The following is a 45,148-nucleotide window of genomic DNA, read 5'->3' as shown; positions in this document are numbered from 1 at the left end:
TAAGAAAATAAGCACGTTAATTGAACATATAAAGGATATCCGATGAGCGCATTACAACAGCTTCGCACTATGACCACCATTGTTGCTGACACCGGCGACCTTGCCGCCATTGAGCGTCTAAAACCTATCGATGCGACCACCAATCCTAGCTTAATAACCAAAGCTCTCATTAATCCAGATAACGAAGCATTGCTATCAGAAGCCATGAGTCGTCACCGCGATGACATCGATGCGGTGATTGATGAGCTAACCATTCAAATTGGCTGTGATATCTTGTCTTTAATTGAAGGTCGGGTCTCAACCGAGGTTGACGCGCGTTTGTCCTATGATACACAAGCGACCATTGATAAAGCTTTGGAATTTATGGAAGCCTATCAAAAAGCGGGTATCAACTCAGAGCGAGTGCTGATTAAGATGGCAGCGACATGGCAAGGCATTGAAGCTGCCCGCTATCTTGAAACCCAAGGTATTCACTGCAATCTCACCCTACTATTTGGTCAGCATCAAGCCATCGCTTGTGCCGATGCGGGCGTGACCTTGATATCCCCTTTTGTGGGTCGTATTTTGGATTGGCAAAAGCACCAGCAAAACCGTCAAAATATACCGGTTTCTGATGACATGGGTGTGCAATCGGTTAAGCTCATTTATCAATACTACAAACAGCATGGCTACAAAACCCAAGTCATGGGAGCAAGTTTCCGCTCAACTGAGCAGATACTGGCGCTGGCAGGCTGTGATTTATTGACCATTGCACCAAACCTTATCGATGAGCTGGCAGCAATGGATGTCGAGGTCACGCGTCAACTATCAGAAAGTATGTCGTTGGATCTAGCAGATATGAAGCGTGTGAGCTTGAGTGCTGAAGAGTTTAGTACAGCCTATCAGCAAGATACCGTCACTCAAAATTTGTTACCCAAGGGTATTGATGGTTTTATCGGTGCGCGTGATGAGCTTGCTCAAATGTTATCAAATATGCGCAGCTAGCTTGCACACTAACCATCAAGACGATAGAAAACAGCGGTGATATTAAATGGATGTACATCATAGGCAATAAAAGATATTTGCCTACTTATGTTAAGTTGGCTATCATGAGCGACTTAAAATGACGAAAAGCAAGGCTGAAACTATGAAACGGTTAGCAATGATAGTAGCAAGTAGTACGCTTGCAATTGGTGCGCAAGCAGCAAACTGGTCAACAGTAGCAGAAAGTCAAACCGGTTCAATTTTTAGCTTGGATTTGGATTCTATCGAACGCTCGGATATCAATATTCTTGACGAAAAGCAAGTTGACAATATTACTGTCGCTATCCGCCGAGCGTATCCTGCACCCAAAAGTGTCGCGAGTGATAGTAAAGAAAGCGGCATCCATCATAGCGATCAGCAATGGCTCATCTCTTGTAAGGATGCCAGCTATTACCGACGAGCTTACGTTTATTATACCGCTGATAATAAGGTCATAAAATCTTGGCAATCAGATAAACCCCTTCTGACCAGCAGAGATTTTAAAATCACTAGTCCAAAAACGGTTAGCCGCATACTGACCGAGCAAGCATGCAAAAATTACGAGCAAGCAAAGACTAAGTAGGATCAACAAAAGAAGCAAAATAATTTGATATTAAATAAATAAAAAAAGCGCTCTGAATGATTTCAGCGCGCTTTTTATTTGCTATTTCTTATAAATAATTTTTATGACTGTTTTTTAATTACCTTTAACCTTTGATGATTGAAGCATTAGATAAAGTACTATTATTAATTTAAGCTTTTAATACTGTATAAATAGGAACGGGAAACTCACCATGCAAATCAACCAAATCTAATAATACTAATGCGCCAACGACCGTATGATTAGCTGATTTACACAGCTCATAAGCAGTAGTCAAGGTGCCGCCCGTCGCCAAGATATCGTCAACTAATAATACGCGCTCTGGTGGTAGATTGTTTTGCATTTCAAGGGTGTCTTTACCGTACTCTAAAGCATAAGATTTATTGGCGACTGGTGGTGGCAGCTTACCGGGTTTGCGTAGTAAGATCATCCCTTTACCCAAACGACCTGCCAACAAACTGGCAAAGACGAATCCCCGAGCCTCAACTGCTCCCAAACAATCTATCTCATCCATCAATCCCTCAGGCAAGACAGCAAGCAACGCATCAATCACCTCATTAATGTGACTGCGTAGTAACGGCATAATATCATAAAAATCGATGCCGACTTTGGGGAAGTCTGGTACTGTGCGAATGATGTGCCAAAACGGATGATCGGTATTGAGCGTAGTAGATAATTCGGTTGCGGTATCAGCTGCTGTAACAGCGGTGTTAGCGCTCATAATGACCCTTAACTTCTATAACTTAAATGGTGACATAATTGTGGTAAAAAATGCCTGAATCTGTAAAATTAACGGCGGTTATTATATCATAAGCGCCTTTTATTTGACGGTAGGTGCCGCAAAAACATCTCGCCTTATAGCATAAAACCCTAAACAAACACTTGATAAGTGCGTTTTAATCTCAATATACAAGTGTAAACTTAACTATGAAAACAACGGTTATATGCTAAACTACTTGCGTTTTTACAGTCTAAATACTGACAGTAAGTATGCTCTATGTTCAATAAATAGCTACCCAAAAATGCAGGGTAACTGGCAATAATCGATAGGAATTTTTATGAAACGTTATGAATGTATTGTCTGCGGCTGGATATACGACGAAGCACTGGGTTGCCCTGAAGAAGGTATCGCACCGGGAACCAAATGGGACGATATCCCTGATGACTGGACATGTCCAGAGTGCGGCGTTGGCAAGCTTGATTTTGAGATGCTCGAATTTTAAGCCAATGACCTTTTTAGATAGGACAGTTCATGACAGAAAAAAACGACATCAATAGCGCCGACTTGCATAAAGCAGCAGATAGCAGCGTTAGCTACCCAACACCTGAATGGCAAAAATTTGGTGAGCACCCATGGCGCGCCTCGGATCTGAGCGAGCATCTTTATCAAGCGATGATAGATATCGGCGATGGTATTGAGCTGTGCGTTGAAGCAGGTGGTAATCCCAATAACCCGCCTCTGCTGATGATTATGGGGCTTGGCTCACAAATGGTATTTTGGCCAAACAACTTTATCAAGCGCTTTATTGATGCAGGTTTTTTTGTGATTCGTTTTGACAATCGTGATATCGGTTTGTCCTCTAAAGTACAAATTGATGGCTTACCACGTATCAGTCAGCTCAAAATGATGATGCGCTTGCAAACAGGACTGTCAAATAAAGGCGCGCAGGTCGCTTATAACTTGACCGATATGGCAGAAGATACCGCGCGCTTAATCAAGGCGTTACAGCTTGGTAAAACACATCTGCTTGGCGCCTCTATGGGCGGTATGATTGCCCAAATCGTAGCGGCGCGTTACCCAAGCCTGGTACAGCGCATGGCATTAATGTTTACCACTACCAATCGCGCCTTTTTAAAGCCGCCAAAGCCGCGACAGTTATATACACTAATTAATCGCCCGGAGAGTCATTCTGAGCGTGATATCGTGCGCCATAGTGTCTGGTTTATGAAAACTGTCGGTACGCCAGGACATGTGAATGTACGTATGGTACGAGATATTGCCAAGATACGCTATCAGCGTAATTTCCATCCGCTTGGTACCGTACAACAGCTCAATGCTATTTTGGCGTCAGGTTCTATCAGTAAATATAGTAAACAAGTTAAAGCACCAACGATCGTCTTGCACGGCAGTGCTGATGGGCTATTGCCTGCGTCACAAGGTCGCGTCGTTGCCAAAACCATCCCCAATGCTACATTTCATTTGATTGAAGGTATGGCACACGATATTCCTGAATATTATCAACCTTATATGGTTGATTTAATTAGCAATCATTTATTAGAAAAGTAGCTTTAATAAATTAACTGGTAAAATTTACCACCTAAAGAATAGCCTCTAGTGATCAGATCACTAAAGGCTATTTTATTCAAAAAAATGTGCTGCTATGATTCAATCACAAGCGACAGCCGTGCCTTCTTTATCAATACACATTTTATTGCCATTTTCTAAGCTGCCAATCCAAGCTTTGTTGTCTACGAATACAAAAGAAGGCTTGTCTTTATAGCTATTATCAAAAGTCACACTTTTGTCATTAATGCTATCAAGAACATTAAAATCATTAAAGCCAAACGGAATCACCAGCTCGCCGCCAAGACTAATAAAGCCCCATTCGCCATTAATACGCACGCCTGCCAAGCCTTCTGAAAATGGTCGTACTTCATCAAATGAATAGGTAATCATGGTCACATTTTTATCATCAATAAAGCCCCATTTACCGTCTTGTTGACGTGGCTGCAGGGTGGTAAAGCGATTAACTGGTATAGAAGCTATATTGTCTGGTGTGTTATTTACGCGGCTATCTGTGGTGCTTTTAACATTGGTATTTTGAGTTTCAGAACTCTTAGTATTGCCATTTTTATCAACCCAGCTAATTGCTTTGTTTTTGCGTACACGCGCCATACCGCCTTTGTAATTATCAATATCGCTAATCGCTGCTGAAAACGGCACAATGGTTTTATTGGCAGTATCGATAACGCCATAATGACCGCCCTGCTTGACCACAATGCGACCCTCAGATACGGGGCGTGCCCAGCCTTGACCATCATTTGTCGCATTGTACATCACCGGAATGACTTCACGACCTTGCATATTCAAATAGCCGACATGACCATTACGCATGACGGGCAATAGACCTGATGATATTTTATTCGCATCCACTTTTTGATAGCGCGATAAATCGACAAGGCTTTTACCTTGCTTATCGATAAGGGCAACCGGTGCACCAAAGTCTTTCACCGCTAAAAAATAACCACTACTTGCCGTACAAGAGACGTTTTTATAATAACTTTTTGGAATTTTACAGCTGGCAGCTTGGGCGCTTGGCATCATAAAGAGTAATGCCACTAAAAAGCTGATAATAAAATAACAGCGTCTCATTATTAGTGATTGATGTTTAGATGTTGTTTTGGATGCAGTTAATAACAGCAGTCGTTTTGATAAAGGGCGTTGGAGCATAAGCACACCTAAGATAAAAGTATTAACGTCTATTTAAGTATTTTAATAAAATGTATTTTTAATCTAATGACATTAGACCATATAAGGAAAGATGAAAGTAAAAAATAGCAGCGTAGGCGCCAATTACATTCCTATAAGGATAGTCCTTTATTACAGACTCATATGATATTTTAGGTGCGCCTTAGCATTCATTTCAATAAATTGTATATTTGATAGATTCATAAAACATCACCATAAAGTAGAAATAAATAATATCAAAGCATTTCAATTTTAACTCAAAACATCGACAATATGCCCTGCGGTCACGATGACGTCTTTATCAAGCAATAATTGAACTAAAAATCGTCATGATACAAGGATAATTTATGGCTACTGCCTCTTCACGCTCCGCTGCTACTGGTTTGGTCATCGGCTGTGTTGTCTTCGGTTTAGGCAGCTTAATTGTCGCTCATGTAGATATCGGTGGCTGGGCAATGGCGTTTTGGCGCTTAGCTATTTCTGGTGTGGTATTTGCAATATTGGCAAAAATGACAGGGCAGCGGTTACCGCGCTCAAAGCGTGCCGTTTTTTATGGCTTATTATCAGGTGCATTTTTAGGCTTAGATTTGGCTCTGTGGCATGAGAGTATTTATGCGGTAGGTCCTGGCATTTCAACTTTACTCAATAGCTTGCAGATTTTCTTTTTGGCAGCCATCGGTTTTTTGTACTTTAATGAACGCCAATCTATATTACAGCTTGTCAGCTTGGTTTTGGCAATGCTAGGTGTGGCAATGATCGGTAGCCCTGAGTTTGCCCAAAATACGGCTGCTACTTGGGGATTTATTACTGGTATTGTATCAGGAGCGATGCTTGCCGCCTCAATGACTTTTATCCGTAAAACCCATGATACCGAGCCGACGTCGATATTTATGCTGATGCAACTGGTAAGTATTGGTGGCGGACTGGCGATGATTGTGCCGATGTTTGTTTTTGATATGGGTAATATGTTGCCCAATAGTTGGTCGGATATTGGCTGGATATTGATTTATGGAACGGTGATGCAGTGCCTAGCGTGGGGGCTTATTGCTTACTCTATTCCCAAGCTGTCTTTGGCATTAACTGGATTATTATTATTAACCGAGCCGGTTGCGGCATTGGTGATTGACTATACTTGGCTTGATAAATCTATCAATACCCTACAGTGGAGTGGCGCGTTACTCACGATGTTTGCCATTTATTTAGGCTCACTAAAACCTAAGCCACGTGCCCTACGCCGTTATCGGTTTTTTGCCCGGTTTTATAAGCATGATTATAAATAAAGAGCCTAACAAATCACATTAGTTATAAATAAGCAGCATAATCAATAAAAGCCACAATGATTACTGTGGATTTTATTGATTAATATATTAGGTTTTTTAGTTTTTGATGATTAAAATTTAATCTTTTTGTCGGTTAAACAGAGCATTAAGGACAATTGCCGTTAATGTAGCGGTACCAATACCACCCAAATCAAAGCCGCCTAAATGCAAGCTAAAGTTACCAGTACCCATAATAACAGTCACCGCTGCGATAATGAGATTACTGTTTTTACTAAAGTCGATATGACTGTCTATCCAAATTTTCGCCCCAGCGATGGCAATCAAACCAAAGACTACGATAGAGGCACCGCCCAGTAATGCTGGTGGAATGGTTTGAATAATTGCGCCAAATTTCGGTGACAAGCCGAGCATGATAGCAACCAAACCTGCAATGACAAAAATAGTGGTGCTATATACCTTGGTTACCGCCATGACACCGATATTTTCCGCATAAGTGGTCACACCTGTGCCACCAAAACCCGCTGAAAAAGTCGTTGCTAAGCCATCTGCAAAGAATGCACGTCCCATATAAGGAGTCACGCGCGCCTTAGTCATACCTTCTACTGCTTTAAAATGCCCTAAGTTTTCGGCAATTAAAATAAAGGCAACTGGGGCAATCAAGATAATGGCGCTTAGCTCAAATTTCGGCGCATGGGTACTCGGTAAACCAAACCAAGAGGCAGCAGATACCCCACTAAAATCAATCGGAACACCATAACCCATGAGATTGGTCATGACATAATAAGCGATATAAGACAGTATTAAACCAACCAATAACAACAGACGACGTAACATGCCGCGCGTAAATACCGCAACCCCGCTGATTAAAAGTACGGTTAAAGCTGCCATCCATGCATCAAATTGATTGGCAGATACTCCTTGGATGGTTACAGGTGCTAGATTTAGACCAATAATCATCACGATAGCGCCAGTAACAATTGGTGGCATCAAGCGCTCAATCCAACCTGTACCAGTTTTCATTACCAACAAACCGACCAAGGCATAAATAATACCGCAGGCCATGATACCGCCCAAAGCAACGTTCAGATTCGCATTGAACCCTACACCCGCATACGCTGTTACAGCAATCACAGGACCAATAAAAGCAAAGCTTGATCCTAAATAGCTTGGCATACGACCGCCGGTAATCATAAAAAACATCACCGTACAGATACCAGACATCAAAATAGCTAAGTTTGGATCAAAACCCATCAACAAAGGCGCAAGTACGGTCGAGCCAAACATCGCAAAGGTATGCTGTACGCCGAGCAACACACTTTTTGATGGCGGCAAATACTCATTAATACCGACTGGCGTACAGTCTAAATCCCCTTGAAAGGGGCGCCATGTTGGAAACCAGCGTCCATTCTCAAAGTCGGGATTGTGCGATAAGCTCATTGTCGCCGAACCCTTTGCGACCTCAATACCCGCTGCTTCTAGTGCGTTTGGCGTTGATGGTTCTGTTGGGCTATGCTGCGTTGATTGAGATGAGTGTTCTGGAGGAGTTGCCATGCGCGATTGTCCTATAGAATTAGGCTAATAAGAGACTAGTAATGGCTCACTAGTAATATAGGCTAATAGTAGCTCGGATAAATAAGGAAATAATAACTAACCGTGTTTGTATAATACAGCGTTATAGACAGCGCTTATTATAATGAATAGCCAGCTTGCAATATAATAAAAATGACTGAGCATAATGGTCAATAACTATGTATTTTTATACCATATTCTACTATCTCCAATCAGCTGTTTAGAGATACGTGAATAATAGGAATTATTTTATAGAATCGCTATATTTTTCTAGTTGTATTGACTAAGATAGTACTTATTGAACTTATTTTTTTGATACTTATTACCTATACTTTACAATGATACCTAGCTTACAGGATGTTACATAAGTACTGATGCCGAGCATCATAACGGAATTTAATAACAAACAACAGCGATTATTCAGCAGTCATTGAAGCGACCACGCTCAAACGTTTTTATAGACCATGCTCTACATTTACTAATCAACCGTACCTGATATCTATTGTTGCCTATTATATAACCATATAAGTACGATAGTTTTTGCTATACGGTTTTCTGATTTCCCCTCATCTTTTTGGTAACTTATTATGATTAGTGTTTTTGACTTGTTTAAAATCGGTATTGGTCCGTCAAGCTCTCATACGGTCGGTCCTATGATAGCGGCGAATTTGTTTGTACAGTCACTCATAAAGCAGACCAATCTGAGCGATATCCAATCTTTAGAGATTGAGCTATACGGCTCGCTTGCGGCAACCGGCAAAGGGCATGCAACCGATACTGCTATTTTACTTGGCTTACTCGGTCATGCGCCTAGTACTATCGATACGCGTTTGACCAGTCAATATTTGGCACCGATTTTCTCAGATAAAGCGCTCAATATTGCAGGTGAGCATATCATTAACTTTGATACAGAGCGTGATATTCATTGGTATGATGAAACGGTTCTACCCTATCATCCTAACGCTATGACTATTCGTGTGTCCTTGGTAGATAGCAGCCATTATCAGCAGACCTATTACTCTGTCGGTGGCGGCTTTGTTATCAATGAAGAAGATGCGACCAATCCTGATGAAGATAGCGCCGCACCGACTATCGATGTGATTCCTTATCCTTTTAATAGCGCCGCAGAGCTATTAGAGCAATGCCGTCAGCATCATTTGAGCGTGAGCGAGCTGGTACTAGCGAACGAATGCCATTACCGTGAGCAGGCAGAAGTATTTGCGTATTTAGACTCTATTTGGGAATCAATGCAAGATTGTGTAACCCGTGGTTGTCAAAACAGCGGCATTTTACCGGGCGGCCTAGATGTAAGACGCCGTGCTCAAGCCCTATATGTACAGTTGTGTGCTGAAAAAGACCAGCCAATTGCGCAAAATGACAAATTAGTTGCGATGGATTGGATTGATTTATATGCTTTAGCAGTCAATGAAGAAAACGCCAATGGCGGCAATGTGGTTACCGCCCCTACTAACGGCGCGGCAGGTATTATCCCTGCAGTAATGCATTATTACCGTGATTTTTTATCAAACTATAGCCTTGATGGCGCGCGCAAATTTTTGTTAAATGCCACGGCGATTGGCAGCTTAATTAAGCAAAATGCTTCAATCTCGGGTGCTGAAGTTGGCTGCCAAGGCGAAGTAGGTTCAGCTTGTGCAATGGCAGCGTCTGCATTGGCAGAAATACTAGGTGGCGATCCTGCTAAATGCTTGAATGCTGCCGAAATTGGTATTGAGCATAATCTGGGTCTGACCTGCGATCCTGTTGGCGGCTTAGTGCAAGTACCTTGTATCGAGCGCAATGCAATGGGCGCAGTTAAGGCGGTCAATGCCGCAAGACTTGCCTGCCGTGGTAATGGTCAACATTTTGTTTCTTTAGACAAAGTTATTGAAACCATGAAAGTCACTGGTGCTGATATGCTTGATAAATATAAAGAAACTTCTCGCGGTGGCTTAGCAGTATATGCCGATAATCGCATACCAACTGCTACACATGGCGTCAGTGTAAAATACAGCCAATGCTAATATTATGCAGCTTATAGCTGAATGAAATATATCAAAGCCCATTATAAAAAAGACCTCTAATCATTAGAGGTCTTTTTTTAAGCTAATTATTCTTAACTTAACCATAACAACTACTTAATAAGCAACTATTCCGCTTTTTTCGACACTACTTGGTTCAGTATCCAAACTGGCTTAACTACATTGGTTACTTCATCCATCATTGCTTCTTGGCGAACGTCAAGAACATAACGATAATTTGGCTCATAGGTAAAGCCTTGAATATCACCATTTAAAGGGGTGTAATTTTTCTGATACGTTTGACGATATTGCAAGCACTCTGACTCAATCATAGTACCATTAGAGGCTTGTAGCTCACACACCGCTTTTAGTGGTGCTATCTCTATTTTAAAACTTGGAATGTTAATGACTTTCACCACTGCTGGTTCACCTTCAACGACCATGGTACGAGTATCATCTGTAGCCATTGTTGAACAACCTGATAAAACAAACGTTGCCATTACTGCTGCTAATGCTAATTTTTTCATTATAAGATCCTCAGAATATTCATAGTTATTGTGTTTTTTAAATTTTCTTTATTCATTTTAAAGTAAATGTGTTTTTCTATACTCGTTTTTAATTTATTCAACAAGTATAGGGCGCAAAGTCACTGCGCCTCTACAACTGCTTTGTAACGTAACGTCAGCTTTTGCAACTGGTGTTAATGAATAGTAATGGTAAACTATTTGGAAAAACAAAAGTTAGAAAAATAAAAAACGTTCAGAACAATGAAGATTCTGAACGTTTACAATAATAAAATTTTGCTATAAGCGATTACCAATATGCCTTAGCTACGATAGTCGGCATTTATTTTGACATACTCATAAGACAAATCGCAGGTGTAAACCGTATCACTAGCATCACCGCGCGCAAGGTCAATATGAATGGTAATCTCAGGACGATTCATCACATTCTTGCCAGCCTCTTCTGTATAAGTTGGCGCAATACCACCGTTTTGACAAATCATAATCTCGTCCAAATAGACATCGACTTGCTCGGTATCGAGGTCTTCAATCCCTGCATAACCGACGGCTGCTAATATACGACCCCAGTTAGCATCACTGGCGAAAAACGCTGTTTTAACTAATGGTGAATGCGCAACTGCATATGCTACATCGCAACACTCTTGTGTAGTTTTGCCGCCGGTAACTTTGACCGTCATAAATTTAGTAGCACCTTCGCCATCACGTACAATCAATTGTGCCAAACGTATGAAGACTTGAGCTAACGCATCAAACATCGGCTGATAATGGGGATGCTCAGGGCTGTCAATGACATCTAAACTAGCAGCGCCTGTCGCTATTAATACGCAGCAATCATTGGTTGAGGTGTCACCATCGACCGTAATGCGATTAAAAGACTGCTCATTAATCGCGCTTAGCATCTCTTGCAATAAGTCAGCAGCGATATTGGCATCGGTTGCCACATAGCCAAGCATGGTCGCCATATTAGGGCGTATCATACCTGAGCCCTTTGACATGCCAGTAATGTGATAACAGCTATCCGCAACATCAATCTTTTTACTGGCAAGCTTTGGAATGGTGTCTGTCGTACGGATACCATTCGCTGCAGCAAGCCAATTATCAGGCGCTAGGCTAGCTAATGCATTGTCTAATCCAGTGATAATCGCTTCACTATTTAATGGCTCACCAATAACACCCGTCGAAAATGGCAATACCGTATCACTATCCACTCCAGCTTTAGCAGCAAGCGCCGTACAGATATCTACCGCACGTCGTTTGCCATCAGCACCGGTTCCCGCATTAGCATTACCAGTATTGGTCACCAAATAGCGCGGAGAAGCGTTAGCAAAATGTTCACGCAATACACGCACAGGCGCCGCACAAAAGGTATTCTTAGTCGTCACCACTGCAGTGGCAGCATCAGCTGTAATCTCAATAACCACCAAATCATCGCGATCTTTATAACGTACGCCTGCTGCGCTAGCGCTTAATTTAATGCCTTTGATAGGATAAATAATCTCAGGTACTGCAACATTACCAACCGCCATAACTCACTCCTTAATTATTGATATTGGTATATTTTTATTAATTATAAAACTTAATGATAATGCCAAAAATATTATACTTTATTTAAATTAAATTCCGTCCAAATAGGTGCATGGTCAGATGGTTTTTCCATACCTCTTAGTTCATAGCTGATACCTGCATCAACACAATGCTCAACCAAATCAGGTGTGCATAGAATATGATCGATACGTAGTCCACGCTTAGGGTCATCATCAAAACCGCGACTACGATAATCAAACCAGCTATACAATTCAGTACTTTCTGGATAATGCAAACGGTAGGTATCGGTCAGCTCACGTGACATCAGATCGCTATACCACTCACGCTCTTCTGGTAAAAACGAAGTCTTTCTGTTTTTTAGCCAGCGCTTAGCATTCACCTCACCAATACCAATATCGATATCTTCAGGGGCAATATTCATATCACCCATAATCACCAGCGAACGACCTTCTGCCTTTAGCGTATCAATATACGCCATTAAATCGGCATAATAAGCGCGTTTCATCGGAAATTTAGTTGGATGGTCTTGGCTCTCGCCTTGTGGGAAATAGCCATTGAGTACGTCAATCTCACGCCCATTAAACTCATAGCGCGCATGGATAAAGCGTTTTTGTGCCTCAGCGTCTTCACCAGGAAAGCCTTTTTGCACAAAAATAGGCGCAACTTTTGATAATAATGCCACGCCGTAATGCGCCTTTTGCCCAAAATACTCGACGTGATAGCCCAAGCTTTCTACATTTTCAAGCGGAAACTGCTCATCATGTACCTTGGTTTCTTGGAGACCCATAACATCAGGATCGATAATATCTCGCACCGCCTCTAACTGATGTTGACGGGCACGGATACCATTGATATTAAAACAAACAAAACGGGTCATAAATTATCCTAATCTAATAAATGAAAGCACGGTAATTTTATAAATACCAACTCTATAGATAGCAATTTTATAAACAGTGCTTTTACAAGTAACTGCTTTGATAGATAAATGCCATTATAGAATGTGCTTAGAAATAAATATCGCCACTCTAAAATAAAAAAATACGCTTATGATAACAGACATAGCCAGCGCTAGCTGTTGCGCCGTTTTATATCTTGAGTTAGAGTGGTTATTTAGACTGATTATTTGGCTATTTTTCGTACCATTTTATCAAACCATACTATTGAACCCTGATCTTAAGCCACCGAACCACGCCTATCATCTTTTTATTGAAAGATGTTATCTATATCGCGCAACGGTATTTAGTCAATTTATAATGCACTATTATTAAAATATTCATTGAGCCCTATTATGACAAAAGTAACTGATACAAAACCAGCCACTATAACCAAATCTGAATGCGCGGCCACACCGCTATTTGCGACCGACTATAATGTCTATATCAATCATACTGATGCAGGCGGTATAGTTTATCATGCCAATCACTTGGTATTTTTTGAAAACTGTCGCCGCGATTGGTTTACTCAGCTTGATTTAAATGGCTATTTTTTGCAGGCTAATGACGGTCAGATTCAGCATTTTGTGGTTAGCCAAGTAGACTTACAATATAAGCGTGCTATTTTATTAGATGAAACTATCAAAGTAAGTGTTGATAAAGTCGAGCTAAAACCTGCCAGCATCATCTTTTATCAAAGTATTTATCGTCAATCAGCTCAGGATGAAGCGGCTGACAATGCCAAAGCTGTTTTGCTGAGTAGCGCCAAGATCGTTGTTGCCTGCGTACAGAATCAAATCACTCCAGATGCCGTGGGCAATAATGAGTCGAATAAAACCGTCAATAATACTGCACCTATGCGCCCTATTCGTGTGCCACAACTATTACGAGATGCTATAGAGAAAGCGATAGCTGAACATAACAAGTAACCTCTTAAATATTTTTACAAATTATTACTCTAAAGCTTTCAGCCTTTCTCGATTTTTCTTTAAACCTAAATATACATTCATCAATCAAGATATTTCCTGTACTGAGCAGTACTCGCATGCGTGTAGTACCATAGACTAAATTCATGCTAACGTATTGCTTAAATGTATCCTTATATATTTGATATATTATTTTTTTGTGTTAATAACAGGCGATATAGTGGCGTTGAGTTCTTTTCTTAGATTAGACAATATTTTTAGATAGCTTTCTAATTAAATACTCATCTTTTCGCTACTCATTAATAGCAAACCAATTAAACCTTTTAGTAGTCCGTCAATAGATAAGGATATTGTCAAACTCAGCGATTATTATTTTACGTCAGCGCTGTTTTTCTTATTGACACGGATCTGACTGCTTAGATACCCACATTTAACCCTCTTATATTTCAAGGACGCTGACTATGACGCCGAATAAACCTTGGCTTGCAAACTATCCTACTGGTGTACCAAAAACGATTGATCCAGATAGATATAGCAGCATCATGGAGCTGTATGAAGAGTGCTTCGATCGCTTTCGCATGCATCCTATGACTATCTGTATGGGCGTGAGCCATACTTACGATGACATTGATAAAGCGTCTATTGCAGTTGCTGCATGGCTACAGGCTCAAGGGCTGCCTCAAGGTAGTGTGGTTGCACTTATGATGCCAAACGTACCGCAATACTTGCCAACGATGATTGGTATTTTGCGCGCAGGCTATGTCTGTACTCCTATTAACCCTCTTTATACTGGTCGCGAGCTGCGTCATCAATTGAATGATTCAGGCGCTAAAGTTATTTTTGTGGTTGATAACTTCGCTCAAGCACTTGAGCAAGTCATCGAAGAGACTAACATCAAACGTATTGTCCTATCAAAAATGGGCGATATGATGGGTTTGAAAGGCATACTGGTCAACACTATTATCCGTCAGGTCAAGCGCTTGGTACCCAAGTATAATCTGAATGACCCTAAGTACGATGTCACCAAGTTCCCTGACATGCTAAAAAAAGGCAGAAACCTGCCGTTCAAAAAGCCAAAATTATCTTTGGATCAAACAGCGTTTCTGCAATACACCGGTGGTACAACAGGGCTGTCTAAAGGTGCTATTTTATCCCAGCGTAATATTGTTGCAGGTGCAATGCAGTCAGAAGCATGGACTCGCCCAATTACCTCAGAGATTAATGAGGTTTATATCAATATGGTTATGGCACTGCCGTTATATCATATTTTTGCCTTTATGCTGAGCTCACTGGGTATGCGCTCAGGTTACACCTTTATATTGATTCCTAACCCACGTGATATACCAGGCTTTGTTAAAACTTTATCAAAACAGCCGTTCCATATTTTTCCTGCCGTTAATACTTTGTTTAAAGGCTTGCTGGATAATCCTAACTTTAAAAACTTAGATTTTAGCTCGCTACGTATTTCACAAGCAGGTGGTATGGCAGCGACTGAGCAAACGGCAAGACGCTGGCTTGAAACCACAGGCTGCCCTATGATTGAAGGTTGGGGTATGACTGAAGGCGTCGCCGTGGGTACAGCTAACGTCGTGACCGATCGCAAATTCAATGGTACGATTGGCGTGCCTGTACCGAGTGTTGATGTCATTATTATCGATGACGAAGGCAATCCTGTCGGTGTCAATCAAGCAGGTGAAATGTGCGTTAAAGGGCCTAATGTTACGTCGGGTTATCTTAATAAAGACAGTAGTGCTGATTTCACTAAAGATGGTTACTTCCGCACCGGCGATATCGTCAGCATGGATGAAAAAGGCTACTTCCGACTCCTTGACCGTAAAAAGGATATGATTTTGGTATCAGGATTTAACGTCTTTCCCAATGAGATTGAATCGGTCATGCTCGATTGCGAAGGTATTATTGATTGTGCAGTGATTGGTATTCCTGATGACAATCAAGGTGAAGCGGTCAAAATTTATGTCATTCCTGCTGATAACAATGTGACCAAAAACTCTATCAAAGAGTTTGCTTTAGACAATATGACAGGCTATAAATGTCCACGTCATATCGAATTTGTCACTGAACTACCCAAAAGTAACGTTGGTAAAGTACTACGTCAAAAACTGCGTGAAAAGCATATGGCGGATAACCCGCAGCACTAATAACGCTAAAGCATTGATATCAAAAGGCACTCTATATTAAATATAGGGTGCTTTTTTATTTATCCATCATCAATATAAGCACATTGATTGTCAGAACAACTTGGCACTTTATTTACAGCATATATTTTTATTTATCAAGCATCACGATAAACTCTCAAGTTCTTGTATACTCTTAACCCACTCAATTACAGTTATGTTAATGTACTGCCAAATTATGTTACGGTAATATTTACAACTTATCGTATTGTAGCAAAAGATAACAGTATCTTGATATGAGGTTGATTTATTAACCTTATGCAGAAGTACACTTTTTAGACAGTAGTAAAAACCAGCGATTTAATCTATTCAGGCGCTTTTTCTGTATAGTTAAATAAAATAAATTGTATCAAGATCGCCGTATTTTAGCAGTTTGTGAATAGATGGATAGCACTCGACAATGCATCGCTTAGCTTGCGATGATTCATATTGTTGACATGGATGTGACTACTTTTGTATAGAGCCTTAATTGATCGTAAAATTTAAGGACACTCAGTATGACAACAGATAAACCTTGGCTTGCTCAATACCCAGCAAACGTACCCAAGACTATTAATCCTGATCAGTATGAAAGCCTCGTCGAGCTGTATGAAGAGTGTTTTAACCGCTTCCGTATGCATCGTATGACTATTTGTATGGGTGTGACTCACACCTATAATGACGTCGATAAAGCCTCTCTTGCTGTTGCTGCTTGGTTGCAGGCGCAAGGTATTCCTAAAGGTAGCGTAGTCGCGCTTATGATGCCGAACGTGCCGCAATATCTACCAACGATGATTGGTATTTTGCGCGCAGGCTATGTCTGCACGCCTATCAATCCACTATATACTGGTCGTGAGCTGCGTCATCAATTGAATGACTCAGGCGCTCAGGTTATCTTTGTAGTGGATAATTTTGCTCAAGCACTTGAACAAGTCATTGAAGAAACTGATATTAAACGTATTGTCCTATCAAAAATGGGCGATATGATGGGACTGAAAGGGATTTTGGTCAACACCGTCATCCGTCAAGTTAAACGCTTAGTGCCTAAATATAATCTAAACGATCCTAAGTATAACGTCACTAAATTCCCTGATGTACTTAAAAAAGGTAAAAGCCTGCCTTTCCAAGCACCAAAAACTTCCCTGCAACAAAAAGCTATTTTGCAATATACCGGTGGTACAACCGGCCTATCTAAAGGCGCGGTGCTCACGCAGCGTAATGTGGTAGCTGCGGCCATGCAATCAGAAGCATGGTATCGCCCTATTACCTCAGAGATTAACGAAGTCTATATCAACATGGTCATGGCACTGCCGCTATATCATATTTTTGCCTTTATGCTTAGCTTGCTCGGTATGCGCTCAGGATATACTTTTATTTTGATACCAAACCCACGTGATATGCCTGGATTTATCAAAACGTTATCAAAACAGCCGTTCCATATTCTTCCTGCAGTTAATACGCTATTTAAAGGGTTACTTGATCAACCTACCTTTAAAGACTTAAATTTTAGTTCGTTACGTATATCGCAAGCCGGAGGTATGGCGGCAACTGAGCAGACAGCAGCGCGCTGGTTAGAAGTGACTGGTTGCCCTATGGTTGAAGGTTGGGGTATGACAGAAGGGGTTGCTGCTGGTACTGCCAATATCATCACAGATCGTAAATTTAACGGTACTATCGGCATTCCTGTGCCAAGTGTCGATATTATCGTAGTCGATGATAATGGTGAGCAGGTTGGCTTACATCAAGCTGGTGAGATGTGTATCAAAGGACCCAATATCACCTCAGGTTACTTTAATAAAGACACGACCAATGACTTTACCAAAGATGGCTATTTCCGTACGGGCGATATCATCAGCATGGATGAAAATGGCTATATCACCCTACTTGATCGCAAAAAAGACATGATTTTAGTCTCAGGCTTTAACGTTTTTCCAAATGAGATTGAGTCAGTTATGCTCGATTTTAAAGGTATTATTGATTGTGCTGTGATTGGTATCCCTGATGAACATCAGGGTGAAGCGGTTAAAATTTATATCATTCCTGCTGACAATAACGTGACCAAGAGCGATATCAAGGACTTTGCTATCGATAACTTGACTGGCTATAAATGTCCGCGTCATATTGAGTTTGTCACTGAGCTACCAAAAAGTAACGTCGGTAAAATACTACGCCAAAAACTGCGTGAAAAGCATCTGTCAGACAATCCTCAAACCTTGTAAGGTTTAAGTGTTTCAATTTCTAGAAGAAATAAAAAGCCCGCTATATTCAATATAGCGGGCTTTTTAGGGTTTTAACTTATCTTTATTATTTCTCATATAAATATCAAAGCAGCTGCTATTAGCTCACTCTATTTACTATTTGTAATGGCAAGTGCTTCATTGCTTGACCGACAATTGACCATGGTAGGCTTGGTACGCAAGCTTCATCTACGCCAGCTTCAATCGCTGCAACGATGGCTTTGGTGCCAGTGTCAGCATCGACTTCAAACGGTAAAGGTTTCGCATTGGTATTGATTTCAGTACGGATATAACCTGGATAGATAGTAGAGACTTGAATCGGCAGTTTGGTTAACAGCATATCAGCACGAATGCCTTCGGCAAGATGCGCTAAGCCTGCTTTACTAGCGCCATAAGCAGTTAGATGCTTTGGTAATCCGCGCATCGCTGACATACTCGATATCACCGCCAGATGACCGCTGTTTTGCGCGCGAAAAATATTCATCGCCGCTTCACACTGAGCCAATGCTGATATGAAATTAATTTCTACAGTTTTACGATTGGTATCAAAGCGCCCTTTACCAATACGGCGACTGTCACCAATACCGGCATTGACTACTACTCTATCAATATGACCAAAATTAGCAGCGAAAGCGTCAAAAACTTTAAAAATTGCATCGTAATCACTGACATCTAATACGCGATATTCAATACGAATATCAGGATATTGTGCTATCAGCTCTGTTTGTAGACTCTCTAAACGATCGGTACGACGCGCACAAATCGCTAAATTATAGCCTAGCTTGGCAAACAATCTTGCCATACCCTCGCCCAATCCTGAGCTAGCACCTGTGATTAAAATCGTTTTACCACGACCTACTTGTTGTTTATTTAAGCCTTTTAAATAGCGTGCTGGCTGTACGGCACTTAATAATTGATTTTTACGTTTGCCAGCCGTTTTTGTCGCTAAGCTTAATAACTTATTTTGCATGAACATTCCCTTATTTGTCGATGACGCTCTCAAGATAACGCAAACACTGTTAACTGTCTATCTGGCTTTAGTAGTATCTGCTGATAGACTAATCGCAACTATAAGAGCACGCATTACCTTATTAAATCATCGCCATGTGACAAAACGCTTACCATCAGCGAATAAATGACTGTATTCATTTAATGATAGTAAGCGCGATTCTTGTTCTTTTAAGGTCACAGACGTTACACCGGTATTTACCAAGCTTTTATTTAGCTGATAAGCACTTTGACTGCCTTGTTGTAATAATTGTGCCGTAATAGCCGCAATCACACCGCCCGAGGTAAATACTAATACCGTACTATCACCACTCAAATTTAGCGTGGTTATTTTTAAGCGTATTTGCTCAAGCGCTTGCTTCGCCCGCTCATTAAACTGTGACCAGCTTTCTATGTAATCATGATCATAATCACCACTATGCCAGCGCTGCATGGCATTATCAAACAGCTCAGCCAGACGTGTCATCGGCACCTCCGCTTTAGCAATCTCAGCAGCAATGGCTCCTTGACTGCTAAAAGCAGGATTTGACTTAATAAACACATCTTTATGATTGAACTCATCGAACTGTGGCAGCACGTAGCTATCTGGCACATTTAAGTCGATAGCAGATAGACTAGATATATCGCTATTAGTATCAACAGATGATTGATAGCTGTCCCAAAAATGACGAGCAGAATTCTGTTGCCTGACCAAGCTACCGGTAAAAATAGCATCAATTGAACGCTGGGTGCTCGCATAATGCTGACCGAGCATTTGCGCTTGAATGCTACCTAACTCTGAGAGCTGGTCATAGTTTTCTTGACCAAATGACGCTTGTCCATGACGCGCTAACAGTAGGGTTGCCATAAATTATTGCCTTATTATTATCTTATTGCCACTTTATTAACGATAAATTCGAAATTTTTATTTATTTGATTTAAATGCTTATTCTTCAGGTTTATCAGTATTTTTCGTAAAATAAATCTTTGGCAAAATGCCTTTAATAACACCTTGTAAAGGCATTGGAAGCTGCTCGATCATAGTAGTGTCAACACCCATATCTTGTAGATGCGGCTGCACATGACTGGTAAATAGCACCTCGCCTTCATACTGAGCAATCAGCTTTAGACATTTGGCATGTAATACATGAACGATAATCCAAAAGTTCTTAAACGCAGGATTGGTCGTTTGTTTATGATAGTAGCGGTAGTAAATTTGCTGCACGATACCCGCTAAACGGAATAAACCAAATACTTCATAAAAAGTCCAGTTATCTACCTCTAAGCCGGTCTGTTTAAGATAATAAGCAACCACTTCATCACGCGTCATCATGCCTTTTAAATGCGTTGGCTGACGACGTGACTGCTGCATAATGATATTATCGTCTGCTTCAATCCAATAGGCCAAGGCGCTACCCAAGTCCATTAAAGGATCACCTAAGGTTGCCATTTCCCAATCAAGAACGCCTATCACTTTAGTAGGATCTGCTGCATCCAAAATCACATTATCAAAACGCCAGTCATTATGAATGACGCAGGTTTTGCTATCGGCAGGCGTATGCTTACCCAGCCAATGGCGTACTAAGGCAAAGCTAGGTACATTAGGCGTTTTCGCTTTCACATAGCGCTTATCCCAGCCACTGACTTGACGCTCACAGTAACCATCACCGCGACCTAGATTTACTAAGTCCGGATGTTCGGTATAATCGACTTGATGCAGCTCAATCAAAGCATCAATGACATTGGTACATAAGGCGCGAGTTTGCGCTTCGTCTAAATCAACACCTTTTGGTAAATTGGCACGCGGAATAATGCCTTGCATACGTTCCATGACATAAAAATCAGCACCGATAACCTCTTCATCGGTACATAGAGCGACCATTTTCGGTACATAAGGATAAGCATCTTTTAATGCTTTTTGTACCGTATATTCGCGTACCATATCATGCGCAGACTTGGCTTTGGTGCCTTTTGGCGGGCGACGCAAGATTAGATCTTGGCTTTTACTTTCAGCGTTATCTTCACCATCATGTTGACCGTCATATTGTAAGCGGTAGGTCCAGTTTGATGCGCCACCTGAGAATTGAGTAACGGTAGGCTCGCCTTCTATCTCAACACCCTGAGCGCGCAACCATTCACTGACCGCTTTGGCATCAAGCTCCTCACCTTCGCGGACAGCACCGCCTTTATCTAATACTTTATCTGATGTTTTATTATCATAATTTTTGGCATTATTAACAGTTGCCATGAGACATTCCTTATCGTTTGGTCAGTTATTTTTAGCTATGTAAGTTTAGCTATATAAGTATAGGGATGAAAAATTCACTATCAAATATTCGATAGTGAATTTTTATCAATCGTTTTTTTACACTGATTTTCTATTTAAGCTATAAGTGCAATAACATTTATAATTATTATTTAGCAGGTTTGGACGAACGACTAAAGCCCTGACGCTTTAATTCTAATTTCGCAATCATGGTTTTATGCACTTCATCAGGACCATCAGCTAAGCGTAGCGCGCGTGCTTGGGCAAAGAAGCTTGGCAATAACGTATCTTGGCAAACACCCATACCGCCATGAATTTGAATCGCCATATCAACGACTTCTTGCAGTACCGTTGGTGCAACCACTTTAATAGCTGAGATTTCAGTCAATGCCGCTTTTGTACCTTGGGCATCCATTTTTTGTGCGGCATATAAAGTCAGCAAGCGTGCTTGGTCAATTTTAATACGTGCTTCAGCGAGTCGCTCAAAGTTGCCGCCTAACTGTAGTAATGGCTTACCAAAAGCGGTACGCTCCATACCGCGTTTAATCGCCAGCTCTAGAGACTTTTCGGCAGCACCAATACAGCGCATACAGTGATGAATACGACCTGGCCCTAAGCGACCTTGGGCAATCTCAAAGCCCATGCCTGGTCCACCAATAAAGTGACTGACTGGCACGCGTACATCGTTAAAGCTGACTTCGCCATGACCATGCGGCGCATCATAATCGCCAAATACTTTGAGCATACGCTCAATATTAACGCCCGCTGTTTTTGCCGGAACCAAAACCATAGAGTGTTGATGATGACGATCTTTATTTTCATCAGGGGTATAGGCCATAACAATTAGCACATCAACCGCAGGATCGCCAAGACCAGATGACCACCATTTGCTACCATTAATGATAATCTCATCACTATCGACGACAGCCGTCGCTTGCATATTGGTCGCATCACTGGAGGCTACATCGGGCTCAGTCATACAAAACACCGAACGGGTTTTACCTTCTAAGATTGGCGTTAGCCATTTATCTTGCTGCTCTTGAGTACCATAACGCCATAACAACTCCATATTACCGCTATCTGGGGCATTACAGTTAAACACATAAGGCGCTAGTGAACTGCGTCCGGTCAATTCTGCAATCGGGGCATAGTCGGTCACTGACAGACCTGCACCTAAAGTATCATCAGGCAGAAATAAATTCCACAGACCTGCTTCACGCGCTTGTTTACGTAAGCTTTCATACTTTTCTGGCCACTGCCAATTTTTCCAATTGCCATCAGGATTTTGCTCATGACAGTCCTGCCAAAACTGCGCTTCTATCGGCTCAATATGGGTTTCGATAAACGCTTTAACTTTGGCATGCATGGCTTGACCATGTTCTGTTGCCGTGAACATTAATGAATTATCAGACATAGATGACTTCCTTTTCTTAGCTAATGGTTGACTATTTTCATCAAAGCTTAGTTAAAGATTGATGAAAATTTTATAGTGTACGTACGTATACTGCTTTCTGTATGCATCATTTATAACATAGCGCCTATTAATAAACAGAAAAAAGGCGCGACCCGTTAGGACACGCCTTTTACAAAATACAAACAATCAATCAATTTAGAGTGGAAATCTAAAGACTACTTTAAGATATTTAAGCGGCTGTTAAAGTCAAACCGTGCTAATGCGTCTGGAAGCTTATCAATCGCCATATTCACTGTTGCTTCTGCCGCTTGCGACAATCCTAACTTTTCAGCAAGCGTTGGTTTTTGGCGTGAATGTAGCGCATAGACTTCATTATTTTCCATGCGCTCTAAAATATAACTGTCTGAGGTTTGCAGCTTGTCAATTAAGTTCAATTTTAGCGCGTCTTCACCATACCAATGCTCGCCAGTAGCGACTTTTGCAACATCCAATGCTGGGCGGTAGGTATTAACAAAATGCTTAAATAACTCATGCGTCTGCTCTAGCTCTTCTTGATATTTAGCGCGGTCGTCAGCGTCATTTTCACCGAACATAGTCACCGTGCGTTTATAGTCACCAGCGGTAAACATCTCAAAATCAACGTCGTGGTTTTTTAGCCATTTATGAAAATTAGGCAATTGCGATACTACGCCGATAGAGCCAATAACAGCAAATGGCGCAGCGATGACATTATCAGCGACACACGCCATCATATAACCACCGCTCGCTGCGACTTTGTCCACACATACGGTTAATTTTAAACCCGCATCTTTTAGACGCGCCAATTGTGCAGCTGCCAGTCCATAACTATGTACCAAACCACCACCTGACTCCAAACGCACGATAACTTCGTCACCTTTATTGGCTGTACTAATCAGCGTGCTAATTTCTTCACGTAAGTGTTTGACCGCTGTGGCTTTGATATCACCATCAAAATCTAAAACAAACACTTGTGATTTATCATCGCTATTTTTCTTTTGTTTTTTAGTTTTCGCTTTCAGCGCTTGCTTGGCTTTTTTGGCCATGTTTTTTTTCAATTGCTTAAGCGCCGCTTTGCCTTGGGTCGCTTCCATCAGGTCTTCACGGCGTTGCTCTTGGGTTTTATTGAGATGGATAACTCTTAGCTCAACAGGGTTCTTACTAGGATGAAAAAGCATCAACATAATTCCTTAAATGATAAATAGTGTTTTAATAGGATTTTATAAGTTAGCTTGATATGTGCATAGTGAATGGTGTTTTCAAGCAAAATGTGAATATTTATATTGATACAGATGTTACTAGATAAATATCCATGCTATCGAAGCGTTCTTATACTTTAATTGGGTTGTATTGATTTTTACGTATTAAATACTATGCTTTCATTCCTAAGCGTTGATTAGGCGCCGCTGGTTGTATAAAAGGGGCAGATTAGGCATAATATGCGTTTACACTAAATTTTCTGCAGCCAACGTGATGACCATTAGTCTTACTCGCGTTATTTGTGCTTTTTTAGCGGATAGCTTGAATTGCATAATAATGGCTGCATACTGTACTTCGAATTGATTATATTTCAAACTGGGCTGACAACTGGATAACTATATTATGACGCAAAGCACTATGACGCACAGCGAATACCGAGACGAATATTGCGGCGCTGTAACCGAAAGCTTCATCGATCAAACCATTAGTATCGTAGGCTGGGTACACCGTCGTCGGGATCACGGTGGCGTGATTTTTTTAGACATGCGTGACCGCGCTGGTATCTTGCAAGTCGTCATTGATCCTGATACTCCAGAAGCCTTCGCGACTGCTGATGCCGTACGTCCAGAATACGTGTTAAAAATTACCGGTCGTGTTCGTCGTCGTTACGAAGGTACTGAAAACGCTAATATGACTAGTGGCCATATTGAGCTATTGGCAAAAGAGATTGAAGTATTAGCAAAATCTGAAACCCCGCCTTTCCCGTTAAATGATGAGAAAACTACGGTATCAGAAGATTTGCGTTTAAAATACCGCTACCTTGATATGCGCCGTCCGCAAATGCAAGAGCGTATGGTATTCCGTGCCAAAGCGACCTCTACCATTCGTCGTTATTTAGATGACCATGGTTTCTTAGATGTTGAAACGCCTATTTTGACTCGTGCAACGCCAGAAGGCGCGCGTGATTATCTCGTTCCTTCACGTACGCGTCCAGGCAATTTCTTTGCTCTACCGCAGTCGCCACAGTTATTTAAGCAATTATTGATGGTGTCAGGTTTTGATCGTTATTATCAAATCGCTAAATGCTTCCGTGATGAAGACTTACGTGCCGATCGTCAGCCTGAATTCACCCAAGTGGATATTGAAACTTCTTTCTTAAATGAAGAAGAAATCATGAATATCAACGAAGGTCTGATTAAGCATCTGTTTAAAACCATGATGGATATTGAATTTGAGCAATTTCCACGCATGACCTATGCAGAAGCAATGCGCGACTATGCATCAGACAAGCCTGACTTACGTATCCCATTAAAATTGGTCGACGTTGCTGATTTAATGAAAGACGTTGATTTTAAAGTCTTCGCAGGTCCTGCTAATGATCCTAAAGGTCGTGTGGCTGCCCTACGCATTCCTGGCGGCGCGTCATTAAGCCGTAAACAAATCGATGCTTATACCAAGTTCGTTGGTATTTATGGTGCACGCGGTTTGGCTTATATTAAAGTCAATGACGCAGCTAACATCAATAACGGTGTCGATAAAGAGTCTGGTCTACAATCACCAATCATTAAAAATATGACTGATGAGGTACTAGTAAGCTTAATTGAGCGTACTGGTGCAGAGAGCAATGATATTATCTTCTTTGGCGCAGATAAAGCCAGTGTCGTAAATGATGCCATCGGCGCGTTACGTCAGAAAATTGGTCTAGATCTTGAAATGACGACTTGTCAGTGGGCACCGCTTTGGGTAACTGATTTCCCAATGTTTGAAGAGACTGACGATGGTCGCTGGACGTCAATGCATCATCCGTTTACTAAGCCTAAAGGTACCGTACAAGAGCTAAAAGACAGCCCAGAAACTGCGCTATCTATCGCTTACGATATGGTCTTAAACGGTACTGAAGTTGGCGGTGGTAGCTTACGTATCAATACTTTTGATATGCAGCAAGCAGTACTTGAAGCCTTAGGTATCGGCGAGCAAGAGGCTGAAGACAAGTTTGGTTTCTTACTTGATGCCCTAAAATTCGGTGCACCGCCACATGGTGGTTTGGCTTTTGGTTTAGATCGCTTAATTATGTTGATGGTAGGCGCGGACTCCATTCGTGATGTCATTGCTTTCCCAAAAACCAAAACTGCTGAATGTCCACTAACTCAAGCGCCTGCGGGAGTGGATAGCAAGCAGCTACGTGATCTTGGTATTCGTGTACGCGAAAAAGTACAAGCTGATACCAACAAACCTGCTCAGTAAATGGTTTAATCATGCGTAAATACTTTCTACAGTACTTGTTATGTGATTCGTCACCATGTGAATGGTTATGAATCCGTATCAAATTTTCAAATACGTGCCACTGTCTGTTTTGCAGATGCTGGCACGTTTTGCGGCTTGGGTGATTCTAAGAATGCCCAATGCCAGCATCATGCGCACCGTAAATATAAACATCGCACTAATTGCTCATACCTTACCTAATTTGCAAAAACAGACCATTGTCAAAGATATTATTTATAATCAGTGCTTAACCAGTATTGAGTCGATTAAAAGCTGGGCAATGTCACCCGAGTGGAGCATTGCCCAAATTCGTGATGTGCACAATAAAAATATTTTGCTTGAGGGGCTTTCTAGCCCTAATGGCATGCTTGCCATCGTACCGCATTTGGGTACGTGGGAGATGATGAACGCCTGGCTCAATCAATTTGGCTCGCCAACCATCATGTATAAACCCGTAAAAGGTGACATTACCAACGATTTTATATTACAAGGTCGTGCCCGCCTCAATGCGACTTTGGTACCGACAGATGGTAGCGGTGTTAAGGCTATCTTTAAGACGCTTAAACAAGGCGGTTTTAGCATTGTGCTTCCTGATCATGTTCCTGACGCCTCAGGCGGTGTTATTGTGCCTTTTTTTGGTATCGAAACCTTAACCAGCACCCTAGCTTCTAAGCTGGCTAGCAAGACCAAGTGTGCCCTAGTTGGCTTATCTTGTATACGCCGCGATGATGGTAGTGGGTTTGATATTCATTGTTATAAGCTTGATGACCCAGCATTATATGATCGCAATACTGAAACAGCAGCTTATGTGCTTAATCATGCGATGCAAACTATGATTGAAGCGCATTTTAGTCACTATATGTGGGGTTATCGCCGCTTTAAGCATATTCCAGTCATAGATAATCCTTATACTGCTAATGGCAATGATTTAGCAGCATTTATTGATACTTATCATGCTAAAGTTTATAGTGAATAATTGATGAGAGCACAACTACTTTAAGTCGCGTTTGCTATTACTATTTATTCTATTGACTGCTTTATTTTTTAATATGACTTCCTTACTTATATAAATATGAGTGCATTATGGCAACTGATATAACCTCTGATCTACCATCTCTTCAAACGCAGGCAGATAACAATCTATCTGAGGAGCGTTACATCATTTGCATGAAATGGGGTAATAAATACGGTGCTGAATATGTCAACCGCCTTTATAATATGGTGCGTCGTAATCTGACCTTAGATTTTCAGATGGTTTGTTTAACTGATGATAGTAATGGTATTGATCCTGCTGTTATCTGCCATCCTATTCCTGAGCTGAATCTACCCGCAGGACCTGAACGCGGCTGGAAAAAGCTGACAACCTTTAAACCAGAGCTTTACGACTTAAAAGGTGTGGCGCTGTTTTTAGATATTGATATTGTCATCGTTGATAATATTGATGCCTTTTTTACTTATCAAGCTGAGCACGATGATAGTGTCGTTATTATACGTGATTGGAAAAAACCGTGGCGGATGATTGGTAATAGCTCAGTCTATCGCTTTAATATCGGCATGGGCACGTATCCTGATTTATTAGCAAACTTTGAGCGCAACTTTGAGACAATTCGTACTCAAGTTCGTCATGAGCAAGCTTATTTATCTAACTATCTACGTGAGCATCATCACTTAGAGTATTGGGATAAAGACTGGTGTGTCAGCTTTAAATATCAATGTATCGCGCCGATTCCATTTAATCTAGTACGCGCACCTACTCTGCCAAATGCTGCTAAAATTGTTATTTTCCATGGTGAGATTAATCCACCAGATGCTATCAATGGTGGCGGCGGTAAATGGTATCGTCATGTCAAACCAAGCCCTTGGCTCAAAGAGTATTGGGTATAATTCAATCATCAAACCGTCAAATCATCGCTGCTTTAAAAAATTTGGAGTTGAACTTGGCCTTACCTACTATCGTTGAGTTTGACATTAACAATCAAATTGTATCTATTCATGCCTTTAATGCAACAGATATTGGACAACCGTTAAATAAGCAAGCCGTCAATATTATTGCTTCAGGTCCATCTATTGCTGATGTAGATTTTACCAACTTATTGAATACGGCCACGATTTTTATTAATGGTAGCATCAGCCTGACCGCTCAGCACAAATTTACCAATATCGTTGGTTATGTCATCAGCGATGCGCGCTTTATTTTGCATCAGTATGATATCTTAGAAAAGTACTATAACGGTCAGCCGTTATACGCTACCTTAGCAGTACTAGAAGCATTGGCTATTGCTCATCCTGAAATAATAGAAAAGTATCATCATCAGATTTATATTATTTACCCTGTCGATAGACCGTGGGGTGTAAAAGCAAATGGTTCAGAATTTAGTCGTTTGTTATTAAAGGATGCGCTCAAATATCAAGCGCTCAATAGAAAAAGACCCCTATCAGCATTTGCTAAGCATCCTCAATTTATTATCGATAGCCAGCATCAGCCAACGCCTATCGGACTGTCTTTAGATATTACTCACGGCTTTGTAGAAGCTGGAACAGTGGCTTATGTAGCCACGCAACTGGCTTTCTCACGTGGTGCAGGTACGCTGCATTTATATGGTATTGATTTGCTCAATAATGATAAGCCGCGATTTTATGAAAACAAAGAACGTAGTGCGCCCACTACACTAAACGACGTTATGAGCAATACTATTGTGCCCTCATTTAATTTATTAGCTAAAACCTATCAGCATCTTGGCGTGAATATTGTCAACCACTCTCCGATTTCTCAATCACTGTTCGACTTTAATTAATACCTTCGTTCATACTGTTTTCTCTTAACTATTTTTTGCTAAGCATTTCTTACTAATAATGCAAAATCTAAATACTGCTGTGCAATCTGCTTTGGTAATAGCTGTTGATTCAACGGCGTTATAAATTGATCATGATCATTAATTGCCTGAGTCATTAGCGCTGCCAACCCTTCGATGTCACCGACGGTAACTAGATTTTTCTGAGGTAACAACTCTCTTGGACCAAATGGACAGTCAGTACTAATCACCGGCACAGCCAGTGCCTGTGCTTCGACAATGACATAACCAAAGCCCTCATACTTAGATGTCATAATAAGTAGTGCAGCGTTAGCAATTAAAGGATAAGGGTTGGTATAAAAGCCCAAAAAACATACTTTATCCTCAATTTTCAACTCAATCGCTAACTGCTTTATTTCATCTTCAAGTCGACCTTTACCTACCAAAATCAATGGTAGCTTGCTCTCCGTTTTGGCATAGGCTTGCAGTAACTCACGATGACCCTTCATAGCGTCAAACGAGGCCACATGAATGATATAACCTTTATCAGTCAAGCCAAACTCTTTAATAGATAAAGGCTCGCTAGCCAATTGTTGAATTTGACTGACATCACATGGATTATAAATCGTCGTGATTCTATGCTCGTGATGACCAATCAGCGCTAATAAATCTCGGCGGGCGCCTTCGCTGACACAGCTACAAGGGTGAGCGCCATAGACCATTTTTAGATGATTTACGGTCTGATTAGTAGTCGTTTTGAGTGGTATTTGAAACTGCCTTGAAACTGCAGTATGCAATACATTGACGATATTAGGCAGATTGCTATACGCCATTATCCAATTGATTTTGTAGATATTAGCCAAGATTAATTTAGGCGTTCCTATATGGCTAAGCACATAATCATCAATGCGGGCGGCAACCTGTTTATAAGCGGTGGCTTGCTCATACTCTGTCTCGAATAGAGGCTGATTATAAGTGACCACATGATAATGTACGCGCGAATCTAAGCGCATATCCTTTGTATCCTCTAAACAAAGCACATGGACGTTATAGTCCATTTCTAGGTAGGCACGCGCTAATATCGTGACCATGCGTTCTGCACCGCGCCCTTCGAGTGCTTTTAATATAAGTAGAATTTTATTTTGTTTCATACATTTTCAAATATAGTCTTAGATTTTATCAATATTATTTTAATACTGCTAAATATTTACTTACAGTCTAATCTAAATAGAATATTTTTCTAAATATTGTTCTCTCTCTTAAAAAAACCATAATAAGTTAAATTATCAAATATGTCTTTTTCTTTAAGCTCTTCATGTAGGCTCAGTTTATGTAAGGAAGCTTGGCCTATAATGAACTGATATTCCTCTTTTTTAAATTTTTTACTCATTTTATTTTGAAGTAAGTGAGGTAAAGTATCATCTTCTGTAGGAAAATTAAAATTAATAACATTCATATTTTTTAGTTCGTTAATCATTATTTGAAAGAAAAAATAATGAGGTATCTTATCTTCGTATTTCCAAAAATATAATAATAAATCCAACATTACTGAAGATAGATCGCTTTTTTCATGACCATAAATAATACTACTCAAGTGCTTAACTTTAAATTCCTCACGCCAGCTAAAATAAAAATGTTGATCGCCTTTGCCCCAATGCTGATTAATAGAATCACTATCTCTTGAAAACATAAAAAAATCATAATCTGCATAATTAGTAGGTATTTCATCGGTCAGTAATATCGAAGCATCTAGCCATATACCTCCATAGACGTTTATTAAAGCAACTCTTAACAAATCAGAAAAAAAGACTGCACGGAACTCAGAACTCTTTCTTTTTTCTTTTATAAATTCGGGTAAATCAAGATAATCGTCTATATTTTTATCTGTAATTCGTACAACCTCATAATCACCTTTATATTTATCTACGGAAGCAAAACACAATTTAGCAGTATCTTTAGCATTCTCTATGCCTTGAGCCCAATATTGCCATATGATTTTTTTATTTTTAAAATATTTTTTTGGCTGAATATTATATTTTTCAATTTCACTATTAAAATAGGCTTGTATAATATTATTCCAGTAGGTTGCTACTTGTGCCTGTGCTGGAAGCTCTGAATACCGAAATCCCCATTCTTTTCTTTTACTTCTAGGTACTAGACCATTGTAGAAAATCTTATAGGGCTTATTACTTATAATGTTAAAAATATTTTCCATAATCTATATACCTTTCAAAATACTTTTTAATTTTGAATTTCTAATATTAAGTATCATTCTTTGATGTAATGGCAGCTCTTTATTAACTATTAAATATAATTCTGAAAAATAGCTATGATATTGATCATAAGTATCTTTCAAAAAATCTGGCTGACCATTCTTAGCTATTCTTTCGAGCAACCCTATATAGCGCTTATATACTTTATACAATAAGTAATGATAACTATCTTCTTCTTTATCCCTTTGATAATTTTCAATCCGATAAGTAAAAGCAAATAAATAATCATTTACATATTTTTTATCTAAATTTTTTAAAATTGATCCTTCCCGCTCACGGTACTTTATGATAGGTTTTTTGAGATAGCTATATTGGAAATATTTTAATGAAATATCAGTCATATATAAAATATCTTCGAAATTTAAACCTTCTTTAAATCTTATATCTTGTATCACCTCTCTTCTAAATACTTTATTCCATACATGGTTACTATTATTTTTAATAATATTATCTAAGAAACTGTTGTTAATATTATTTAAATTTTTATTAGCCTGACCTATAAATGCTTTTTTTCTTACCTCTTTTTTCCCTCGTAATGATACATAATCAGCAGATAGAACATCCGAGTTCAGTTTTTCTAGTTGAGATATTACAGAGGAGTAAGCATTTTCATATAGCAGATCGTCTGAATCAATGAACCATATATAATCTGCCTGTGCCATATCAAAAAGCGCATTACGTGTTGCAGATAGACCTCTATTATGAGGTGCATCAAAAACATCTACTTGAGGATGCTTTTTATAGCCTTCTATAATAGATGCACTGCTGTCTGTTGATGCATCATTCATAATTATAACTGATGCCTTACTGTCTATTTGAGCAAGTATTGAATCAATACATTCCTCTACATATTCCTCTACGTTATAAACAGGTATTAAAATATTAATTGTTATTTCTTTTTTTTTCATATTAAATCCATATAACAAAGTTATCCAGTTATTAGCTACCTGATAGTAATTTTTGAAATAAATCGTGGTAAGCCTTAGTAACACGGGTTTCATCATAATAGCTTAAAACTTTTTCTCTAGCTGCAGTTGCCAGCACTTGGTAGTTTGATGGATTAGATAAAATAGTTTCGATAATACCTGCTAGCTCAGCCGCATCACCAATTGGAAACAAAAAGCCATCTTCTTTATCCTCAATCAACTCCTTTACACCAATTGCTTGACTACCTACTACTACACATCCACTTGCCATCGCTTCCAATACCGCCAGATTCAGCCCTTCAAAACGGCTCGACATAACGAAGACTTTATGTTGTAGTAATAGCTTGTCAACCTCGCTACTATATCCAATAAACGTTACTTGGTCATGTAGCTCATAGCGCTCGACCAAATTATGTATCTCTTTTTGGTAATACTTACGCCCACTGCCAACTAAGGTAAGATTGGGTTTTATACTTTTTTGCTTTAACTGATGCAGTGCTTCAATTAACGTAACGTGATCCTTACTTTTGGCATATCTTCCTACCATAATCAGGTCTTGTGGTCTTTCATTAATAGGCAAAAGGTTCATGCCGCCAAATCGAGTAGTATCAATGCCATTTGGGATGGCTTGAATAGGCGCTTTAAGACCTTGTCCAGATAAGACTTGAGCTACACCCTCAGAGACAGCAATAATACTGGCTGTAGATTTACTGAGCTTACGCGTTTGGTACAGCTTCCATGGTGTATAGCGTTCTTGAGAGTTGTGCTCCACTTGTACTAAGTAAGGTACTTTAGCTAGCAGCCCCGCTCGCCGTCCCAATAAGTGCTCAGGAAATCCATGAGCAACCAATATATCAGGTCGCCATTGCTCACATAGTTTTTTTAGCTCATGAATAGTAGCCATGTGGGTTATACCCGTTACCACTTCATAATCAATGTCTTTTTCTTCAAGCTCAGCAAACTTTTCTGGTACTGTCGTTTTTTTACGGCGCAGTACCAATAAATTCTCAGTTGATTCGATTTCATTATGAGCCTCGACCAAATCAATAGCAACTTTAGTGGCTCCTGAAAAACCACCTGTGACAAAATGCAGTACTCTCAATGCTTTAACCCTTTATTATCTATATATTGATATAAAAACCACTAATTGTAATAAGCTTTTAATGTAGCTTTTATACAGTCGCAATTACATCAATAAGTGATTACAATGCGTATCTCTTGATATTACTAACTATTTATTCTAGCAAGTCAAAATTCTGTATTTTACAACATTCATACTATATTGACGAGTTTATCCATGCCTAACCCTAATAAAAACATATATCAGAACTGGCGACCATTTTTTGTATTTCTATGCTTGTATTTTATAGCTTGGAGTATATTTCCTGCATTTATTTCTAGTAGCGTACCTTTAGATGTGAGTGAAGGTATCAGTTGGGGTAGTGAGTGCCAATGGGGTTATTATAAACATCCGCCGTTTTCCTCTTGGGTTTTATACAGTTTTTATCAAATTTTTGGGCATATAGGTCCTTACTTACTCAGCCAATTATATGTGCTACTCACGCTATATTTAGTTTATCAGCTTGGTAAAAAAGTTTGGTCACAAGAAATTGCATTGTTAGGTAGTGCACTGACGCTTGCGGTTTTATATTACACCTATCCTAGTCTTGAGTTTAATCATAATGTTGCTCAGTTTCCTATTTGGGCAGGATTGTACTTAGCATTTTATCAATCGCTGACTAAAAATTGCTTAAGAGACTGGATCTTACTCGGTGTACTGGGCGGACTTGGAATGCTTACCAAGTACACGGTGATATTTTTACTGATACCAATGGCGTTGTATCTAGTATTGCCAAAACAATGGTCACTATTAAAACAGCCCAAACCTTGGATAGCCGCATTTATTATGCTTGCTATCTTCTCACCACATTTGTACTGGTTAATAACGCATGATTGGCTGCCGCTCAGTTATGCAAATGGGCGCTCACATGAGGTTGATGATGCAGCATATAGCATCAAGCGCCACTTTAGTTGGATAGGGTTTATTACCGCCCAACTTGTCGCTCATCTACTATTAATAATGATGCTTATATTCAATCGTAAACGCTTAGTTAGCATTAAAGAATATAAGAATAACCTGTCCAATAATGCATCATTGCTATGGTACATGTGGCTATCGCCAATAGCAGTAATCATGGTTTTAAGCTTAGTATTCGGAGTCGGTCTACGTGATATGTGGGGCATGCCAATGTGGGCATTATCAGGTCTGATAGTTGCTTCATTTATAGCGCCTGCCACCCAGTTATTGACTGCCACTAAGCTACGTAAAGCACTCATTACTTGGTTATCACTTGTGACAGTGCTAATGATAGTATATGTGGGCTTCGGTGATAAAATTCGTCATAAACCATCAAGGATGCAATGGCCAGAGCAAACTTTAACCACTCAAGCACAAGATACTTGGCAATCACTGAGTAACTGTAATCTCGATAGTGTCTCAGGGGATCGCTGGCTTGGCTCTTTGGTTACTATAAACAGTCATTTCCCTTCGCAGATGATATCAGGGCCGGCGATTCATTCGCCATGGATGAGTGTTGAGCGTCTTCAAAAGAATGGTACGTTAGTGATGTGGCAAGATGGTGAGCAAGATGTCGAGCTGCCTTTACTTAATAATCTAAAGATAATGACAGCTAATCAGGCAGTGAATAATAATCAAAATATGACAGGCTTGATTAAGCAAGAAGGTCAATGGCAACTTAATTGGCGTGACTCTAAAATAGGAAAACCACTGCTGATAAACTGGGTCGCTTATGTTCCAAGCCATTGTTTCAAGCCTTTCTAGTAAAGTACTATTTAAGATTAGCTCTCTAGCAGTCAATTATTGATTACAGAACAACTGAGTATTTCTATGCCAGAATCTATATCACAGTCTCAACCTTACTTGTCTATTATTATCCCTGTTTATAATGATGCAGAAGCATTACAAGTATTTTTGCCAGAAGTTTTTGCCTTTACCCAGACAATTCATATTCCGATAAAAGATACTCAGACTACGCAGAGTAAATATGGCTTAAAAAGCTGCGAGATTACTATTGTTGATGATGGTAGCCAAGATAATTCAGTTGCTGTCGTCACAGATTTGATGAAAACACTTCCTACAAATACCACGCTTGAGATAATACGTTTATCTCGTAATTTTGGCAAAGAGCCTGCGCTTAGTGCTGGTCTTTCAGCGGCGCGTGGCGAGCTGGTTGCTATGATGGATGCCGATGGTCAGCATCCTTTATCAGTATTGGCACAAATGCTAACACTGATTGAGCAGTCAGATATTGATATGGTTGCAGGCATACAAGCCAATCGTCCACACGAGAGTAAATTGGCCAAAACCTTGAAAAGCAGCTTTTATCATTTCATACAAGATAGCCAACGTTATGAGATACGACCTAATGCTGGTGATTTTCGTGTGATGAACCGCAAGGTATTAAATGCCCTGCGCTCATTACCTGAACGTCAGCGCTTTATGAAAGGTTTATATGCTTGGGTTGGTTTCAATACCGTCTACCTACCCTTTACCGCTGATAATCGTGATACTGGTGAAAGCAAATTTAACTATAGTAGTTTGTTTGAGCTGGCCTTAGTGGGTATTACCTCATTTTCTCAGCGACCATTACGCTTAATATCACGTATGGGTTTTATGGTATCAGCATTGGCTTTTTTATATGGTTTATATATTGTCATAGATACTTTAATATTTGGTAGTGATGTGGCAGGCTGGGCAACGGTTGCTGCAGGCATTATGTTTTCTACCGGTATTCAGTTGGTGTGTATTGGCGTCATAGGCGAGTATGTTGGTCGCCTCTATGAAGAGGTCAAACAGCGCCCACTATACTTAATCGATGAAACTATTAGTAGTAATAGTCAGACGTCAAGCATTAGTCATCAACCCTCGACAGAATATCCTCATACCAATCTTGATAATACAAACCCTGATAGAATGGTAATTAACAGATTAACGGATAAATAAGCTGATGAATAAAGTAGCAGCAACAAACGCCACATCTATACAAGCACTTTGGTTTTTAGTGGTTGGCGCAAGTGCGGCTTTGGTTCACTTTCTAGTGCTTATTAGCATCGTTAACTTGACAGCCATCAAGCCAGTTTGGGCGAACGTGTTCGCTTTTTTAGTCGCTTTTGTAGTGAGTTTTCTAGGACATTTTTACCTTACTTTTAAATCATCGGTAAATGATAATGGAAATAACCAACCCAGCCGCGCAAATAAAAATAGCAATGGCCCGCTATCAGCACTTGGCAAATGGTTTGGTAGCTCAGCTTTAGGGTTTATGGCTAACCAAGGTTTATTTGTTTTAGGTTTACGTTCATTTGGTGAGCAATACTATATATTGATATGGCTGATAGTGACTGCCATTATTACAGTCATGACCTTTGCTTTAGGTAGGTTTTGGGCGTTTAAATCATGAGCCATCCTAACTATCAAAAACAATCTTCATCACTAACAGATAGTTCACGTCCTATTATTATCAATGTTGATGACTTAGGCTTGTCTACTGCAGTAAATGATGCTGTTATTCACCTTGCTGAGCTTGGGCGGATTGGTGCTAGTAGCTATATGGTAGGCGGCGCCATCACAGATAGCGATATTAATCAATTAAAAAAACTCAATGTCGATATTGGTTTGCATTTAGATTTGACTGGGATATTTCCTTCTACTCTTCGTGGCTCACTAAAATCGATCATCATAGCAAGCTACTTACGCCGTTTTAATCCCATGCAAGTAACTGATGTGATTAAACAGCAATTGGATGGGTTTGAAGATCGCTTTGGATATGCCCCTGTATTTATTGACGGGCATCAACATATCCATCAGTTTCCAGTTATAAGACAATGCCTAATTAAAGAGCTGTACAATCGTTATAGTGCTGAGATAACACAAGGTACTCTTAGCGCACGCGTAACAACGCCCCTCGTTAACGATATAAAATCTTGGATAATTTATATTTTAGGCGGTTATGCGTGGCGTCGGTCTTGTGAATATAACCATATTAAAATCAATGATAAATTTGGCGGGGTATATGGTTTTGATTCTGATAGTCAGCAATTAGCTAACTTATGGGAGCAATGGCTGCAAAGTGCGCCACGCAATACTGCTTGCTCGTCCCCAACTCTCATTATGTGTCATCCTGCTGTTCCTAGTAATAACTGGCAAGACGAAATAAAAGTCGCACGAGAGCTTGAATATGAATGGTTAATAAGTGGCGGTTTTGAAGATTTACTGCATAAACATGATGTGAAATTACTACGATGTTCAGATATGACTTCTGACTTATTAAGCTTTTAATAATTTATCAAACCTATAATAAAAATCTTTAAATAATAGAAATAAAAAAAGCTAAGACTTAAAAAGGTCTTAGCTTTTTTACTTTATAAAACTAGTTTTAAAGAGATTAATCAATAAAACTTAACCAATCCATATACTGCTCATTGCGACCATGCACCACATCAAAGTACAAGGTTTGCAGTTTCTCAGTCAAGGGTCCACGTCCACCATTACCGATAGTACGATCATCGTATTCACGAATAGGCGTCACTTCAGCGGCGGTGCCAGTCATAAAGATTTCATCAGCTAAGTAGAATTCATCACGAGTGATGCGTCGTTCAATGACTTTGATACCCAAATCATCGGCAAATTGGATGATAGTACGACGGGTGATACCGTCAAGCGCACCACCTGCTAAATCTGGCGTATGTAGCACACCATCTTTCACTAAGAATAAGTTCTCACCAGCGCCTTGGCAGACATAACCTTGTGGATCCATCAAGATAGCTTCATCATAGCCATTGCGGGTGACTTCTTGGTTGGCCATGATAGACACTGGATAGTTACTTGAGGCTTTTGCCTTACACATGGTCACGTTTGGCAAGTGATGGGTGAATGACGACGTTTTTACACGAATGCCATTTTTGATCCCTTCTTCACCAAGATAGGCGCCCCAATGCCAAGCAGCTACCATCGCATTGATACTATTATCACGTGAAGACAACCCCAGTTTTTCGGCACCGACCCAAATAAGCGGGCGAATATAAGCTTCTGCTAGTTTGTTTTGCTTGACCACATCTTTGTGCGCTTGCTCAAGCGTTGCAGCATCAAAAGGCACATCCATCTGAAAAATCTTTGCCGAACCTAATAGACGCTCGGTATGTTCTTTTAGGCGAAAAATTGCGGTACGGTTATCAGCAGTTTGATAAGCACGGACGCCTTCAAAGACAGCCATACCATAATGAAGGCTATGTGTAAGCACATGAACCTTAGCATCTGGCTGTTCAATCATCGTGCCATTCATCCAAAGCTTGCCTTCGTCTGTTGCCATATTCATCTAATAATCCTTATGTTAGCGCTGATGTCTAACTTTTTTGTTGAGTGTTAAGTAAATATTTTAATTGGATTTTTATACTGATACTGAGTGCCTGTTTTAAAGCGTAAATATCATTTGCTAATTTAAAGCGCAAATGATTATATCACTGGCACACAAAGCAAATACAACATTTTAGTTTATCACTGCATGGCTTTTATTTATATACTGTCGAATACAAATTGTATCATCGTTCTAACAAGATTATTCTGTCGACTCCACGCCCATCAGATGCTGCCACTGCGCCTGTACCAATGTGCGGGTTTGAGTCCAATGCGACTCATCAACTAGCAATGACTGCTCAGATAGCGCTAGTTGGTGGGTAGCTGCGCGTATGCGTAAATAAGCATCGGTCAAATCCTGACAGACTGTTGCTTCCCAAATACCCAGTGTCGCCATCTCTTCAAAGATACGGACATTATCACTCCACTTAGTCAATGTTGGATGCTCATGCGAATACGCCAATACTGCAAATTGCGCCAAAAACTCAATATCCACAATGCCGCCAGCATCTTGCTTAAGATGGAACTTGCCCGCTTGCTGTTGCCACTGACTGGTTCCTAGATGCTTTTGCATCTTAATGCGCATACTCGTCACTTCGATACGAACTTGCTCAATCGTACGTGGTAACGCCAAAACAGTACGGCGAATATTACAAAAAAGTGCCGTCACTCGTTTGTCACCGCAGATTGCTCGTGCCCGCACCAATGCTTGATGCTCCCATGACCAAGCTTTCTCAAGCTGATAGGTTTCAAAGGCGTGACAAGAAACCACCATCATGCCAGCATTACCCGAAGGTCGTAGACGCATATCCACCTCATAAGCACGGCCGTCACGGGTTTGGGTATTGAGATAGGTCATCAGCTTTTGTGCTAAGCGTGCCGCAAACTTCATACCACTGACAGAATTCTCACCGGTAGTCATGCCCTGCTCTTTTATTTTATGCAAAAATACCAAGTCTAAATCAGACGAATAAGATAACTCAAGACCACCAAGCTTGCCATAACCGATAATTGCAAAGCCGCAATCGGCTTCAGTAACCGGATCGCCATCTTGACCGATAGGATAACCATAGCGTTTGACAATTTCAGCAAAAGCGCGTTCTAGCGCTGCTTCCAATACCACGGCAGCAATATAAGTCAGCGAGTCTGATACTTTCATTATAGGACGCTCAGCTAACACATCGCTGGCAGCTACTGCTAATACTTGGTTCTTTTTAAATAGCCGCAGTACGCTTAATAGTTCTTCTTCATCGTTAGGCTCAACCCGCAATAATTGCTGACGTAAGATATCACGTAGTTCAGGCTTATCTGGTAAATGCCGATAGCGCTGCTGTAAGAATGTATCCAATAACACTGGATACTGAGCCAATTCTTTTGCAATCCAAGGGCTGGCTGATAGCATCGGAATCAGCTCGACGGTTGCATTAGGATTTTCAGCAATCATGACCAGATAAATAGAACGACGACAAATCGCTTCAAGCAAGGCAATCAAACGTGGCAATGCGGTATTAGCAAGTTGCTGTTGATCTTGATGCGCTAGCAGTGCATGCACGATCACCGGATACGCCCCATCCAAGCGCTCACGCGCTTCATCGCTCAAATTGGCAACCATTTTTGACTGCCAAAAATTTTGCAATTGAACACGGTTTTCTTCAGTCAACACTTCATTTAAACGAGCAACTTGTTCATCAAGGTTAACAGGCTCTAGCTCATCATCATGAGTCGGTACTTGTCGATCAGTCACCATGCGCTCAAACGGTACATTGACGTTATATCGATGATGATTGAGCGTCTCTAATAATCCAGGCCAATTCTCAAACCCGAGCGTCAGTGCCAGATTATGCTGCCAATGGGCATCATGAGGCAGGCGCTGGGTTTGTTGATCATTAATCGCTTGAATACCATGCTCAAGCCGACGTAAAAATCGATAAGCGCCTTGCAGTTCTTGATAAGTAATACCCTCTAAATATTCAAGCTCACACAGTGCATGCATCGCCTTTAAACAAGATTTTACCTGTAGCTGCGGATGCCGACCGCCATAAATTAACTGAAAGGCTTGAATAATAAATTCAATATCTCTAATACCACCAGCACCGAGTTTGATATTATCCAAATCTTCACGTTGCGCCACTTGATTTTGAATGAGAGACTTCATTTCTCTGAGTGCCGAAAAAGCACTGTAATCAACATAATAGCGAAATACAAATGGTTTAATAAGTCCTTGTAATTCATCATAAAATGGCTGCGCTATCTGCCCAACCACACGGGCTTTGAGCCAAGCAAAACGCTCCCATGCACGACCGTGCTGAGCAAAATACTTCTGCAATGCCGATAAATGAATCGCTAAGTCACTGCCATCACCCCATGGGCGCAGGCGCATATCGACCCGAAAGACAAAACCATCGGCCGTATTATTATCGAGCAGCTTGATGATACCTTGACCGAGGCGAGTCATAAAACGCTTGTTATCGATACTACGTGTACCTTTGGCCTTATCTCCATCGGTTTCACCACGTGCTTGATGGATAAAGACAAGGTCAATATCACTCGATAAATTCAGCTCATGGGCGCCAAGCTTACCCATCGCCATAATAGCCATATCATCAACTTGCACATTACCTTTAACATTAATAAAGGTTGGCTGCCCGTACTGGGTAACAAGATGCTGATAGGTATAATCCTTCGCAAATAAAATACAGCCATCGGCAAACTCAGACAGCTCATCCGTCAATTGTTCAAGCTCAATTACTGCTAACGCATCTTGCCAAACCCAACGCATCATTAGCAGCATACGCAAATGGCGCAACCCACTCATCACTTTGGCTTCGTCCGCGAGCTGGTAGTTTTCGTCTAAAGTATAATCTTGTATCAAATCATCAATTTGCTGGCGAGTTAAGGTACTCTCCAAAGGATAGCTACGCAAAAATGTCTGACACGCGCCCGTCCGACTCTGCCAAACCTGATAGGCAAACTCACTCGCTGTTTCTAGCATTTTTAACTGGTCTGATGTGGGCTGAAAGCCTGTACCATTAGGTACGGTAGATAGCATAATGACGATAACTCCATGCAGCAGGATATTATGAAACTACAGTAAAACTAAAACATGACCTAAATTTTGCATATAATAATCATGTTTTATCTGATTAAATACTCACGATAACTACGCTTTATGCTAAGTCTAAGATTAACTTTAACAACATCGATAGTATTTGATTTGAGCATTTTTATGGTAGCATAAATAGCGTAAGTATAGATGCTGACTGAATTTTTACGCAGTAAGATGTAGTAAGTTACTACATATATAACGGTGAATAATAAAATACGTTCATGCTAGTATGTTCCGTCTACGTTAAAGCCTTAAGCGCGTTAACAGTACTAAATAGGTAATCAAAAATGAAAACTATAAATACAAAAGAACAAAACCAAGAAATTGTACTGGCTAACCATCCTTCAGGTGTACCGACGATAGACACCTTTAAGATTAATGACATCGATATGCCAACACTCAAAGAAGGCGAAGTGCTACTTAAAAGTATTTACGTATCCGTTGATCCTGGGATGCGTGGCTTTATGAATAAAGGCACCGACGATGCAGCCGGCAACAAATTTCAGCTGAACAAAGCTATTACCAGTCGAACAGTTGCTCAAATCGTGGCCGTTGATACTACCAGCAACAATAAAAGTAACGCCAATAATTTCGCCGTTGGTGATATCGTGCATGGTCGATTTGCATGGCAGAAATATCAAACGGTTAACATTGCCGATATTGAAAAAGTAGATCCGACTCTTGCGCCTATCTCTACTGCAGTCAGCATGCTTGGTATTCCTGGTCTCTCTGCCTACTTTGGCATGCTAAGTATTGGTCAACCAAAAAAAGGCGAAACGGTCGTTGTCTCCGGTGCAGCAGGCTCTGTGGGCAGCATTGCCGCACAAATCGCTAAGATAAAAGGCTGTAAAGTTATCGGTATCGCAGGCTCTACCCAAAAAATTGCCTTCTTGGAACACGACTTAGGTTTAGATAAAGGCATTAACTATAAACAAGTCGATGATATGGCAGTAGCCATAAGAGAAACTTGCCCCAATGGCGTTGATGTCTTCTTTGATAATGTAGGTGGGGAGCTGTTCGATGCTGTCTTTGCCAACATCAACGAGCATGCTCGCATTGCTATCTGTGGTCAAATCGCAGATTACAACGAAGAACACCCACCACAAGGACCAAGACCGATGCACACTTTAATCAAGAAAAGTGCGCGTATGGAAGGTTTTGTGGTCTATGATTTTAAAGACCACTTTGCAGAAGCTAAGCAACAGATCGCTGACTGGTATAATAATGGCGAGCTAATCTATAAAGAAAACCTCATTGAAGGCTTTGAAAATATTCCTGACGCCTTCATTGGGCTATTTTCTGGAGAAAATATAGGTAAGCAGATGATTAAGGTTAGCGATGTAGCCTAAAGTTAAAATAAAGTCTGAGTAACTTTTGAAAGCTTACAATCAATGATACTGATTGTGAGCGTTTACCATAACCACTAACCGCTTCTATTAACTATTTTTATTAATCAGTATCGCTAACTAACGATACACGCTTATGAGCAAGCTTATGATCAACACCTCTACGCCACCTCTATTATTAATCACTGCCGACCCCAGTCATCCGCTTGCGCCTATAGCACTACGCTATGCTCGTACTTATCTACAAAGCGCGTCTTTAGTCAATAATGCGGCTAGTAGCACAAGTCATGAAAACCCTGTATTAAACATCTTTTTCTATGCCGATGCCGCACATACCGCCAATCGTTTACGCTGGCAATCAGCCGATCAGATAAATATTACCCAAGAGTGGCAGGCACTTGCTGAGCAATATCAGTTGTCTCTTCCTGTTTGCGTCAGTACCGCACTCAGTCGCGGTATTAGTGATGCGGACAATAGCGCGCGCCATCAGTTAGAGACAGAAAATCTAGCGAAAGGCTTTAAATTGGTCGGTCTGAGTGAGCTTGCTATGATGATGCAAGGCGATTGCCGCTTATTGCAGTTCTAATAAATATGCTTGCAATAAAAATATGGCTTAAATGAAATCGAGCTCTTATAAAAAATAGCCAGTTTAATATTAATCGTTAGCAACAAAAAAGATTAGGAACACCTCATGAAATTACTCATTCGGCTGCATACGCATACAGAAATGGCAAGCTATGAAGGCTGCGCGCTCGCTTTGACATTGGCAACCTTTGGGCATGAGGTGCAGCTGTATTTGGACGCGCCGGTATTTGGATTTTTAACGCAGCCAAACTCACGCTTGCAAGGTATGATTCAAGCACTTGAGCTTTATGATATGCCGCCAGCTTGGTTGCCTGATGATGTCTTCAGTGGTTGGATAGCAGGTATGCTACCGACAGACTTGGCAACGCAGTTAGTTTTGATTCCAGAAGAAGTAGATTTACAAGTATTTGAGCAAATTCTTACTTTTTAATCTTAATACCTTTAATAGCAAAGCCGCGTTTTTATTATATAAATATCTATATAGTTGAGTCGCTTTAAAACTGACTCTAGCAAACCATTGGACACGAGTATGGCAACTTTATATCAATTACATAGCAGCATGGATACGCTCAGACGCAGCACAGAACAAATGGCATTGTCGTGGCAAGCGGGCGATAGTGTCCTTTTATTAGGGACGACCGTTGTGTATGTAGACTGGCTTAATGCGTATTTGGGCGATATTGAGACTATGGAGATAGAAACCATTACCGGTATTTACGCGCTTGCCGATGATGTGGCACAGTTACATGAAAACACCGCAGCGAAGCTTAACCTAGCGGCAAAGCTCACTGGTATTTTAAGCGATGCAGAATGGGTAGCAATGACCAAAGACAGTCGTTTTGATAAAGTGGTAACGATAGCTTTATGAGTATTTCTACTGACTCCCGTGCGTCCTCATTGAGTTTAATCGACGTGGCATTAGACCAAGATGGGCATTTATGTGACCATACCATTTGGACGCCCATTATTGCACAGCAGCTTGCCAATACCTTGGATATAGAGCTAGATACTGAGCGCTTGGCAGTGTTGCAGCAAGTCCGAGCATTTTTTGTAAAATTTAATCATGCGCCAGCCACACGTCCGCTAATTAAGTGGCTACAACAAAACTTGCCTGATAATGCTATCAGCAATCAAAAGCTACAGCATCTATTTAATACTGGCTTAGTCGCCCGCCACGTCAATCGCCTTGCTGGGTTACCAAAACCACCTAATTGCTTGTAGTAAACGTCAATTAGTAAACGTCAATAAAAAAGGCAGATAAATAAT

At 40.5% G+C, this 45,148-nt stretch carries 39 protein-coding genes; 22 read left to right on the top strand and 17 right to left on the bottom strand.

All coding sequences use genetic code 11. The features are described 5' to 3' along the window. Positions 1-42: 42 nt before the first annotated feature. Both ACMHKH_RS10400 and ACMHKH_RS10395 read left to right on the top strand, forming a co-directional pair. Positions 43-984: a transaldolase gene (locus ACMHKH_RS10400; RefSeq protein ID WP_413520569.1), complete on the top strand. Its 942-nt coding sequence runs from the start codon at positions 43-45 to the stop codon at positions 982-984. Positions 985-1,126: 142 nt separating this feature from the next. Continuing rightward, positions 1,127-1,585: a hypothetical protein gene (locus ACMHKH_RS10395; protein WP_413520568.1), complete on the top strand. Its 459-nt coding sequence runs from the start codon at positions 1,127-1,129 to the stop codon at positions 1,583-1,585. A gap of 169 nt (positions 1,586-1,754) precedes the next feature. On the opposite strand, the gene ACMHKH_RS10390 is transcribed toward ACMHKH_RS10395, so the two are convergent. Continuing rightward, on the bottom strand, positions 1,755-2,324 hold the full coding sequence (locus tag ACMHKH_RS10390; RefSeq protein ID WP_413520567.1) for an adenine phosphoribosyltransferase: 570 nt from the start codon (positions 2,322-2,324) through the stop codon (positions 1,755-1,757). Positions 2,325-2,661: 337 nt separating this feature from the next. Between ACMHKH_RS10390 and ACMHKH_RS10385 the strand changes: the two genes are divergently transcribed. Together ACMHKH_RS10385 and ACMHKH_RS10380 are read left to right on the top strand one after the other, a co-directional pair. Then, positions 2,662-2,826: a rubredoxin gene (locus tag ACMHKH_RS10385; RefSeq protein WP_413520566.1), complete on the top strand. Its 165-nt coding sequence runs from the start codon at positions 2,662-2,664 to the stop codon at positions 2,824-2,826. A 29-nt stretch (positions 2,827-2,855) separates the two neighbouring features. Next, positions 2,856-3,890, top strand: coding sequence for an alpha/beta fold hydrolase (locus ACMHKH_RS10380; protein WP_413520565.1), 1,035 nt, complete (start codon positions 2,856-2,858; stop codon positions 3,888-3,890). Between the two features lie 99 nt (positions 3,891-3,989). Here the strand turns inward: ACMHKH_RS10380 and ACMHKH_RS10375 are convergent, their stop codons facing one another. Further along, positions 3,990-4,928: a WG repeat-containing protein gene (locus tag ACMHKH_RS10375; protein ID WP_413520564.1), complete on the bottom strand. Its 939-nt coding sequence runs from the start codon at positions 4,926-4,928 to the stop codon at positions 3,990-3,992. Between the two features lie 491 nt (positions 4,929-5,419). Between ACMHKH_RS10375 and ACMHKH_RS10370 the strand changes: the two genes are divergently transcribed. Next, entirely contained in the window at positions 5,420-6,352 is a 933-nt protein-coding gene (locus tag ACMHKH_RS10370; protein ID WP_413520563.1) for a DMT family transporter, read from the top strand. 117 nt (positions 6,353-6,469) lie between these two features. Here the strand turns inward: ACMHKH_RS10370 and ACMHKH_RS10365 are convergent, their stop codons facing one another. Next, the gene (locus ACMHKH_RS10365) at positions 6,470-7,903 is read right to left on the bottom strand and encodes a solute carrier family 23 protein (protein ID WP_413520562.1); all 1,434 of its coding nucleotides are present in this window, start codon (positions 7,901-7,903) and stop codon (positions 6,470-6,472) included. A gap of 605 nt (positions 7,904-8,508) precedes the next feature. Between ACMHKH_RS10365 and ACMHKH_RS10360 the strand changes: the two genes are divergently transcribed. Continuing rightward, positions 8,509-9,942, top strand: coding sequence for an L-serine ammonia-lyase (locus tag ACMHKH_RS10360; protein ID WP_413520561.1), 1,434 nt, complete (start codon positions 8,509-8,511; stop codon positions 9,940-9,942). A 125-nt stretch (positions 9,943-10,067) separates the two neighbouring features. Here ACMHKH_RS10360 and ACMHKH_RS10355 read toward each other — a convergent pair whose 3' ends face one another. The 3 genes from ACMHKH_RS10355 to xthA form a co-directional block, all read right to left on the bottom strand. Beyond that, positions 10,068-10,466 (bottom strand): DUF4377 domain-containing protein, encoded by a 399-nt coding sequence (locus tag ACMHKH_RS10355; protein ID WP_413520560.1) that lies wholly within the window; start codon positions 10,464-10,466, stop codon positions 10,068-10,070. A 299-nt stretch (positions 10,467-10,765) separates the two neighbouring features. After that, the gene (argJ, locus tag ACMHKH_RS10350; RefSeq protein ID WP_413520559.1) at positions 10,766-11,989 is read right to left on the bottom strand and encodes a bifunctional glutamate N-acetyltransferase/amino-acid acetyltransferase ArgJ; all 1,224 of its coding nucleotides are present in this window, start codon (positions 11,987-11,989) and stop codon (positions 10,766-10,768) included. A 71-nt stretch (positions 11,990-12,060) separates the two neighbouring features. Beyond that, the gene (xthA, locus tag ACMHKH_RS10345; RefSeq protein ID WP_413520558.1) at positions 12,061-12,885 is read right to left on the bottom strand and encodes an exodeoxyribonuclease III; all 825 of its coding nucleotides are present in this window, start codon (positions 12,883-12,885) and stop codon (positions 12,061-12,063) included. 411 nt (positions 12,886-13,296) lie between these two features. Between xthA and ACMHKH_RS10340 the strand changes: the two genes are divergently transcribed. The 3 genes from ACMHKH_RS10340 (at position 13,297) to ACMHKH_RS10330 (ending at position 18,259) form a co-directional block, all read left to right on the top strand. After that, positions 13,297-13,869 carry a thioesterase gene (locus ACMHKH_RS10340; RefSeq protein ID WP_413520557.1) on the top strand — a complete coding sequence of 191 codons (573 nt, stop codon included), beginning with the start codon at positions 13,297-13,299 and terminating at the stop codon, positions 13,867-13,869. A gap of 458 nt (positions 13,870-14,327) precedes the next feature. Then, positions 14,328-16,025 carry an AMP-binding protein gene (locus ACMHKH_RS10335; RefSeq protein ID WP_413520556.1) on the top strand — a complete coding sequence of 566 codons (1,698 nt, stop codon included), beginning with the start codon at positions 14,328-14,330 and terminating at the stop codon, positions 16,023-16,025. Between the two features lie 533 nt (positions 16,026-16,558). Further along, positions 16,559-18,259 (top strand): AMP-binding protein, encoded by a 1,701-nt coding sequence (locus ACMHKH_RS10330; RefSeq protein WP_413520555.1) that lies wholly within the window; start codon positions 16,559-16,561, stop codon positions 18,257-18,259. Positions 18,260-18,377: 118 nt separating this feature from the next. Here the strand turns inward: ACMHKH_RS10330 and ACMHKH_RS10325 are convergent, their stop codons facing one another. From ACMHKH_RS10325 to sohB, 5 genes are all read right to left on the bottom strand, one after another. Then, positions 18,378-19,247, bottom strand: a complete 870-nt coding sequence (locus ACMHKH_RS10325) for an SDR family oxidoreductase (protein ID WP_413520554.1) — start codon at positions 19,245-19,247, stop codon at positions 18,378-18,380. Positions 19,248-19,373: 126 nt separating this feature from the next. Next, positions 19,374-20,132: a histidine phosphatase family protein gene (locus ACMHKH_RS10320; RefSeq protein WP_413520553.1), complete on the bottom strand. Its 759-nt coding sequence runs from the start codon at positions 20,130-20,132 to the stop codon at positions 19,374-19,376. A gap of 78 nt (positions 20,133-20,210) precedes the next feature. Beyond that, entirely contained in the window at positions 20,211-21,512 is a 1,302-nt protein-coding gene (locus ACMHKH_RS10315) for a phosphotransferase family protein (RefSeq protein WP_413520552.1), read from the bottom strand. A gap of 166 nt (positions 21,513-21,678) precedes the next feature. Further along, positions 21,679-22,926, bottom strand: a complete 1,248-nt coding sequence (locus tag ACMHKH_RS10310) for an acyl-CoA dehydrogenase family protein (RefSeq protein WP_413520571.1) — start codon at positions 22,924-22,926, stop codon at positions 21,679-21,681. Between the two features lie 233 nt (positions 22,927-23,159). Further along, positions 23,160-24,140 carry a protease SohB gene (gene sohB / locus ACMHKH_RS10305; RefSeq protein ID WP_413520551.1) on the bottom strand — a complete coding sequence of 327 codons (981 nt, stop codon included), beginning with the start codon at positions 24,138-24,140 and terminating at the stop codon, positions 23,160-23,162. Positions 24,141-24,579: 439 nt separating this feature from the next. Between sohB and aspS the strand changes: the two genes are divergently transcribed. From aspS to ACMHKH_RS10285, 4 genes are all read left to right on the top strand, one after another. Next, complete coding sequence (gene aspS, locus ACMHKH_RS10300; RefSeq protein ID WP_413520570.1) at positions 24,580-26,406, top strand: aspartate--tRNA ligase; 1,827 nt, start codon at positions 24,580-24,582, stop codon at positions 26,404-26,406. A gap of 67 nt (positions 26,407-26,473) precedes the next feature. Then, the gene (locus ACMHKH_RS10295) at positions 26,474-27,400 is read left to right on the top strand and encodes a lysophospholipid acyltransferase family protein (RefSeq protein ID WP_413520550.1); all 927 of its coding nucleotides are present in this window, start codon (positions 26,474-26,476) and stop codon (positions 27,398-27,400) included. Between the two features lie 107 nt (positions 27,401-27,507). Beyond that, positions 27,508-28,308, top strand: a complete 801-nt coding sequence (locus ACMHKH_RS10290; protein ID WP_413520549.1) for a glycosyltransferase — start codon at positions 27,508-27,510, stop codon at positions 28,306-28,308. Between the two features lie 53 nt (positions 28,309-28,361). Continuing rightward, positions 28,362-29,219 (top strand): hypothetical protein, encoded by an 858-nt coding sequence (locus ACMHKH_RS10285; RefSeq protein ID WP_413520548.1) that lies wholly within the window; start codon positions 28,362-28,364, stop codon positions 29,217-29,219. Between the two features lie 38 nt (positions 29,220-29,257). On the opposite strand, the gene ACMHKH_RS10280 is transcribed toward ACMHKH_RS10285, so the two are convergent. The 4 genes from ACMHKH_RS10280 to ACMHKH_RS10265 all read right to left on the bottom strand — a co-directional run bounded on the left by ACMHKH_RS10280 (position 29,258) and on the right by ACMHKH_RS10265 (position 33,517). Next, positions 29,258-30,367, bottom strand: a complete 1,110-nt coding sequence (locus ACMHKH_RS10280) for a glycosyltransferase (protein WP_413520547.1) — start codon at positions 30,365-30,367, stop codon at positions 29,258-29,260. 89 nt (positions 30,368-30,456) lie between these two features. Next, positions 30,457-31,431, bottom strand: coding sequence for a capsular polysaccharide synthesis protein (locus ACMHKH_RS10275; protein ID WP_413520546.1), 975 nt, complete (start codon positions 31,429-31,431; stop codon positions 30,457-30,459). A 3-nt stretch (positions 31,432-31,434) separates the two neighbouring features. Next, entirely contained in the window at positions 31,435-32,397 is a 963-nt protein-coding gene (locus ACMHKH_RS10270) for a glycosyltransferase family 2 protein (RefSeq protein WP_413520545.1), read from the bottom strand. Between the two features lie 31 nt (positions 32,398-32,428). After that, positions 32,429-33,517: a glycosyltransferase family 4 protein gene (locus ACMHKH_RS10265; protein ID WP_413520544.1), complete on the bottom strand. Its 1,089-nt coding sequence runs from the start codon at positions 33,515-33,517 to the stop codon at positions 32,429-32,431. Positions 33,518-33,712: 195 nt separating this feature from the next. On the opposite strand from ACMHKH_RS10265, the gene ACMHKH_RS10260 reads away from it, so the two are divergent. From ACMHKH_RS10260 to ACMHKH_RS10245, 4 genes are all read left to right on the top strand, one after another. Then, positions 33,713-35,257 carry a glycosyltransferase family 39 protein gene (locus ACMHKH_RS10260; RefSeq protein ID WP_413520543.1) on the top strand — a complete coding sequence of 515 codons (1,545 nt, stop codon included), beginning with the start codon at positions 33,713-33,715 and terminating at the stop codon, positions 35,255-35,257. A gap of 66 nt (positions 35,258-35,323) precedes the next feature. Next, a complete protein-coding gene (locus ACMHKH_RS10255) occupies positions 35,324-36,439 on the top strand; it encodes a glycosyltransferase family 2 protein (protein WP_413520542.1) in 1,116 nt (371 codons plus the stop codon). Between the two features lie 4 nt (positions 36,440-36,443). Next, positions 36,444-36,893, top strand: a complete 450-nt coding sequence (locus ACMHKH_RS10250; protein ID WP_413520541.1) for a GtrA family protein — start codon at positions 36,444-36,446, stop codon at positions 36,891-36,893. Beyond that, a complete protein-coding gene (locus ACMHKH_RS10245) occupies positions 36,890-37,771 on the top strand; it encodes a ChbG/HpnK family deacetylase (protein ID WP_413520540.1) in 882 nt (293 codons plus the stop codon). The genes ACMHKH_RS10250 and ACMHKH_RS10245 overlap by 4 nt, the downstream gene beginning before the upstream one ends. 106 nt (positions 37,772-37,877) lie before the next feature. Here the strand turns inward: ACMHKH_RS10245 and ACMHKH_RS10240 are convergent, their stop codons facing one another. Together ACMHKH_RS10240 and glnE are read right to left on the bottom strand one after the other, a co-directional pair. Continuing rightward, complete coding sequence (locus ACMHKH_RS10240) at positions 37,878-38,807, bottom strand: branched-chain amino acid transaminase (protein ID WP_413520539.1); 930 nt, start codon at positions 38,805-38,807, stop codon at positions 37,878-37,880. A 240-nt stretch (positions 38,808-39,047) separates the two neighbouring features. Continuing rightward, positions 39,048-41,894 carry a bifunctional [glutamate--ammonia ligase]-adenylyl-L-tyrosine phosphorylase/[glutamate--ammonia-ligase] adenylyltransferase gene (glnE, locus tag ACMHKH_RS10235; protein ID WP_413520538.1) on the bottom strand — a complete coding sequence of 949 codons (2,847 nt, stop codon included), beginning with the start codon at positions 41,892-41,894 and terminating at the stop codon, positions 39,048-39,050. A 344-nt stretch (positions 41,895-42,238) separates the two neighbouring features. Here glnE and ACMHKH_RS10230 point away from each other — a divergent pair, with 344 nt between their 5' ends. The 5 genes from ACMHKH_RS10230 to ACMHKH_RS10210 all read left to right on the top strand — a co-directional run bounded on the left by ACMHKH_RS10230 (position 42,239) and on the right by ACMHKH_RS10210 (position 45,103). Next, the gene (locus tag ACMHKH_RS10230; protein ID WP_413520537.1) at positions 42,239-43,300 is read left to right on the top strand and encodes an NADP-dependent oxidoreductase; all 1,062 of its coding nucleotides are present in this window, start codon (positions 42,239-42,241) and stop codon (positions 43,298-43,300) included. 133 nt (positions 43,301-43,433) lie between these two features. Continuing rightward, positions 43,434-43,883 (top strand): sulfurtransferase complex subunit TusD, encoded by a 450-nt coding sequence (tusD, locus tag ACMHKH_RS10225; protein ID WP_413520536.1) that lies wholly within the window; start codon positions 43,434-43,436, stop codon positions 43,881-43,883. Between the two features lie 105 nt (positions 43,884-43,988). Beyond that, the gene (locus ACMHKH_RS10220; protein WP_413520535.1) at positions 43,989-44,312 is read left to right on the top strand and encodes a hypothetical protein; all 324 of its coding nucleotides are present in this window, start codon (positions 43,989-43,991) and stop codon (positions 44,310-44,312) included. Positions 44,313-44,411: 99 nt separating this feature from the next. Next, complete coding sequence (locus ACMHKH_RS10215; protein WP_413520534.1) at positions 44,412-44,750, top strand: hypothetical protein; 339 nt, start codon at positions 44,412-44,414, stop codon at positions 44,748-44,750. Further along, entirely contained in the window at positions 44,747-45,103 is a 357-nt protein-coding gene (locus tag ACMHKH_RS10210; RefSeq protein WP_413520533.1) for a TusE/DsrC/DsvC family sulfur relay protein, read from the top strand. Before ACMHKH_RS10215 ends, ACMHKH_RS10210 begins: the two co-directional genes overlap by 4 nt. The last annotated feature ends 45 nt before the right edge of the window (positions 45,104-45,148 follow it).

It is taken from the genome of Psychrobacter glacincola (assembly GCF_965118485.1).
Taxonomy (GTDB): Bacteria; Pseudomonadota; Gammaproteobacteria; order Pseudomonadales; family Moraxellaceae; genus Psychrobacter; species Psychrobacter glacincola_D.
The sequence above is the reverse complement of the archived record's forward strand: the minus strand, read 5'-3'. Positions and strand labels throughout refer to the sequence as shown.

Coding starts and splice junctions, on each gene's coding strand:
- ACMHKH_RS10400 (WP_413520569.1), top strand. CDS start 43: ATGAGCGCATTACAACAGCTTCGCACTATGACCACCATTGTTGCTGAC.
- ACMHKH_RS10395 (WP_413520568.1), top strand. CDS start 1,127: ATGAAACGGTTAGCAATGATAGTAGCAAGTAGTACGCTTGCAATTGGT.
- ACMHKH_RS10390 (WP_413520567.1), bottom strand. CDS start 2,324: ATGAGCGCTAACACCGCTGTTACAGCAGCTGATACCGCAACCGAATTA.
- ACMHKH_RS10385 (WP_413520566.1), top strand. CDS start 2,662: ATGAAACGTTATGAATGTATTGTCTGCGGCTGGATATACGACGAAGCA.
- ACMHKH_RS10380 (WP_413520565.1), top strand. CDS start 2,856: ATGACAGAAAAAAACGACATCAATAGCGCCGACTTGCATAAAGCAGCA.
- ACMHKH_RS10375 (WP_413520564.1), bottom strand. CDS start 4,928: ATGATGCCAAGCGCCCAAGCTGCCAGCTGTAAAATTCCAAAAAGTTAT.
- ACMHKH_RS10370 (WP_413520563.1), top strand. CDS start 5,420: ATGGCTACTGCCTCTTCACGCTCCGCTGCTACTGGTTTGGTCATCGGC.
- ACMHKH_RS10365 (WP_413520562.1), bottom strand. CDS start 7,903: ATGGCAACTCCTCCAGAACACTCATCTCAATCAACGCAGCATAGCCCA.
- ACMHKH_RS10360 (WP_413520561.1), top strand. CDS start 8,509: ATGATTAGTGTTTTTGACTTGTTTAAAATCGGTATTGGTCCGTCAAGC.
- ACMHKH_RS10355 (WP_413520560.1), bottom strand. CDS start 10,466: ATGAAAAAATTAGCATTAGCAGCAGTAATGGCAACGTTTGTTTTATCA.
- argJ (WP_413520559.1), bottom strand. CDS start 11,989: ATGGCGGTTGGTAATGTTGCAGTACCTGAGATTATTTATCCTATCAAA.
- xthA (WP_413520558.1), bottom strand. CDS start 12,885: ATGACCCGTTTTGTTTGTTTTAATATCAATGGTATCCGTGCCCGTCAA.
- ACMHKH_RS10340 (WP_413520557.1), top strand. CDS start 13,297: ATGACAAAAGTAACTGATACAAAACCAGCCACTATAACCAAATCTGAA.
- ACMHKH_RS10335 (WP_413520556.1), top strand. CDS start 14,328: ATGACGCCGAATAAACCTTGGCTTGCAAACTATCCTACTGGTGTACCA.
- ACMHKH_RS10330 (WP_413520555.1), top strand. CDS start 16,559: ATGACAACAGATAAACCTTGGCTTGCTCAATACCCAGCAAACGTACCC.
- ACMHKH_RS10325 (WP_413520554.1), bottom strand. CDS start 19,247: ATGCAAAATAAGTTATTAAGCTTAGCGACAAAAACGGCTGGCAAACGT.
- ACMHKH_RS10320 (WP_413520553.1), bottom strand. CDS start 20,132: ATGGCAACCCTACTGTTAGCGCGTCATGGACAAGCGTCATTTGGTCAA.
- ACMHKH_RS10315 (WP_413520552.1), bottom strand. CDS start 21,512: ATGGCAACTGTTAATAATGCCAAAAATTATGATAATAAAACATCAGAT.
- ACMHKH_RS10310 (WP_413520571.1), bottom strand. CDS start 22,926: ATGTTCACGGCAACAGAACATGGTCAAGCCATGCATGCCAAAGTTAAA.
- sohB (WP_413520551.1), bottom strand. CDS start 24,140: ATGCTTTTTCATCCTAGTAAGAACCCTGTTGAGCTAAGAGTTATCCAT.
- aspS (WP_413520570.1), top strand. CDS start 24,580: ATGACGCACAGCGAATACCGAGACGAATATTGCGGCGCTGTAACCGAA.
- ACMHKH_RS10295 (WP_413520550.1), top strand. CDS start 26,474: ATGAATCCGTATCAAATTTTCAAATACGTGCCACTGTCTGTTTTGCAG.
- ACMHKH_RS10290 (WP_413520549.1), top strand. CDS start 27,508: ATGGCAACTGATATAACCTCTGATCTACCATCTCTTCAAACGCAGGCA.
- ACMHKH_RS10280 (WP_413520547.1), bottom strand. CDS start 30,367: ATGAAACAAAATAAAATTCTACTTATATTAAAAGCACTCGAAGGGCGC.
- ACMHKH_RS10275 (WP_413520546.1), bottom strand. CDS start 31,431: ATGGAAAATATTTTTAACATTATAAGTAATAAGCCCTATAAGATTTTC.
- ACMHKH_RS10270 (WP_413520545.1), bottom strand. CDS start 32,397: ATGAAAAAAAAAGAAATAACAATTAATATTTTAATACCTGTTTATAAC.
- ACMHKH_RS10260 (WP_413520543.1), top strand. CDS start 33,713: ATGCCTAACCCTAATAAAAACATATATCAGAACTGGCGACCATTTTTT.
- ACMHKH_RS10255 (WP_413520542.1), top strand. CDS start 35,324: ATGCCAGAATCTATATCACAGTCTCAACCTTACTTGTCTATTATTATC.
- ACMHKH_RS10250 (WP_413520541.1), top strand. CDS start 36,444: ATGAATAAAGTAGCAGCAACAAACGCCACATCTATACAAGCACTTTGG.
- ACMHKH_RS10245 (WP_413520540.1), top strand. CDS start 36,890: ATGAGCCATCCTAACTATCAAAAACAATCTTCATCACTAACAGATAGT.
- ACMHKH_RS10240 (WP_413520539.1), bottom strand. CDS start 38,807: ATGAATATGGCAACAGACGAAGGCAAGCTTTGGATGAATGGCACGATG.
- glnE (WP_413520538.1), bottom strand. CDS start 41,894: ATGCTATCTACCGTACCTAATGGTACAGGCTTTCAGCCCACATCAGAC.
- ACMHKH_RS10230 (WP_413520537.1), top strand. CDS start 42,239: ATGAAAACTATAAATACAAAAGAACAAAACCAAGAAATTGTACTGGCT.
- tusD (WP_413520536.1), top strand. CDS start 43,434: ATGAGCAAGCTTATGATCAACACCTCTACGCCACCTCTATTATTAATC.
- ACMHKH_RS10220 (WP_413520535.1), top strand. CDS start 43,989: ATGAAATTACTCATTCGGCTGCATACGCATACAGAAATGGCAAGCTAT.
- ACMHKH_RS10215 (WP_413520534.1), top strand. CDS start 44,412: ATGGCAACTTTATATCAATTACATAGCAGCATGGATACGCTCAGACGC.
- ACMHKH_RS10210 (WP_413520533.1), top strand. CDS start 44,747: ATGAGTATTTCTACTGACTCCCGTGCGTCCTCATTGAGTTTAATCGAC.